Annotated in this window: 61 protein-coding genes (1 of these 61 only partly in view); 12 read left to right on the top strand and 49 right to left on the bottom strand. The window is 68.2% G+C overall.

Annotation, left to right across the window (positions count from 1 at the left end; translation table 11 throughout):
* Positions 1–1,631: the 3' portion of a hypothetical protein gene (locus RIN43_RS14950; protein WP_309129717.1), read on the top strand. 1,162 nt of this gene lie to the left of the window's left edge; 1,631 of the gene's 2,793 nt are visible here — the last part of the coding sequence; its start codon lies off the left edge, out of view; the stop codon is at positions 1,629–1,631.
* Between the two features lie 123 nt (positions 1,632–1,754).
* Here the strand turns inward: RIN43_RS14950 and RIN43_RS14945 are convergent, their stop codons facing one another.
* The 6 genes from RIN43_RS14945 to gabT form a co-directional block, all read right to left on the bottom strand.
* Positions 1,755–3,116, bottom strand: coding sequence for an NAD-dependent succinate-semialdehyde dehydrogenase (locus tag RIN43_RS14945; RefSeq protein ID WP_309129716.1), 1,362 nt, complete (start codon positions 3,114–3,116; stop codon positions 1,755–1,757).
* A gap of 28 nt (positions 3,117–3,144) precedes the next feature.
* Positions 3,145–4,617: an NAD-dependent succinate-semialdehyde dehydrogenase gene (locus RIN43_RS14940; RefSeq protein ID WP_309129715.1), complete on the bottom strand. Its 1,473-nt coding sequence runs from the start codon at positions 4,615–4,617 to the stop codon at positions 3,145–3,147.
* A gap of 33 nt (positions 4,618–4,650) precedes the next feature.
* The gene (locus RIN43_RS14935; protein ID WP_309129714.1) at positions 4,651–6,195 is read right to left on the bottom strand and encodes an APC family permease; all 1,545 of its coding nucleotides are present in this window, start codon (positions 6,193–6,195) and stop codon (positions 4,651–4,653) included.
* Entirely contained in the window at positions 6,195–7,079 is an 885-nt protein-coding gene (locus tag RIN43_RS14930; RefSeq protein ID WP_309129713.1) for a universal stress protein, read from the bottom strand. The genes RIN43_RS14935 and RIN43_RS14930 overlap by 1 nt, the downstream gene beginning before the upstream one ends.
* A complete protein-coding gene (locus RIN43_RS14925; RefSeq protein ID WP_309129712.1) occupies positions 7,076–8,440 on the bottom strand; it encodes an NAD(P)/FAD-dependent oxidoreductase in 1,365 nt (454 codons plus the stop codon). Before RIN43_RS14925 ends, RIN43_RS14930 begins: the two co-directional genes overlap by 4 nt.
* Positions 8,441–8,535: 95 nt before the next feature.
* Positions 8,536–9,894: a 4-aminobutyrate--2-oxoglutarate transaminase gene (gene gabT, locus RIN43_RS14920; RefSeq protein WP_309129711.1), complete on the bottom strand. Its 1,359-nt coding sequence runs from the start codon at positions 9,892–9,894 to the stop codon at positions 8,536–8,538.
* 99 nt (positions 9,895–9,993) lie between these two features.
* On the opposite strand from gabT, the gene RIN43_RS14915 reads away from it, so the two are divergent.
* From RIN43_RS14915 to RIN43_RS14900, 4 genes are all read left to right on the top strand, one after another.
* Entirely contained in the window at positions 9,994–11,511 is a 1,518-nt protein-coding gene (locus RIN43_RS14915; protein ID WP_309129710.1) for a PucR family transcriptional regulator ligand-binding domain-containing protein, read from the top strand.
* Between the two features lie 75 nt (positions 11,512–11,586).
* The gene (locus RIN43_RS14910) at positions 11,587–12,210 is read left to right on the top strand and encodes a TetR family transcriptional regulator (protein ID WP_309129709.1); all 624 of its coding nucleotides are present in this window, start codon (positions 11,587–11,589) and stop codon (positions 12,208–12,210) included.
* A 69-nt stretch (positions 12,211–12,279) separates the two neighbouring features.
* Positions 12,280–13,320 (top strand): agmatine deiminase family protein, encoded by a 1,041-nt coding sequence (locus RIN43_RS14905; protein ID WP_309129708.1) that lies wholly within the window; start codon positions 12,280–12,282, stop codon positions 13,318–13,320.
* Position 13,321: 1 nt separating this feature from the next.
* Entirely contained in the window at positions 13,322–15,031 is a 1,710-nt protein-coding gene (locus tag RIN43_RS14900) for an amidase (RefSeq protein WP_309129707.1), read from the top strand.
* 46 nt (positions 15,032–15,077) lie between these two features.
* Here RIN43_RS14900 and RIN43_RS14895 read toward each other — a convergent pair whose 3' ends face one another.
* Positions 15,078–15,779 (bottom strand): MBL fold metallo-hydrolase, encoded by a 702-nt coding sequence (locus RIN43_RS14895; RefSeq protein WP_309129706.1) that lies wholly within the window; start codon positions 15,777–15,779, stop codon positions 15,078–15,080.
* A 66-nt stretch (positions 15,780–15,845) separates the two neighbouring features.
* Between RIN43_RS14895 and RIN43_RS14890 the strand changes: the two genes are divergently transcribed.
* On the top strand, positions 15,846–16,403 hold the full coding sequence (locus tag RIN43_RS14890) for a WHG domain-containing protein (RefSeq protein ID WP_309129705.1): 558 nt from the start codon (positions 15,846–15,848) through the stop codon (positions 16,401–16,403).
* A 31-nt stretch (positions 16,404–16,434) separates the two neighbouring features.
* Here the strand turns inward: RIN43_RS14890 and RIN43_RS14885 are convergent, their stop codons facing one another.
* Positions 16,435–17,886 carry a helix-turn-helix domain-containing protein gene (locus RIN43_RS14885; protein ID WP_309129704.1) on the bottom strand — a complete coding sequence of 484 codons (1,452 nt, stop codon included), beginning with the start codon at positions 17,884–17,886 and terminating at the stop codon, positions 16,435–16,437.
* A gap of 152 nt (positions 17,887–18,038) precedes the next feature.
* On the opposite strand from RIN43_RS14885, the gene aceB reads away from it, so the two are divergent.
* On the top strand, positions 18,039–19,709 hold the full coding sequence (gene aceB / locus RIN43_RS14880; RefSeq protein WP_375163759.1) for a malate synthase A: 1,671 nt from the start codon (positions 18,039–18,041) through the stop codon (positions 19,707–19,709).
* A 28-nt stretch (positions 19,710–19,737) separates the two neighbouring features.
* Positions 19,738–21,333 (top strand): isocitrate lyase, encoded by a 1,596-nt coding sequence (locus RIN43_RS14875; protein ID WP_309129703.1) that lies wholly within the window; start codon positions 19,738–19,740, stop codon positions 21,331–21,333.
* An 80-nt stretch (positions 21,334–21,413) separates the two neighbouring features.
* Here RIN43_RS14875 and RIN43_RS14870 read toward each other — a convergent pair whose 3' ends face one another.
* The gene (locus RIN43_RS14870; RefSeq protein ID WP_375163758.1) at positions 21,414–21,923 is read right to left on the bottom strand and encodes an Lrp/AsnC family transcriptional regulator; all 510 of its coding nucleotides are present in this window, start codon (positions 21,921–21,923) and stop codon (positions 21,414–21,416) included.
* A 120-nt stretch (positions 21,924–22,043) separates the two neighbouring features.
* On the opposite strand from RIN43_RS14870, the gene ald reads away from it, so the two are divergent.
* Both ald and RIN43_RS14860 read left to right on the top strand, forming a co-directional pair.
* A complete protein-coding gene (gene ald / locus RIN43_RS14865) occupies positions 22,044–23,135 on the top strand; it encodes an alanine dehydrogenase (RefSeq protein WP_309129701.1) in 1,092 nt (363 codons plus the stop codon).
* A 99-nt stretch (positions 23,136–23,234) separates the two neighbouring features.
* Positions 23,235–24,437 (top strand): pyridoxal phosphate-dependent aminotransferase, encoded by a 1,203-nt coding sequence (locus RIN43_RS14860; protein ID WP_309129700.1) that lies wholly within the window; start codon positions 23,235–23,237, stop codon positions 24,435–24,437.
* A 54-nt stretch (positions 24,438–24,491) separates the two neighbouring features.
* On the opposite strand, the gene RIN43_RS14855 is transcribed toward RIN43_RS14860, so the two are convergent.
* The 3 genes from RIN43_RS14855 to RIN43_RS14845 are packed head-to-tail and all read right to left on the bottom strand — an operon-like array spanning position 24,492 to position 26,483.
* Positions 24,492–25,628, bottom strand: coding sequence for a UDP-N-acetylmuramate dehydrogenase (locus RIN43_RS14855; RefSeq protein WP_309129699.1), 1,137 nt, complete (start codon positions 25,626–25,628; stop codon positions 24,492–24,494).
* A 1-nt stretch (position 25,629) separates the two neighbouring features.
* Complete coding sequence (locus RIN43_RS14850) at positions 25,630–26,031, bottom strand: MaoC/PaaZ C-terminal domain-containing protein (RefSeq protein ID WP_375163757.1); 402 nt, start codon at positions 26,029–26,031, stop codon at positions 25,630–25,632.
* On the bottom strand, positions 26,031–26,483 hold the full coding sequence (locus tag RIN43_RS14845) for a MaoC family dehydratase N-terminal domain-containing protein (protein ID WP_309129697.1): 453 nt from the start codon (positions 26,481–26,483) through the stop codon (positions 26,031–26,033). Before RIN43_RS14845 ends, RIN43_RS14850 begins: the two co-directional genes overlap by 1 nt.
* Positions 26,484–26,643: 160 nt before the next feature.
* On the opposite strand from RIN43_RS14845, the gene RIN43_RS14840 reads away from it, so the two are divergent.
* On the top strand, positions 26,644–30,441 hold the full coding sequence (locus RIN43_RS14840; protein ID WP_309129696.1) for an NPCBM/NEW2 domain-containing protein: 3,798 nt from the start codon (positions 26,644–26,646) through the stop codon (positions 30,439–30,441).
* Positions 30,442–30,541: 100 nt separating this feature from the next.
* On the opposite strand, the gene RIN43_RS14835 is transcribed toward RIN43_RS14840, so the two are convergent.
* From RIN43_RS14835 to RIN43_RS14820, 4 genes are read right to left on the bottom strand one after another with little or no spacing between them, the layout of a single operon-like run.
* A complete protein-coding gene (locus tag RIN43_RS14835; protein ID WP_309129695.1) occupies positions 30,542–31,336 on the bottom strand; it encodes a sulfite exporter TauE/SafE family protein in 795 nt (264 codons plus the stop codon).
* Between the two features lie 9 nt (positions 31,337–31,345).
* The gene (locus RIN43_RS14830) at positions 31,346–32,923 is read right to left on the bottom strand and encodes a tripartite tricarboxylate transporter permease (protein ID WP_309129694.1); all 1,578 of its coding nucleotides are present in this window, start codon (positions 32,921–32,923) and stop codon (positions 31,346–31,348) included.
* A complete protein-coding gene (locus RIN43_RS14825) occupies positions 32,923–33,468 on the bottom strand; it encodes a tripartite tricarboxylate transporter TctB family protein (RefSeq protein WP_309129693.1) in 546 nt (181 codons plus the stop codon). Before RIN43_RS14825 ends, RIN43_RS14830 begins: the two co-directional genes overlap by 1 nt.
* Before the next feature lies 1 nt (position 33,469).
* Complete coding sequence (locus RIN43_RS14820) at positions 33,470–34,480, bottom strand: tripartite tricarboxylate transporter substrate binding protein (RefSeq protein ID WP_309129692.1); 1,011 nt, start codon at positions 34,478–34,480, stop codon at positions 33,470–33,472.
* Between the two features lie 159 nt (positions 34,481–34,639).
* Between RIN43_RS14820 and RIN43_RS14815 the strand changes: the two genes are divergently transcribed.
* Positions 34,640–35,908: a PAS domain-containing protein gene (locus RIN43_RS14815; RefSeq protein ID WP_309129691.1), complete on the top strand. Its 1,269-nt coding sequence runs from the start codon at positions 34,640–34,642 to the stop codon at positions 35,906–35,908.
* A gap of 118 nt (positions 35,909–36,026) precedes the next feature.
* Here the strand turns inward: RIN43_RS14815 and rplQ are convergent, their stop codons facing one another.
* The 33 genes from rplQ to RIN43_RS14650 all read right to left on the bottom strand — a co-directional run.
* Positions 36,027–36,605, bottom strand: a complete 579-nt coding sequence (gene rplQ, locus RIN43_RS14810; RefSeq protein WP_309129690.1) for a 50S ribosomal protein L17 — start codon at positions 36,603–36,605, stop codon at positions 36,027–36,029.
* Positions 36,606–36,640: 35 nt separating this feature from the next.
* On the bottom strand, positions 36,641–37,630 hold the full coding sequence (locus RIN43_RS14805) for a DNA-directed RNA polymerase subunit alpha (RefSeq protein WP_309129689.1): 990 nt from the start codon (positions 37,628–37,630) through the stop codon (positions 36,641–36,643).
* A 130-nt stretch (positions 37,631–37,760) separates the two neighbouring features.
* Complete coding sequence (gene rpsK / locus RIN43_RS14800) at positions 37,761–38,159, bottom strand: 30S ribosomal protein S11 (protein WP_309129688.1); 399 nt, start codon at positions 38,157–38,159, stop codon at positions 37,761–37,763.
* A 27-nt stretch (positions 38,160–38,186) separates the two neighbouring features.
* Positions 38,187–38,561 carry a 30S ribosomal protein S13 gene (gene rpsM / locus RIN43_RS14795; RefSeq protein WP_309129687.1) on the bottom strand — a complete coding sequence of 125 codons (375 nt, stop codon included), beginning with the start codon at positions 38,559–38,561 and terminating at the stop codon, positions 38,187–38,189.
* A 166-nt stretch (positions 38,562–38,727) separates the two neighbouring features.
* A complete protein-coding gene (gene rpmJ, locus RIN43_RS14790; RefSeq protein ID WP_071644008.1) occupies positions 38,728–38,844 on the bottom strand; it encodes a 50S ribosomal protein L36 in 117 nt (38 codons plus the stop codon).
* A 64-nt stretch (positions 38,845–38,908) separates the two neighbouring features.
* Positions 38,909–39,130: a translation initiation factor IF-1 gene (gene infA / locus RIN43_RS14785; RefSeq protein WP_005050493.1), complete on the bottom strand. Its 222-nt coding sequence runs from the start codon at positions 39,128–39,130 to the stop codon at positions 38,909–38,911.
* A gap of 141 nt (positions 39,131–39,271) precedes the next feature.
* Positions 39,272–39,937, bottom strand: a complete 666-nt coding sequence (locus RIN43_RS14780; protein ID WP_309129686.1) for a thioredoxin domain-containing protein — start codon at positions 39,935–39,937, stop codon at positions 39,272–39,274.
* A 168-nt stretch (positions 39,938–40,105) separates the two neighbouring features.
* Positions 40,106–41,089, bottom strand: a complete 984-nt coding sequence (locus tag RIN43_RS14775) for a hypothetical protein (protein ID WP_309129685.1) — start codon at positions 41,087–41,089, stop codon at positions 40,106–40,108.
* A gap of 193 nt (positions 41,090–41,282) precedes the next feature.
* On the bottom strand, positions 41,283–42,131 hold the full coding sequence (gene map / locus RIN43_RS14770; RefSeq protein ID WP_309129684.1) for a type I methionyl aminopeptidase: 849 nt from the start codon (positions 42,129–42,131) through the stop codon (positions 41,283–41,285).
* 7 nt (positions 42,132–42,138) lie between these two features.
* Positions 42,139–42,738: an adenylate kinase gene (locus tag RIN43_RS14765; RefSeq protein ID WP_309129683.1), complete on the bottom strand. Its 600-nt coding sequence runs from the start codon at positions 42,736–42,738 to the stop codon at positions 42,139–42,141.
* The gene (secY, locus tag RIN43_RS14760) at positions 42,735–44,060 is read right to left on the bottom strand and encodes a preprotein translocase subunit SecY (protein ID WP_309129682.1); all 1,326 of its coding nucleotides are present in this window, start codon (positions 44,058–44,060) and stop codon (positions 42,735–42,737) included. The genes RIN43_RS14765 and secY overlap by 4 nt, the downstream gene beginning before the upstream one ends.
* A gap of 113 nt (positions 44,061–44,173) precedes the next feature.
* Entirely contained in the window at positions 44,174–44,758 is a 585-nt protein-coding gene (gene rplO / locus RIN43_RS14755) for a 50S ribosomal protein L15 (RefSeq protein ID WP_309129681.1), read from the bottom strand.
* Positions 44,758–44,943, bottom strand: coding sequence for a 50S ribosomal protein L30 (gene rpmD / locus RIN43_RS14750; RefSeq protein ID WP_193596799.1), 186 nt, complete (start codon positions 44,941–44,943; stop codon positions 44,758–44,760). Before rpmD ends, rplO begins: the two co-directional genes overlap by 1 nt.
* Positions 44,943–45,623 (bottom strand): 30S ribosomal protein S5, encoded by a 681-nt coding sequence (rpsE, locus tag RIN43_RS14745; RefSeq protein ID WP_309129680.1) that lies wholly within the window; start codon positions 45,621–45,623, stop codon positions 44,943–44,945. Before rpsE ends, rpmD begins: the two co-directional genes overlap by 1 nt.
* Positions 45,620–45,979, bottom strand: coding sequence for a 50S ribosomal protein L18 (gene rplR / locus RIN43_RS14740; protein WP_309129679.1), 360 nt, complete (start codon positions 45,977–45,979; stop codon positions 45,620–45,622). The genes rpsE and rplR overlap by 4 nt, the downstream gene beginning before the upstream one ends.
* Before the next feature lie 2 nt (positions 45,980–45,981).
* On the bottom strand, positions 45,982–46,518 hold the full coding sequence (gene rplF, locus RIN43_RS14735; protein WP_309129678.1) for a 50S ribosomal protein L6: 537 nt from the start codon (positions 46,516–46,518) through the stop codon (positions 45,982–45,984).
* A 6-nt stretch (positions 46,519–46,524) separates the two neighbouring features.
* The gene (rpsH, locus tag RIN43_RS14730) at positions 46,525–46,923 is read right to left on the bottom strand and encodes a 30S ribosomal protein S8 (protein ID WP_309129677.1); all 399 of its coding nucleotides are present in this window, start codon (positions 46,921–46,923) and stop codon (positions 46,525–46,527) included.
* A gap of 154 nt (positions 46,924–47,077) precedes the next feature.
* Positions 47,078–47,668 (bottom strand): 50S ribosomal protein L5, encoded by a 591-nt coding sequence (gene rplE / locus RIN43_RS14725; protein ID WP_309129676.1) that lies wholly within the window; start codon positions 47,666–47,668, stop codon positions 47,078–47,080.
* Positions 47,668–48,027 carry a 50S ribosomal protein L24 gene (gene rplX, locus RIN43_RS14720; protein ID WP_309129675.1) on the bottom strand — a complete coding sequence of 120 codons (360 nt, stop codon included), beginning with the start codon at positions 48,025–48,027 and terminating at the stop codon, positions 47,668–47,670. Before rplX ends, rplE begins: the two co-directional genes overlap by 1 nt.
* A 2-nt stretch (positions 48,028–48,029) precedes the next feature.
* Positions 48,030–48,398, bottom strand: coding sequence for a 50S ribosomal protein L14 (gene rplN / locus RIN43_RS14715; RefSeq protein WP_309129674.1), 369 nt, complete (start codon positions 48,396–48,398; stop codon positions 48,030–48,032).
* Positions 48,395–48,739 (bottom strand): 30S ribosomal protein S17, encoded by a 345-nt coding sequence (rpsQ, locus tag RIN43_RS14710; protein ID WP_309129673.1) that lies wholly within the window; start codon positions 48,737–48,739, stop codon positions 48,395–48,397. Before rpsQ ends, rplN begins: the two co-directional genes overlap by 4 nt.
* Complete coding sequence (gene rpmC, locus RIN43_RS14705) at positions 48,739–49,053, bottom strand: 50S ribosomal protein L29 (protein WP_309129672.1); 315 nt, start codon at positions 49,051–49,053, stop codon at positions 48,739–48,741. Before rpmC ends, rpsQ begins: the two co-directional genes overlap by 1 nt.
* The gene (gene rplP / locus RIN43_RS14700) at positions 49,053–49,472 is read right to left on the bottom strand and encodes a 50S ribosomal protein L16 (protein ID WP_099194600.1); all 420 of its coding nucleotides are present in this window, start codon (positions 49,470–49,472) and stop codon (positions 49,053–49,055) included. Before rplP ends, rpmC begins: the two co-directional genes overlap by 1 nt.
* Positions 49,472–50,221, bottom strand: a complete 750-nt coding sequence (gene rpsC / locus RIN43_RS14695; RefSeq protein WP_309129671.1) for a 30S ribosomal protein S3 — start codon at positions 50,219–50,221, stop codon at positions 49,472–49,474. The genes rplP and rpsC overlap by 1 nt, the downstream gene beginning before the upstream one ends.
* Complete coding sequence (gene rplV, locus RIN43_RS14690) at positions 50,221–50,619, bottom strand: 50S ribosomal protein L22 (RefSeq protein WP_309129670.1); 399 nt, start codon at positions 50,617–50,619, stop codon at positions 50,221–50,223. Before rplV ends, rpsC begins: the two co-directional genes overlap by 1 nt.
* A 38-nt stretch (positions 50,620–50,657) precedes the next feature.
* Positions 50,658–50,939 carry a 30S ribosomal protein S19 gene (gene rpsS / locus RIN43_RS14685; protein WP_120229702.1) on the bottom strand — a complete coding sequence of 94 codons (282 nt, stop codon included), beginning with the start codon at positions 50,937–50,939 and terminating at the stop codon, positions 50,658–50,660.
* A 12-nt stretch (positions 50,940–50,951) separates the two neighbouring features.
* The gene (gene rplB, locus RIN43_RS14680) at positions 50,952–51,791 is read right to left on the bottom strand and encodes a 50S ribosomal protein L2 (protein WP_071640282.1); all 840 of its coding nucleotides are present in this window, start codon (positions 51,789–51,791) and stop codon (positions 50,952–50,954) included.
* A 20-nt stretch (positions 51,792–51,811) separates the two neighbouring features.
* A complete protein-coding gene (rplW, locus tag RIN43_RS14675) occupies positions 51,812–52,132 on the bottom strand; it encodes a 50S ribosomal protein L23 (protein ID WP_285637097.1) in 321 nt (106 codons plus the stop codon).
* Positions 52,129–52,791, bottom strand: a complete 663-nt coding sequence (rplD, locus tag RIN43_RS14670; protein ID WP_309129669.1) for a 50S ribosomal protein L4 — start codon at positions 52,789–52,791, stop codon at positions 52,129–52,131. Before rplD ends, rplW begins: the two co-directional genes overlap by 4 nt.
* 2 nt (positions 52,792–52,793) lie before the next feature.
* Positions 52,794–53,453, bottom strand: coding sequence for a 50S ribosomal protein L3 (gene rplC / locus RIN43_RS14665; protein WP_309129668.1), 660 nt, complete (start codon positions 53,451–53,453; stop codon positions 52,794–52,796).
* An 8-nt stretch (positions 53,454–53,461) separates the two neighbouring features.
* Positions 53,462–53,770, bottom strand: a complete 309-nt coding sequence (gene rpsJ, locus RIN43_RS14660; protein ID WP_193596815.1) for a 30S ribosomal protein S10 — start codon at positions 53,768–53,770, stop codon at positions 53,462–53,464.
* 795 nt (positions 53,771–54,565) lie between these two features.
* Entirely contained in the window at positions 54,566–54,778 is a 213-nt protein-coding gene (locus tag RIN43_RS14655; protein WP_309129667.1) for a hypothetical protein, read from the bottom strand.
* A 138-nt stretch (positions 54,779–54,916) separates the two neighbouring features.
* A partial coding sequence (locus RIN43_RS14650; RefSeq protein WP_309129729.1) for a hypothetical protein occupies positions 54,917–55,035 on the bottom strand: 119 nt, incomplete at its 5' end.

Here is a 55,035-nt window from a genome sequence, read left to right as displayed (position 1 = left end):
CGGTCGCGCCGGAGCCGTCGGATGCCGAGGGCTGGTTCGATCGCGCCGTGGCGCTGGGCAGCTACGGCTCTGAACACGACGCCCTGGCTGCCGCGCCGCGTGCGGCGTCAGTCGCCGACCCGCTGCAGCGGGCTCGACTGCTCGGCCTGCGGATCGGCGCGCTTGCGTCGCTGGAGCGCTGGTCCGAGGCATCCGACCTCCTTCCGGAGCGTGCCGCTGCGCTCCGCGAGGCCGGCAAGGAGGAACAGGCGGCCCTCGAGGACCGACTGGGCCTGGCATTGTTCGGCCGCGTCGAGGACGGCGATGTCGCGGCGCTCGAGAGCGAGTGGGCGGATGCCGCGCGGCTGCCCGCATGGACGCGAGGAGATCTGGCGCTGACTCTGGCATCGTGTCGCCTGCGGGCCGACGACACGGCGGCGGCTCTGGACCTCGCCGAGCACGCCGCACGGGCCTTCGACGAGGCAGGAGACACCCGCCTCGTGGCGGGCACGTCGCTGATGGCGCTGATGGCGCTGCTGCGCGCCGGCGACATGGAGCGCGCAGACGGGATCGTGGAGGCCCTGCTCGCTCAGGACGACCTCAACCCGGGCCAGCGCGCCCGCGTGCTGGAAATGCGAGCCCGCATGCGAGGCGGCGCGGGGATGGTGGCCGAAGGGGCGGCGGATGCCGACGCGGCGGCGGCGATCCTCGCGTCGCTCGGAGGGTCGCAGTCCCTGGCGTCGGCGCAAATGCTGGCCGGCGCCCTCTGGGAGGATGCCGGCGACGCCGACAGCGCCCTGCTGCGCTTCCGGCTCGGTGCTCGTCTGATCGCCCAGCACGGCGGCGACGCCATCGGAGCAGACTTCCGCCTCGGCCGCGCCATGCTGGCCGCCGGCCACGCCGCCGAAGCGGCGGAGCTGCTCGGCGACGTGCTGCAGCGCGAGGAGGCGACCGGGGCTCCGGGATCCTCCCGTGCGGTGACCGTCGCGCTGCTCGCGCGCGCTCTCGCGGCCTCGGAGGAGTTCGGCCAGGCGGTGGGCGCCTTCGGCTATGCCGCTGAGCTGCACGGCGAGGCCGAGGAGCCGGCCGAGCAGGCGCTGATGCTCACCGAGCAGGCGAAGATCCTGGCGCGCTTCGGCGAGCATTCCGACGCGCGCGAGCTGCTGGAGCAGGCCGCCGAGATCGTTCGTCCGACAGAGGCCGTGGGTGCGGTCGTCGAGGTGCTTCACAACCTCGGGCAGTCGTACGGGGCGGCATCCGATGAACGGGCTTTCGGGTTGTTCGACGAGGTCGCAGCCCTGGCAGTCGAGCACGACGCCGACTGGCTGCTCGCCGACGTCACCGACTCGCGCGGACGGGCACTGACGGAGTTCGGCCGGATCGACGAGGCCGTCTCTGCTCTGCTCAACGCGGCTGACGGCTTCGCAGGGCTGGGAGACGTGGGCTCCGCCGGCGGGTCGGAGCTGTTCGCCGCGCGCACACTGGTGTCGGCCGAGCGGCACGACGACGCCGTCTCGCTGTACCGCGGCGTGCTCGACCGGGCAGCGGAGATCCCGCCGCTGCGACAGGTCGCGGCGCTGGAGCTCGGCGACGTGCTCGAGCATCTTGGCCGTACCGGCGAGGCCGCGCAGGTGCGGGCACTGCTGGACTGAGCGAACCTCGGGACTCGCCGCACGAGTCGTACGAGAACAGGAGATCCGCCGAGAACAGGACGGCGTTGGCGCATCCGTCCTGTTCCCGGTGAAACTCCTGCTCCGGCGCGGTTGGGTTCGCGCTCAGGCCTTGCGGATGAGCTTCTTGTTGACGAACTCGTCGGCGGCGAGCAGGCCCAGCTCACGCGAGGTGCCACTGCGCTTCACCCCGCCGAAGGGCAGCTCGGGGCTGTCGGCGAGCACCAGGTTGACGTAGACCATGCCGGCCTCGATGCCGTTCGCGACGCGCTCGGCCTGCTCGGCATCCGTGGTGAACACGTACGAGCCGAGGCCGAACGAGGTGTCGTTGGCGACCTTCACCGCGGCGTCCTCATCGGCCACGCGGTAGACGACCGCAGCGGGACCGAAGAGCTCCTCGCGGTAGACGTCCATGTCGGCGGTCACGTCGGCGAGCACCGTCGGAGCGAAGAACGCACCCTCGCGGGTACCGCCGGTGAGCAGGGTCGCCCCCTGCGCCACCGCGTTGTCGACCTGCTGCTGCAGGCGCTCGGCGGCGGCCAGCGACGACAGCGGGCCGAGCACGGTCTCCTCCTGGGTGGGGTCCTCCGCCTTGACCGCGGCGAGGGACGCGACGAACTTCGAGGTGAACTCCTCGTACAGCCCGTCCACGACGATGAATCGCTTCGCGCCGTTGCACGACTGCCCGTTGTTGTCGAGGCGTGCGTCGACCGCGTTCTGCACCACGGCGTCGAGGTCGTCCGCGCTCAGCACGATGAACGGGTCGGACCCGCCCAGCTCGAGCGCGACCTTTTTGAGGTTGCGGCCTGCGACCTCGGCCACGGCCGCACCTGCCCGCTCCGACCCGGTCACCGAGACGCCGTGCACGCGCGGGTCCGCGATGATCGTCGCCGCCTGCTCGTTCGTCGCGTAGACGTTGACGTAACCGCCGTCCGGCAGGCCGGCGTCGCGGTAGATCGCCTCGATCGCGGCGGCCGACTCCGGGCACTGCGGGGCGTGCTTGAGGATGATCGTATTGCCGATCGCGAGGTTGGGCGCTGCGAAGCGGGCCACCTGGTAGGCCGGGAAGTTCCACGGCATGATGCCGAGCAGGGCGCCAAGCGGCGCGCGGCGCACGACGGCGGTACCGTCGCCGAGGATGTCCAGCGGCTGGTCGGCCGTGATCTTCTCGATGTTGTCGGCATAGAACTCGATGATGTCGGTGGCGAACTCGACCTCGCCGACGGCTGCGGCGATCGGCTTGCCCATCTCGCGCACGATGATCGAGCCGAGCTCGTCCTTGCGCTCGCGGTGCAGCTCGGCGATGCGACGGATCACCGCGGCGCGGTCGGCGGGCGAGGTGGCCGCCCACGTCACGGCAGCGGCTGCCGCGCGCGCGACCGCGTCTTCGATCTGGGCGTCGGTGAACGTGTCATAGGTGGCGACGGTCTCGCCGGTGGCGGGATTGACGACGGCGTAGTCGGTCATGTCTTGTCCTTTCCGGATGGTGCGGCGGTCAGCTGTTGGGGATGAGCGTGTACTTGGTGGACAGGTACTCGTGGATGCCTTCGAATCCGCCTTCGCGGCCGACGCCGGACTGCTTCACGCCGCCGAACGGAGCGGCCGCGTTCGAGACCACACCGACGTTGAGACCCATCATGCCGGTCTCGAGCGCGTCGATCATGCGGTGCCCTCGGCCGAGGTCCTGGGTGAACACGTACGAGACGAGGCCGTACTCGGTGTCGTTGGCGAGGCGCACGGCCTCCGCCTCGTCGGCGAATGTCGCGACCGCGAGCACAGGGCCGAAGATCTCCTCACGAAGGATGGCGCTGCCTGCGACGACATCGGTGAGCACGGTCGGCTCGTAGAACGTACCGGTGCCTTCGAGTGCGTTGCCGCCGGCGAGCAGCCGCGCACCGCGATCGACCGCGTCTCCGACGAGCTCCTGCGCCTTGGCGACGGCGTCGGCGTCGATCAGCGGACCGATCGCCACGCCCTCCTCGGTGCCGCGACCGATCTTCATGGCCTGCACGCGCTCGGTGACCCGGCGCGCGAACTCCTCGGCGACGTCCTGGTGGACGATGAAGCGGTTCGCCGCGGTGCACGCCTGGCCGATGTTGCGGAACTTGGCCAGCATCGCGCCGTCGACCGCCTTGTCGAGGTCGGCGTCCTCGAACACGACGAACGGTGCGTTTCCGCCCAGTTCCATCGACACCCGCAGCACGCCCTCCGCCGCCTGGGCGATGAGCTTGCGGCCGACCTCGGTCGATCCGGTGAACGACAGCTTTCGCAGGCGCGGGTCGGCGATGATGGGCCCGGACAGCGCTCCGGAGCGAGAGGTCTGGACGACGTTGACCACGCCGGAGGGCAGGCCGGCCTCTTCGAGGAGCTTCGCGAAGAACATGGTCGTGAGCGGCGTGAGTGCCGGGGGCTTGATGACCACGGTGCAGCCCGCGGCGAGCGCGGGGGCGATCTTGCGCGTGGCCATTGCGAACGGGAAGTTCCACGGCGTCACGAAGAACGAAGGGCCGACAGGGCGCTGCGAGACCACCATGCGTCCGGTGCCCTCGGGATTCAACCCGTAGCGGCCGGTGATGCGCACGGCCTCCTCGCTGAACCAGCGCAGGAACTCGCCGCCGTAGACGACCTCGCCGCGCGACTCCGCCAGAGGCTTTCCCATCTCCAGAGTCATCAGCAGCGCGAGGTCCTCCTTGTGCACCTGCACGAGGTCGAACGCACGGCGAAGGATGTCGCTGCGCGTGCGCGGAGGCGTCGCCGCCCACTCGTCCTGTGCGGCGACGGCGGCGTCGAGGGCGCGCATGCCGTCGGCGGGTGTCGCGTCGGCGATGGAGGCGATCACATCACCGGTGGAGGGGTCGTGCACGTCGAAGGTGCGCCCCTCCTCTGCGTCGATCCACTGGCCCCCGATGAAAAGGCCGGAGGGAATGCCGGCGAGCAGCTCCTGCTCGTTCGATGCGACTGTGCTCATGATTCGTCTCGATTCTGTGAGGGATGAGGTGGGTCAGCGGCGACGGATGCTGGGAGGGGCGTCCATACCCAGGGTCTCACCGCGGAAGAAGGCCGGGCGCCGGATCGACTGCCAGATCATGATCGCAATGCCGACCACGATGATGCCGACGCCGAGGACGAACACGAGCCCGACGCCGCCGATGCTCGATCCGCTGCCGTAGGCGGGGTCCATCGAGTCGATCAATGTCGTCACGAAGAGCACGGCGAGGATGCCGCCACCGATCAGCGGGAACAGGAAGGCGAAGAAGAAGCTGCGGGCGGAGTCGAACCACTGGCGGCGGAAGTACCAGACGCACGCGAACGCCGTGAGGCCGTAGTAGAAGCAGATCATCATGCCGAGCGACAGGATCGTGTCGGTGAGCACGTTCTCGCTGAGCAGTCGCATGACCGCGTAGAACACTGAGGCGACGACCGCGGAGACGATGGTGGCGTAGCCGGGGGTGAAGAAGCGCGGGCTCACGCGCGCGAACTTCTTGGGCAGCGCTCCGTAGTGTCCCATAGCGAGCAGCGTGCGGGCGGGGCCGACTGCCGTCGACTGCAGTGACGCCGCCGAGCTCGACAGCACGGCGAGCGACACCAGGAAGGCGAGCGGCCCGAGCACAGGGTCGGACAGCGCGAAGAAGACGTTGGCCGAGATGTCCTCGTTGGCGAGGCCGAGCCCGCCGCTTCCCACTCCGGCGAACATGATGAGACCGATCGACAGCAGCAGGTACAGGCTCACGACGATCACCACGGTGACCATCGCAGCGCGACCAGGGGTCTTCTCGGGGTTCTTGGTCTCCTCGTTCATGGTGAGGACCACGTCCCAGCCCCAGAAGATGAAGATCGACAGTGAGAGCCCTGCTGCGAACGCGCTGAAGGTCGGCACCTCGAACGGGTTGAACCACGACCACGAGAACGCGGTCGGCTCGGGAGCATCCCCCTGCATCGCCTTGACGACCGCCACCGTGGCGAACATGACCAGCACGAGCACCTGGAACCCCACCAGGATGTACTGGAACTTCTGGGTGGTCTGCATGTCACGGTACGACACCAGCGTCGCGCCGAGCATGAACAGCAGGCAGACGATCACGTTGATGAAGGGGTTGAACGCGAGATCGGCGATGCCGGCGTTGCCGGTGAGCTGCGCGATCAGCAGGAAGAGGAACTCCACCGCGATGCCGGCCAGGTTCGAGAGCACGATGACCGTCGCGGCCACCAGTCCCCACCCCGTCATCCAGCCGATCCACGGCCCGAAGGCCCGAACGCCCCAAGTGAAGGAGGTGCCGGAGTCCGGCATCACGCGGTTGAGCTCGCGGTAGCCGAACGCGGTCAGCAGCATCGGGATGAAGCCCACCAGGATGATCGCGGGCACCTGGGTGCCCGCGACGGCCACGGTCGGCCCGAGCGACGCCGTGAGCGTGTAGGCGGGGGCGATCGTGGAGACCCCGATGACGACGGCCCCGAGCACGCCGACGGCGCCGGCGCTCAGACCCTTCTGGGAGATCCCGGTCGTCACTCCGGCTTCGGGCTCCGTCGCCCTGTTGGTGCTGGTCATCAGCGGACTCCTGTTTCGGCGCTCGTGCGCGGTACGACGATCATGGGGACGGGCAGCACGTGCAGCATCTTCGCCGCAGTGGAGCCCAGGAAGAGCCGGCGCGGCTGCGCGAGCCTGCTGGAGCCGACCAGCACGACCTCGCCGGGGAGCCACGCCAGGTGGCCGACGGCGTCCTCGACGGTGTCGCCCGGCGCCTCCTCCACGACGGCGTCGATGCCTTCGGGCAGGCGGCCGCGGGCCTCCGTCATCACGTCGTGCGCGTGCGCGCCGCCGACCAGGCGGATCATGCCCGTGTCGAGGCCGGGCGGCACGTCGAACGGCACCAGCGACACGAGCCGCAGGCCGGTACCGGTGTCACCCGCGAGCGCCACGGCCTCATCGAGAAGGGTGTCGGCGCCCGGCCGGGTGCCGAGCGCCGCTGTCACCCGCGACACGAGATGCTGGTCCTGCTGGGCGATGCCGGCCGGCGCCAGGGCGACCGGGATGGTCGAGGAGTGCAGCAGTTCCGAGGCGACGCTGCCGAGACGATGCCGGCCGAAGCGGCCGCCTCCGGCCGCGCCGACCACGATCAGCCGGGCGCCGAACTCCTCGCCCGCGGCGATGAGTCCCTCTGCGAACGACTCGCCGAAACGGACGTGTCCCGTGCGCGCGAGGCCCTCCGGCACACCCCTCACGGCCTGAGTCAGCCACTCGCGCGCCTGTTCCCGCAGCAGGTCCTCGTACGCCCGCTCCGGTGCGACGGCGGCGTTCCTGGTGCCCTCGGCCGGCAGCACCATCACCAGGTGCAGGGCTGCTCCGAGGCTGCGCGCGAGCCTGATGCCGAGCGCGAGGGCGTCGGCTCCGGCGTCCGTCGCGGTGTACCCGACGACGATGGGCGCGGTCACGAGCGGCTCGCTTCGACGATGTTCGCCGCTGCCAGGCGTCCCATGCGGATCGCGCCGTCGACGTGCTGGTATCCGGCACCAGCCATGTCACTGCAGGCGAAGTGGATCGGTCCGACGGCGGTGCGCAGATCCGCCCCGTAGCGGTGCAGACCGCCCATGTCGAAGCTGGCCGCGTACGCGCCGCGGGTCCACTCCTCGCTGCCCCAGTCGCTCTCGTAGTAGACGACGGGATTCTTCGCCTCCGGGCCGTAATAGTGCGACAGCGAGTCGAGGATGCGCTCCTTGCGCTCCTCGGCACTGAGCGCGAAGACGTCGTCCGCATTGCGGTCGGACACGAATGCGACCAGTGTTCCGCGCTCGTCGCCGTGGTTGGTGTTGTCGTAGGCCTCGTGGCAGAGCTCGTAGGGGCTGAACGCCGTGCCGCTGAGGCCCTGCTCGCGCCAGAACGGCCGGTCGTAGACGGCGTGCACCTTGATCACGAAGCCCATCGACAGGTGCTGGTGCAGCTGGTGCTGGCGACGCGGGAGCGGCGGCACGAAGGAGATGCGGTCGTAGAGAACGGGGGCGTGCGCGAGGATCGCGTAGCGCGCCCGGACGGTCATCTCGTCGGTCGTCGCGACGACACCGCTCTCACCCCACTCGAGGGTGCGCACGGGCTGATTGAGGAAGACGTCGTCGCCGAGGCGCTCGGCGAGCAGCTGCGGGACCTGCTGCAGTCCGCCCACGACGCGCTTGTCGAGGATGAAGTCGGCATCGACGAGGTTCGAGTACGAGCCGGCGGATGCAGCCATCAGCAGTGACTGCAGCAGTGAGAAGGCGTGGGTCGGCTTGGTGAGCATCGCGGAACCCGTGGCGAAGGCGAGGTTGCGGACGGCCTCGTCGTCGTCGGTCTGCTCGCGCAGCCAGGCGTCCCAGGTGACCGCGTCCCATTCGGCCGCGTTCGGATGCTCCCAGGGGCGGTCGGGGTCGATCTCGGCGACCATCGCGTCGAGGCGCTCGGTGATCTCGGCGATGGCCGCCTCGGTCGCCGGCGAGACGGGGAACATCTCTCCCGTGAAGCGGTGCAGCTGTCGGTCGGGGCCGACGTAGACGCTGTCGCCGTCGCGGTAGCGGCTGTAGGTCTCGAGGCCCAGTTCCTCGATCGTCTCCTTCAGAGCGTCCTGATCGGGTGAGACCCACTGCCCGCCGATCTCGAGCATGGCGCCGTCGATGATGTCGGTCCACAGCCGCCCGCCCACGCGATCGCGGGCCTCCAACACGGCCACGGAGAGCCCGGCCCTGCGCAGCTCGTTCGCGGCGGTGGTGCCGGCGGCGCCCGCGCCGACGATCACGACGTCGCGGCTGATCTCGTGCTCGGTCATGGGTGATCTCCTTCGATACGGATGGGTCTGCGGGGGGTCGACGGTGTTGCCGGCCGCGATCCGTGATCCCCCGACCGGGATCGCGGCCGACGGTCTCAGGCGCTCGCCAGGGCGGCGGCGACGACGTCCAGGCCCTCGTTCAGCAGATCGTCGCCGATGGCGAGCGGAGGCAGGAAGCGGATCACGTTGCCGAAGGTGCCGCAGGTGAGCACGACGACGCCCTCTGCGACGCATGCCTTGGCGACCGCCGAGGTGAGGGCGGCGTCCGGCTCGCCGGTCTCGGGGTTCACGAACTCGGCCGCGACCATGGCTCCGTGACCGCGCACCTCGCCGATACGGGCGTCCTTCTCGCGGATGCCGTTCAGCCGCCCGAACAGGATCTCGCCGATCTGCTGAGCGCGCTCGACGAGACCGTCGTTCTCGAAGGCGTCGATGGCGGCGAGCGCGGCGGCGCAGGCGATCGGGTTGCCACCGTAGGTGCCGCCCAGTCCGCCGGCGTGCGCCGCGTCCATGATCTCGGCGCGGCCGGTGACGCCGGCGAGCGGCAGACCGCCGGCGATGCCCTTGGCAGTGGTGATCAGGTCGGGCTCGATACCGAAGATCTCGCTCGCGAACATGGCGCCGGTGCGCGCGAAGCCGGTCTGCACCTCGTCGGCGATGAAGACCACACCGTTGGAGCGGCTCCACTCGACGATGGCGTCGAGGAATCCGTCGGCCGGGACGATGAAGCCGCCCTCGCCCTGGATGGGTTCGATGATGACGGCGGCGAGATTGTCGACGCCGATCTGCTTCTCGATCAGTGTGATGGCGCGCTTGGCAGCCTCGACGCCGGTCAGTCCGTCGCGCAGCGGATAGGACCCCGGCACGCGGTACACCTCGGGTGCGAACGGACCGAAGCCGCTCTTGTAGGGCATGGACTTGGCGGTCAGCGCCATCGTGAGGTTGGTGCGCCCGTGGTAGCCGTGGTCGAACGCGACGACGGCCTGACGGCCGGTGTGCTTGCGGGCGATCTTGATCGCGTTCTCGACGGCCTCCGCGCCCGAGTTGAAGAGGGCGCTCTTCTTGGCGAAGTCACCAGGGGTGAGCCGGTTCAGCGCCTCCGCCACCTCGATGTACGACTCGTACGGCGACACCATGAAGCAGGTGTGGGTGAACTGCGCCGCCTGCGCGGCGACGGCCGCGGCGACCTTCGGGTGCGCGTTGCCGACGGTGGTGACGGCGATGCCGCTGCCGAGGTCGATCAGCGAGTTGCCGTCGGCGTCGACGACGACGCCGCCGCCGGCGGCGACGATGGACACGGGCATCGAGTGCGCGACACCCGAGGCGACAGCGTCGGCCTTGCGGGCGAGGATCGCGGCTGAACGGGGGCCCGGAAGCGGAGTGGTCACACGACGGACCTGCGCAAGAGCGGGCCCGCCGGTCGGTGCGGAGGTGGTCTCGTCGATGAGTGTCATGCGGCGAGGCTACGACGACGTCGACACCGATGCACTCGCCCGGTCGTACAATCGTCGAGAAGATTTCGCCCAACCGTATAAGGCAGTCGAGGAGCGACCATGGATCCAGCCGCCGCGCCGACGCTGCGCACCCTGATCGGGCGGCGGGACCTGCGTCTGCGCCTGGTCACCGAGGAATCGGCACTGCCGGGCGGCGCGCTCGACCGCCCGGTGCGCTGGGTGCACAACTCCGACCTCGTGGATCCGACCCCGTTCCTCACCGAGGATCTGGTGCTGCTCACGACCGGCACGCAGTTCGCCGAGCACGACGCCGCGTGGGTCGCCGACTATGTCTTCCGCCTGATGCAACGCGGAGTGCTGGCTCTCGGATTCGGCTCCGGCGTGCATCGCGTCGGCGTGCCCGGTGAACTGGTCACCGCGTGCACCGCCGCCGGCCTGGCGCTCTTCGAAGTGCCCTACGACATCCCGTTCCTCGCCGTCGCCCGCGCGCACGCCGAGGCCATCGCCGCGCAGGCGTACGCGAGGCGCACCTGGGCGCTCGAGGCGCAGCGTTCGCTCGCGATCGCGGCACTGCGACCGCGCGGGCTGGAGGCGACGCTGACGGAGCTCTCCCGACGGCTCGGATGCTGGGTGGGGATGTTCGACGCGACCGGTGCGCTCGCGCACCAGCATCCCGCAACCGTGGCCGACCGGAGCGAGCTCGTCACGGGCGTCGCGGATCTGCTCGCCCGCGGCGGCTCGGCGAGCCGCACGATCGAGCATGACGACGCCGGCTACACCCTGTTCACGCTCGGACGCTCGGGGCATCTGCGCGGAGTGATCGCCGTCGCCGCGACGGCGCTCGATGCCGAGACGCGCGCGGTCGTCACCTCGGTGATCGCCATGGCCGGGCTGGCGCTCGAGCAGAACGAACAGACGTCCCGCGCCCGCCGGCGGCTGCACACCCAGCTGCTCTCCTCGCTGCGTGAGGATGACCCGGGGCTCGCCCGCCGGGTGCTCGGCGCCCTGCCGCCCGCGCCGGTGGTCGTCGCCGTGACGGATGCCGCACGCGCCTCGGCGATCCTCGAATGGTGGGACAGACGGCGATCGGATGCCGGTACGGCATCCTTCGTCGCCGAGGGCGAGGACGGCCTCACGATCTGCATCCCGGCCGGAGACGATGCCGCGCTCGATCTGCTGGCGCAGCAACTGGACCTGCGACTCGGGGTGTCGGAGCCGGCGGACTACGCCGGCTTCTCGCATGCGCATGCTCAGGCGCTCACCGCCCTGCGCCGGGGCGCCGACGGTGTCGCACGCTACTCGGACGCGTCCGCCGGCGGGGTGCTCGACGCCCTGGCGACCGAGGAGGCCAGGCTCGTCGCTCTGAGCCGCCTCGCGCCGCTGCGAAGGCACGATGCCGCAGCCGGCACCGAGCTCGAGCGCACCCTGATCGTCTGGCTCGAGAACGACACCCGAACGGAAGCGGCCGCGACGGCACTCGGCATCCACCGTCACACGCTGCGCTCGCGCATCGCGCAGGCCGCCGGGTTGCTCGAGACCGATCTCACCTCGTTTCCGGCGCGCGCCGAGGTGTGGGCGGCTCTGCGCACCGCAGCCGGCTCGTCGACGCCGGCGTAGACGCCCGGAGCGGCCGGCCCGCCTCGCTCGCGGCACGCCGCTGCCGCAGGCGCGATGCGACCTAGCATGGCAGGCATGAAGTCGACTCAGGCGCCGCGCGCCGCACGCCTGGCCCCCGCCGCACGCCGCGCCCAGATCCTCTCCGCGGCCGCCGATCTCGCGCTCGCCGACGGGCTGGAGCGGGTCACGCTGCGCGCCGTGGCCGACCGGCTCGAGGTCAGACACGGATTGATAACCCACTACTTCAACGCCGCCGAGGATCTGGTCGTCGAAGCCTTCATCGCCGCCGCCTCGGCCGACCGCGAGGTGATGTTCCCCGCCGAGGGCACGCCGCTCGAGCGCATCGCGCACCTGGCGCGCGTGAACGACAGCATCGAGGCCGGGCCGCTCGCCCGCCTCTGGCTCAACGCGAGGCACCTGTCGCGGTTCAGTGCGCCGCTTGCGGCGGCGCTCGCCGAGCAGGACGCCAAGGATCACGCGCGTCTGCGCGAGGTGATCGACGACGGCGTGCGAAGCGGCGACTTCGTCGTGCCGGATGCGGCATCCGCCGCCGTCCGCATTCTCCTCGCAGTCGACGGCGTGTGCGCCTACGCCAACGATCCGGAGGCGTACGCCACCGCGACGGCCGCCCGCTTCGTGGCGGAGACGGCCGAGCACGTGCTGGGTCTGGAGCGCGGCGCCCTGCGCCGAACGCCTTGACGCCGCAGTCAGGTGCAGCTACTGTCACTGTTGTTATACATTCGGCCAATAACACGATGGAGAGGCACGATGGCGTGGCGCATGCCGGCGGAGACCGGTGAACACGAGCGGATCTGGATGGCGTTCCCCCGCGAGGGCGTCACCCTCGGCGACACCGCGGAACTGCGCCGGGAGGGCTACGACGCGTGGACGGCAGTGGCGAACGCGGTGGCCGATTTCACTCCCGTGACCATGCTCGTCGACCCCACCGAGCTGAGCCGCGCCCGCCGGAGCCTGTCGCAGGGCATCGAGGTCGTCGAGGCACCGGTCGACGAGTTCTGGATGCGTGACTCGGGCCCCACCTTCGTCGTAGACGACGAGCGACCGGGTGTCCTCGGCGCGGTCGACTGGGTGTTCAACGGCTGGGGTGCGCCCGAATGGGCCGAATGGCATCGTTCCGCGGAGCATGCCCGCATCGTCGCCGCGCACACCGGCGCCGAGCTGATCAGCTCGGCACTCGTCAACGAGGGCGGCGGAATCCACGTGGACGGCGAGGGCACCGTGCTGCTCACCGAGACCGTGCAGCTCGACCCTCGAAGGAACCCGTATCTCGATCGCGGCAGAGTCGAGGCCGAGATGCGCCGCACCATCGGAGCGGAGAAGGCCATCTGGCTGCCGCGCGGGCTCACCCGCGATTACGACGAGTTCGGCACCAACGGCCACGTCGACATCGTCGCCACCATCCCGTCACCGGGCCGCCTTCTTCTGCACGCGCAGCCGGACCCCGCGCACCCCGACCACGAGGTCGCCGCGCAGCTGCGCATGCACCTGGCGGCCCAGACTGATGCCGCCGGCCGCAGCTTCGAGATCGTCGACCTTCCCGCTCCGCAGACGCTGCGCGACGACGAGGGGTTCGTGGACTGGAGCTACGTCAACCACCTCGTCACCAACGGCGGCGTGATCGCGTGCGGCTTCGGAGACGAGCAGGCCGATGCGACGGCGCGCGCGATCCTGTCGGACGCGTACCCGGGACGCACCGTCGTCTCGGTGGACGCCCGTCCGCTGTTCGACCGGGGCGGCGGCATCCACTGCATCACGCAGCAGCAGCCCGCTCTGCCGAAGGAGGTCTGAGGTGTTCGACGTCGTCGAGAAGTCCATCGCAGAGCTGCGCGGGGCCCTGGAGTCCGGGCAGGTGACGGCGGTCGGGCTCGTGGACGCCTACCTCGCACGCGTCGACGCCTACGACGGCCCCGAGACCGCGACGCGGCTCAACGCCGTGGTGGTGCGCAATCCGCAGGCGCGCGCCGAGGCCGCCGCCTCGGACGAGCGCCGGGCCCGTGGCAGGTCGCTCGGACCCCTGGACGGCATCCCGTACACGGCGAAGGACAGCTACCTGGTGCGGGGCCTCACTGCGGCATCGGGCAGCCCGGCCTTCAAGGACCTCGTCGCCCAGAAGGATGCGTTCACGATCGAGCGGCTGCGCTCGGCCGGTGCCATCTGCCTCGGGCTGACCAACATGCCGCCCATGGCCAACGGCGGTATGCAGCGCGGCGTGTACGGCCGCGCCGAGAGCCCGTACAACGCCGACTTCCTCACCGCCCCGTTCGCCTCCGGCTCATCCAACGGCTCCGGCACCGCGACAGCGGCGAGCTTCGCGGCCTTCGGGCTCGGCGAGGAGACCTGGTCGAGCGGGCGAGGTCCGGCGACCAACAACGCGCTGTGCGCCTACACGCCATCACGCGGAGTCATCTCGGTTCGCGGGAACTGGCCGCTGGTGCCGACGATGGACGTCGTCGTACCCCACACCCGGAGCATGGCCGATCTGCTGGAAGTGCTCGACGTCATCGTCGCCGATGACGAAGAGACGCGTGGTGACTTCTGGCGGGCCCAGCCGTGGGTCGCGCTCCCTGCGCCATCCTCGGTGCGCCCGGCGTCGTATCCGGCGCTGGCCGACGGCGCGGCCCTGATGGGCAGGCGGATCGGCATCCCGAAGATGTACATCAACGCCGACCCGGATGCCGGGACGTCGGAGACGCCCGGCATCGGCGGCCCCACCGGCCGGCGCATCCAGACCCGCGACTCGGTCATCGAACGCTGGGAGGCCGCGCGCCGCGATCTCGTGGCCGCCGGAGCGGCGGTGGTCGAGGTCGATCTGCCCGTCGTGTCGAACTACGAGGGCGACCGCCCCGGCGCCCCGACCCTCTTCACCAGGGGACTGGTGAGCCCGGAATACCTTCGGCGTGAGATCGTCGACCTGTCCGCCTGGAGCTGGGAGGACTTCCTGCAGGCCAACGGCGACCCTGCGCTGAGCACGCTGGCCGACGTCGACGGCGCCAAGATCTTCCCGCATCCGGCCGGCGCCCTTCCCGATCGCTACGAGGGCTTCGACGACGACATCGCCGAGTACCCGGCGTGGGTCCGCGAGCACCCGGGTGCCGCGCTGATCGACATCCCGGAGCTCGAGCACGGCCTGCGCGGCCTCGAGGAGACCCGCCGCACCGACCTGGAAGCCTGGATGGACGAACTCGGCCTCGACGCGGTGGTGTTCCCGGCGGTCGCCGACGTGGGTCCGGCCGACATGGACGTCAATCCGGCATCGGCCGATCTCGGCTGGCGCAACGGCACCTGGATCGCGAACGGCAACCTCGCGATCCGTCACCTCGGCATCCCGAGCGTCACGGTGCCGATGGGGCTGATGGCGGACATCGGCATGCCCATCGGCCTCACCTTCATCGGCCGCGCCTACGACGATGCGGCGCTGCTGCGCCTGGCCTACGCCTTCGAGGCCTCGGGCGCGGCGGGTGAGCGACGCACGCCCCCGCCGCGAACGCCCCGGCTCTGAGAGGCCGGTGGCCACGGGGGAAGGCCACGCGTCGGCGGCGTGCCGATCAGCGCGGGAGCGCCTCGAGCAGATCGTCGGCCGTGCCACGGAACTCCGGCCCGTGACCGGGGAAGATGCGGCGTTCAGGCAGGCCGCGCAGCCTCTCCAGGCTGCGCAGGGTCTGCTGCGGCTGCTCGCTGAACGGGGCGATGGACGCACGCTCGGCACCGGTGAGCACGTGCCGCGTCGTTATCGCATCTCCCAGGAACAACGCGCCGACCGACGGCATGCGGATCGCCGCCGACCCGGGCGTGTGGCCGGGGATCGCGATGATCTCAGGGCGCCCAGGAAGATCGAGCACGTCGCCGTCGGACATCGGCCGCACCTCTTGGAGATGCCGAGTGCGCAGACCGCCGCGCAGCAAGCCCACCCATAGGAAGCGCAGGGTCGGTCCCAGGCGCCAGCCGTCGGCCTTCACCGAGCGGGAGGGCTCAGCCCCTGTGGCCAGGTCCGCGTCGGGCCGGAGCACGTGGACGACGGCACCGTGCTCGACGCGCAGCCGTTCGGCAACGCCGATGTGGTCGGCGTCGCCGTGAGTCAGCACGACGCCCCTGATGTCATCGAGCGACCTTCCCGCTCGGCGCAGCGCCGAAGCGACGATCCCGAGGTCGCCTGACAAGCCGGCGTCGATGAGCGTCACGCCTTCATCGGTCACGACGGCGTGGATGGCGACGATGTCATCGCCGATGCGGAGCAGCTGATCAGTCATGTTGGCTACAGTACATAGCCTTGATGGCTATGGTCAATAGCCATATGCTGGAACCGGGAGGAACCGATGCCTGCACCTCAGAGAGTGAGCACGCCGACGCTCGTCGCCGCCGTGCGATCGATCGCCGAACAGCAGGGCCTCGACGCCGTGACGATGAGCAGCGTCGCTGCGGCCGTCGGGGTCCGTGCACCCAGCCTGTACAAGCGCGCCGCGAATCGCCACGCGCTCCTGCAGCTCGCCGCCGACGACGCCGCGTCCGAACTGGGCACCGAAGTCGCCGCGATCGCCGAGAGCGCCACCGACCCGCATGACGTGCTCGCCGGCCTCGCACGTGCACTGCGTGCACTGGCGGCACGCTCGCCGAACGTGACGACCCTGCTGTTCTGTGCGCCGGCCCCGGCCGCGAACCCGTCGCCCGAGGCTCTTGCTCCCATCATGTCGATCCTGCTGGCCGCCGTGAGCGAGATATCGCCCGGGGATCCGCTGCCCGCCGCACGCACTCTCACCGCCTGGGCGTACGGCTTCTGCACCATGGAGCAGAACGGCGGCTTCCGGCAGGGCGGCGATGTGGATGTCGCCTTCGAGCGCGGTCTGCAGATCGTGCTGCGCGGGGTGACGGCCTGACCGCGCCAGGTCGGCGCACGTCGACCACGTCTCAGCGCGGCGCGTGCGCCTCGAGGAACTCGTACACGTCGGTCGTGTCGACCCCGGGGAACGATCCTGTGGGCAGCGTCGCGAGCAGCGTCCTCGGCGTCTTCACGTTGGGCCAGGAGTTCTCGCGCCAGCGCTCCTCGAGCTCCGCCGGCGCACGGCGGCAGCACGCCTCGACGGAGTGCTTCGACACCCCGCGGTTCGGAGTGTCGCGACCGACGAACCATCTGGTGTCGTCGAAGCGCACCCCGACGCTCACCGAGTGCATGCCCTCACTCGACGCCTCGACCCGCGCCGTGCACCAGTACGTGCCGTTGCCGGTGTCGGTGTACTGGTAGTACGGGTTGAACCGGTCCTCGACATCGAACACCACACGACTGGTCCAGCGGCGGCAGCACATCTGCCCCTCGATGGCCCCCAGCCGGTCGGTCGGGAAGTTCACGTCGTCGTTCTCGTACGCCTTCGTGATGGTGCCCGACTCGTGCACCTTCAGGAAGTGCACCGGGATGCCGAGATGACGGGTCGCGAGGTTCGTGAACCGGTGCGCCGCCGTCTCGTACGACACCGAGTACGCATCCCGCAGATCCTCGATCGAAATCGCGCGGCGCGCCTTCGCGTCCTGCAGCACGGGCACGACGTGCGCTTCGGGAATCAGCAGCGCACCGGTCAGGTAGTTGGTCTCGACCCTCTGACGCAGGAACTCGGCGTAGCTGCGCGGCTCCCCATGACCGAGGATGCGGCTGGAAAGCGCCTGGAGCACGGCCGTGCGCGCGTCACTCTTGGTCGGCACACGGCTCGACAGATACAGCCGGCCGTTGGCGATGTCCGCGACGCTGCGGGTGGTCTGCGGCAGGTCGGGGGCGTAGTGCAGGGTGAACCCGAGGTGCGCGGCGATCTCCGAGGCGATCCGCTGGGTGAGCGGGCCACCCGGATGCTTCACGGCGGCGAGGATGTCTGCCGCCTGCTGTTCGAGATCGGCGAAGTAGTTGTCCTGCGTGCGCATGAGGTCGCGCAGTTCGACGTTGGCCCTGCGCGCCTCCTCCGGCGTCGCCGCGCGCTCGTCCCGGAGCCGCTCGATCTCGCCGTGCAGGGCGAGCATCACCTTGAGCACATCCGTCGGCAGCGTCTTCGCGATGCGGAACGGCGCGATCCCCAGCGTCTGGAAGGTCTGGCCCTTCATCGCGCGTTCCAGCGCGATCTCCATGGTGCTGCGCTCGTCGAGCGGCTCGCCCGCGAGCAGGGCGTCGATCGTGGTGCCGAGCGCCCGAGCGATGGTCTGCAAGAGCGACAGCTTCGGCTCGCGCCTGCCGTTCTCGATCATGGACAGCTGACTCGGCGCGCGGTCGACGGCGGAGGCGAGGTCCTCCAACGTCATGCCGCGCGCAGTCCGCAGCTGGCGGATGCGGCGCCCGACAGTGAGGGCATCGGCATCTTCTATGACGTCAGCGCTGCTCATGCGGGCGATTCTGTCACAGAAGCAGAAATATCTCGAAAGTTCTGCCCCTCAATGGTCTAGTCCCCGGCCGTTCTTCTCTCAGAGTGGATGCCAAGCACCCCGGCTCAACGACACTCGCAGGGCCGGTCCGCATCTCACGGAGGAGACAGACCATGACCACTGACACCGCGTCGCCGACCGCCCCGTCCGGGATCGCAAGCACCGCCGCATCGGTCGCCATCGGTCCGGCGATGCGCATCACCGGACCGATGCACGAGCGCTTCGATGAGATCCTCACGACGGAGGCCATCGCGTTCCTCACCGAGCTGCACCATCGCTTCGCCAGCCGACGCCACGACCGGCTCGCCGATCGGATGCGGCGCCGCTTCGAGATCGGCAACGGGCATGACCCTCACTTCCGCGAAGACACGGCGCACATCCGCGGGGACGACGCGTGGCGCGTCGCCGGAGCAGGCCCAGGCCTCGAGGACCGCCGCGTCGAGATCACCGGGCCGACCGACCCGAAGATGACCATCAACGCGCTGAACTCGGGTGCGCGCGTATGGCTGGCCGACCAGGAGGACGCCACCAGCCCCACCTGGGGCAACGTGATCGGCGGGCAACTGTCGCTGCGCGACGCCATCCAGGGCGAGATCGCCTACACCTCCCCCGAAGGCAGGGAGTATCGCGTCACCGCCGAACGCACCCCCACCATCGTCATGCGGCCGCGCGGCTGGCACCTGCCCGAGAAGCACATCGAGTTCACCGACCGCACTGGGCGCCACACTGCGGCATCCGGCTCCCTGGTCGATTTCGGACTGTACTTCCTGCACAACGCGCAGCAGCTCATCGACGCGGGTCGCGGCCCGTACTTCTACATCGCCAAGCTCGAGTCGAGCGAGGAGGCGAAGCTCTGGGACGACGTGTTCTCATTCGCCGAGGAGTACGTCGGCATCCCGCACGGCACTATCCGCGCCACCGTGCTCATCGAGACCCTGCCCGCCGCTTTCGAGATGGACGAGATCCTCTACGAACTGCGCGATCACTGCGCCGGCCTCAACGCCGGACGCTGGGACTACATCTTCTCCATCATCAAGAACTACCGCGGCCGGGGCGCACGCTTCGTTCTTCCCGACCGGAGCGAGGTCACGATGACCGTGCCCTTCATGCGTGCCTACACCGAGCTGCTCGTGCAGACCTGCCACAAGCGCGGCGCCTACGCGATCGGCGGCATGAGTGCCTTCATCCCCAACCGCCGCGACCCGGAGGTCACGCAGCGCGCGATCGAGAAGGTCTCCACCGATAAGAGGCGTGAGGCCGGCGACGGGTTCGACGGCACCTGGGTCGCCCACCCCGACCTCATCCCGACCGCTCGGGCCGAGTTCGATGCCGTGCTCGGCGAGCGCCCCAATCAGCTCGACCGTCTGCGCGAGGACGTGAACGTGACGGCATCCGACCTGCTCGACCTGCACATCGGCCGGCCGATCACGGCTCAGGGCGTCCGTGACAACGTGTCCGTGGCCATCCGCTACCTCGAGGCATGGCTGCGTGGCCTCGGCGCCGTCGCGATCGACAACCTGATGGAGGATGCCGCGACGGCCGAGATCAGCCGCTCTCAGGTGTGGCAGTGGATACATCAGGACCGCAGCACCGAGGACGGCACGCCCATCACCTCCGCGTACGTCGAGGGCCTGATCGGCGAGGTGCTCGCCGAGGCGATCCGCTTCGAAGGCGACCGATTCGACGATGCGGCCGACGTCTTCCGTGAGGTCGCGCTGCAGCCCGAGTTCCCGGCCTTCCTCACCCTCGGTGCGTACACCCGGTTCCTCACCGAGACCGACTGACCGTTCACCCACTCACGAAGGACCAGACATGACCCAGTACCAGGACGACATCGACGCCATCCGGGCCCTGCGAGACGTGCACGGCTCGGCCTGGCAGGGCATCGACCCCGAGTCCGCCGCGCGCCTGAGGGCGCAGAATCGCTTCCGCACCGGCCTTGAGATCGCGCAGTACACCGCCGACATCATGCGGCGCGACATGGACGAGTACGACGCCGACTCCTCGCTGTACACGCAGTCGCTCGGCGTCTGGCACGGCTTCATCGGGCAGCAGAAGCTGATCTCGATCAAGAAGCACCTGAAGTCGACGAGGAAGCGCTACCTCTACCTGTCGGGATGGATGGTGGCTGCGCTGCGCTCCGAGTTCGGCCCGCTCCCGGACCAGTCGATGCATGAGAAGACGGCAGTGCCCGCGCTGATCGAGGAGCTCTACACATTCCTGCGCCAGGCCGACGCCCGCGAGCTGGATCTGCTCTTCACCCAGCTGGATGAAGCGCGCGCCGGCGGTGACGAGACCGCGGTGGAGTTCATCCAGTCGCAGATCGACAACCACGAGACCCACGTCGTGCCGATCATCGCCGACATCGACGCCGGGTTCGGCAATCCTGAGGCGACATATCTGCTTGCCAAGAAGATGATCGAGGCGGGCGCCTGTGCGATCCAGATCGAGAACCAGGTGTCCGACGAGAAGCAGTGCGGTCACCAGGACGGCAAGGTCACCGTTCCGCACGAGGACTTCATCGCGAAGATCAACGCCGTGCGCTATGCCTTCCTCGAGCTCGGCATCGACAACGGCATCATCGTCGCGCGCACCGACTCGCTGGGCGCCGGGCTCACACAGAAGCTGGCGGTCACCCATGAGCCCGGGGACCTCGGCGACCGGTACAACTCCTTCCTCGACGTGGAGGAGATCGCGGCCGGCGAGCTCAGCGACGGCGATGTGGTGATCAGGCGCGAGGGCAGGCTGCTGCGCCCGAAGCGGCTGGCCAGCAACCTGTACCAGTTCCGTCCGGGCACCGGCGAAGACCGCGTCGTGCTCGACTGCATCACGTCGCTGCGCAACGGCGCGGACCTGCTGTGGATCGAGACCGAGAAGCCGCATGTCGAGCAGATCGCCGGCATGGTCGATCGCATCCGTGCGGAGGTCCCCAGCGCGAAGCTGGTCTACAACAACAGCCCCTCGTTCAACTGGACGCTGAACTTCCGCCAGCAGGCGTACGACCAGCTCGCCGCCGAGGGCGCTGATGTCTCGGCGTACGACCGCGACAGGCTGATGAGCGTCGAATACGACGGCACCGAGATCGCCCGCATCGCCGACGAGAAGATCCGGACCTTCCAGCGCGACGGGTCGGCCCGGGCCGGCATCTTCCACCACCTCATCACGCTGCCGACCTACCACACGGCCGCCCTGTCGACCGACAACCTCGCACGGGGCTACTTCGGCGACGAGGGGATGCTGACCTACGTGCGAGACGTCCAGCGTCAGGAGATCCGCCGGGGCATCGCCACCGTCAAGCACCAGAACATGGCGGGAAGCGACATCGGCGACACCCACAAGGAGTACTTCGCCGGCGACGCGGCCTTGAAGGCCGGAGGCCAGCACAACACGATGAATCAGTTCAGCTGACGACATCGATCGGAGGGGCCGGATGCCGCGATGTGAGCATCCGGCCTCTTCGGCGAGTCGAGACAGGCGAGGCGAACGGTTCACAGGAACGACGCGGCGACGGCGTTGCGGTGATAGTCGAAGACGATGCTGGTGCGGGTGGACGCCACGCTGCTCTGCGCAGACAGGTGCTCGAGCACGAACTCGCGCAGCTGCGAGGAATCGGCGACGGCGATGTGCAGCAGGAAGTCGTCGTCTCCACCGAGGAAGAACACCTGGATCACCTGCGGGAGCGCCCGCACCCGCTCGGCGAACGCGACGATGCTCTCACGGCGGGCGCTCGGACGCAGGCTCACACCGATGACCGCCTGAAGACCCGAGCCGAGCTTGCGCTCGTCGACACTGGCGTGGAAGCCCGTGATCACACCGCGGTCGATCAGCGATCGCAGGCGCGCATGCGCCGTTGACGGCGCGACGCCCAGCCTCGCCGCGAGCTCGGCGTTGGTCATGCGGCCGTCAGCCGTCAGGAGCCTCACGATCTTCACGTCCACGGCATCGAGCGTGGCGGGGTGCACAGTGTTCGGCGGAAGGCCCTCGGATGACATGTCCATCCGAATCATTATTCAGGATGCGTTCTCAGAACGAATCTTCTTCGGACTTTCAGCGGAGCGCCCGCCGTTTCTGCGATTCTGGATTTCACCCTGCGGACCGCCGCACACCCTGGAGGATCGATGAAGATCGGCGTACCCACCGAAGTCAAGAACAACGAGAACCGCGTCGCGCTCACTCCCGCCGGCGTCGATCGACTCGTGCACGAGGGTCATCGGGTTCTCGTGCAGTCCGGCGCCGGGCTCGGCTCGCGCATCGAAGACGAGGCGTACCGCGCAGCAGGGGCAGAGATCGTCTCCTCGGCCGAGGAGACCTGGGCGGGGGCGGACCTCCTGCTCAAGGTCAAGGAGCCCATCGCGCAGGAATACGGCTTCCTTCGGTCGGACCTCACTCTGTTCACCTACCTGCACCTGGCCGCGGACCGCCCGCTGACCGCGGCGCTCGTGGACGCAGGAACGACCGCGGTCGCTTACGAGACCGTGCAGCTGCCCGACCGCAGCTTGCCGTTGCTCATTCCGATGAGCGAGATCGCCGGCCGCCTGTCGGTGACGATGGGCTCATACTCGCTGCTGCGCTCGAACGGCGGTCGCGGCACACTGCTCGGCGGCATCGCCGGCACGCCGCGCGCGAAGACGGTCGTGATCGGCGGTGGCGTCGCCGGCGAGCATGCGGCCGCGAATGCCCTCGGCCTCGGCTCCAAGGTCACCGTCTTCGACATCTCGCTGCCCCGCCTGCGCGAGCTCGAGCACCGATACGGCGGGGCGCTGGAGACCAGGGCGTCGAGCCGGTATGACATCGCCGAGGCCCTTGCCGACGCCGACCTGGTGATCGGCTCGGTGCTGATCCCGGGAGCTGCGGCTCCGAAGCTCGTCACCGACGAGATGGTCGCCGCCATGAAGCCGGGGTCGGTGCTGGTGGACATCGCCATCGACCAGGGCGGATGCTTCGAGGGCTCCCGCCCGACCACACACGACGATCCGACCTTCGCCGTGTACGACTCCATCTACTACTGCGTCGCGAACATGCCCGGTGCCGTACCGGAGACCGCCACTCGGGCGCTCACGAACGCCACCCTCCCCTACGTCTCGGCGATCGCCGGCAAGGGCTGGGATCGCGCGGCGAACGACGACGCCGCTCTCGCCAAGGGGCTGAACGTCACCGACGGCCGGATCGCGTTGAAGGCGGTGGCAGAGGCGCACGGGATGGCCGGCTGACGCGACAGAAGCCATGATCGGCGGACGCCCGTCAAGAACGCTGATTCTTGACGGGCGTTCCGCCTGTGGCCCCGCATCCTGCCCGGGTACGCTTCTATCGTGACCGAACGCGCACCTCTCTCCCGCAAGCTCTCCGCCATTGCCGAGTCCGCGACCCTCAAGGTCGATGCCAAGGCGAAGGCGCTCAAGGCCGAGGGCAAGCCCGTCATCTCGTATGCCGCTGGCGAGCCCGATTTCGCCACGCCGCAGTTCATCGTGGATGCCGCGGCCGAGGCTCTCGCCGACCCGGCGAACTACCGCTACACGCCGGCTGCAGGCCTTCCCGCACTTCGCGAGGCGATCGCCGCGAAGACGCTGCGCGATTCCGGCCTCGACGTCTCGCCGTCACAGGTGATCGTGACCAACGGCGGCAAGCAGTCGGTCTACCAGGCATTCCAGACCGTGGTGAATCCTGGCGACGAGGTGCTGCTGCCCGCGCCGTACTGGACCACCTACCCCGAGGCGATCCGCCTCGCCGACGGGATCCCGGTCGAGGTGTTCGCCGGAGCCGACCAGGACTACAAGGTGACCGTCGAGCAGCTCGAGGCCGCGCGCACCGAGCGCACCACCGTGCTGGTTTTCGTGTCGCCGTCCAACCCGACCGGGTCTGTGTTCACCACCGAGGAGACCAAGGCCATCGCGGAGTGGGCGCTCGAGCACGGCATCTGGGTCATCAGCGATGAGATCTATCAGAACCTCACCTACGAAGGCGCCAAGGCGACATCGATCGTCGAGGCGCTGCCCGAGATCGCCGGGCAGACCATCCTCGTCAACGGGGTCGCGAAGACCTACGCGATGACCGGCTGGCGCGTCGGATGGATGGTGGGGCCCGCCGACGCCGTCAAGGTCGCCGCCAATCTGCAGTCGCACCTGTCGAGCAACGTCAACAACGTCGCCCAGCGCGGAGCGATCGCCGCCCTCACCGGCCCGCAGAACGAAGCGGAGCGGATGCGCGAGGCGTTCGACCGCCGTCGCCGCCTGATCGTGTCGGAGCTGTCGAAGATCGACGGGCTCGTCGTACCCAACCCGCTCGGCGCGTTCTACGTCTACCCCGATGTGCAGGGGCTGCTCGGTCGCACCTGGGGCGGCGTCACTCCGACCACCTCGCTGGAGCTGGCCGACCTCATCCTCGAGCAGGCCGAGGTCGCCGTCGTCCCCGGCGAGGCCTTCGGCCCGTCCGGTTACATCCGCATGTCTTACGCGCTGGGAGACGACCAGCTTCTCGAGGGCGTGCAGCGGCTGCAGCGCCTGTTCGCCTCCTGACGCGAGTCCGTGGAGAACGGCCGCCATCCCTCCCGGGCTGGCGGCCGTTCTTCGCTACAGGTCGACGCCGACCAGCACGGGCTCAGGCTGCAGCAGCAATCCGTACTCGGCGTGCACTCGGCTCTGGATGAACCTGGCCAGCTCGCTGAGTTCGGCGGCGGACGCTCCCCCGCGGTTGGTGAGCGCCAGCGCATGCTTGGTCGACACGCCGGCACGGGATCGCGGCAGGCTGAAACCCTTGCGGATGCCCGAGTTCTCGATGAGCCATGCGGCACTCACCTTGACCAGGCCCTCGGGCCGCTCGGGGCGCGGTGACACGCCGGCGTAGCTGTCCAGCGGGATGACGGTGACCGCATCCAGGTCGGGCTCCACCGGCCAGCGGGGGCACTCCGGCGGCAGAGTGCGGGCGACATGCTCTGGCACGATCGCGTTCTGGAAGAACGACCCGGCACTCCAGGTGTCGGGATCGGCGTCGTCGAGCAGCATGCCCTTCGCGGCGCGAGTCTGCAGGATGCGCGAGCGTACCCAGCTCAGCGGAACCGGTTCGTAGTCCTCCAGGCCCAGCGCGCGGCGCAGCTGCTCGCCGCGCACCACCCGCCCAGCGTCACCGGTGACAGCCAGGTCGAGGGTGACCGAGAGGATCACCGCACGGCGGCCCTGCGCTTCACCGTAATGGTGCTTGAGCACCGAGGTGCGGAATCCGAGGCCGAGCTCCGCGGCAGGCGCCACCATCGGCGCCTCCGCATGCTCGTCGATCAGCTCCACCTCGACGAGGGTCTCCTGGATCTCCTGTCCGTAGGCACCCACGTTCTGCACCGGGGCGGCCCCGACCGTGCCAGGGATGCCGCTCATCGCCTCAATGCCGGCGTAACCACGCCCGACAGCGTAAGCGACCAGGTCATCCCAGGAATGCCCCGCCTGCACGCGCAGCCGGATGCGCCCCTCATGGGGCGAGGGCAGCTCCTCGATACCCGAGGTGAGGATGCGGATCACGGTGCCGTCGAACGGCTCGTCGCCGGCGAACAGGTTGGAGCCGCCGCCGAGCACGAACCAGTCGCCGCCGCGCTCCCACACCGAGCGGAGCTCGGCGATCAGATCGGTCGTCGACGACGCCTCCCGCATGATGTCGGGTGCGGCGCCGGTGCGAAGCGTGGTGAGCTCGCGGAGCGGGACGGATGCGGCCTGGGTCATGTCAGAGCGCGACCCGCAGCTGCGCCTTGACCAGCACTGTGGTGTCGGCGTGCTTGACGGTCAGGTCGATGCGTGCCGACTGCTCGTCGACGGCTCCGACCTTGGCGAGCACGTGCACGTCGGCCCCGTCGGACGGATGCACAACGACCGGCTTGGTGAACCGGACTCCGTAATCGAGGATCCCGTTCACGTCGCCCAGCGCGGCCACGACCACGGAAGAGGCGATGCCCATGGTCAGCATCCCGTGAGCGAGCACGCCGGGGAGTCCCACTTCCGCCGCGACGTCGTCACGGTAGTGGATCGGGTTGAAATCCCCTGAGGCTCCCGCGTATCGGACGAGTGATTCGCGGGTGAGATGCAGCGTGCGCTCAGCGACGACGTCTCCGACGACGAACCCGGCCATCATTCGCCCTCCGCTTCGCCGACGAGCAGCACACTGGTCGCGGTCACGACGTGCTCCCCGGCGGCATCCGTGATCTCGGCCTCGCTGGTGATCATCGAGTTGCCGCCCAGGGCGCGGATCCCGGTGACGCGCAGCCGTCCTGTGAGCTCGTCGCCGGCGACGATCGGCCGCGTGTACGTGAACCTCTGTTCGGCGTGGATCGTGCGCGACAGCACGATGCCGGAGTCGGGTTCGGCAAGCAGCTGCTGCAGCGTGTGGTCCTGGACGACCATGGCGAACGTCGGCGGGGCCACCACGTCCGCGTAACCGAGGGCGCGCGCGGCCTCGACATCGGTGTGCAGCGGCGCGTCGGCGAAGACGGCGCGGGCGAACTCGCGCACCTTCTCTCGTCCGACGAGGTACGGGGCGGTCGGCGGGAACTCCCTGCCGACCAGATCGTTGTTCACAGGCACTCCTCGATCCTATCCGTGGTGCCTGAGCCCGTTCCCGGTGCGCGTCCGAAGGAAACCATGTTCATCTTCGAGCGAATCCTTGACGCGCGGCCAGTCGTGTGTTGCTATGTGATTGTTTAGTGCAGTTTCCACGCATAGACAATCAAGAGTTAGGCGAACAATGACGTTACCCTCTCCCCGCCGGCTTCGCCGGCGGCAACTCACCTCGCTCGGCCTGGCGGCCGCTCTCGCCGTGACCGGCGTCGGGCTGACCGGCTTCGGCGCATCCGCCGTCGCCGCGACCGCGGCATCCTCCTCCGAACCCACCCTCGTGACGCCCAAGCCCGCGACCCCCGAGGTTCCCGTGGACGAGTCCGGTTCCTCGATCGGCGCGATCACCGGCGTCTCACGCGACGGCGCGGCCGTCACGCTCACCGGCGAGCGCGGCGCCATGCGCATCACCTTCCTCGAGGGCGGCACCTTCCGCCTCGAGGCCGATCCGAGCGGATCGTTCACCGATCCGGCGAACACCCCGCAGAACGACCCCGCACGCACGGCGGACATCGTCGTCGGCGCAGACACGTTCGGCGGCGCCGACCTCACCGTGACGGAAGGAGAGGCGATCACCGTCGCGAGTCCCGACGTCACCGTCACCGTCGACCGCGCCACGGGTGCCGTCCAGGCCGCGCGCGCCGACGGGACGCCGATCTTCACCGAGTCGGCGCCGATCACCTTCGGCGCGAAGTCGGCCACCCAGCACCTGGCGTCCGCCGACGGCGAGCAGTTCCTGGGCGGCGGCATGCAGAACGGCCGTTCCATCCACACCGGCTCGGTGATCAACATCGCCCGCAGCTACGACTGGGACGACGACGGCTACCCCAACGCCGTGCCGTACTACATGTCGTCCGAGGGATACGGCGTGCTGCGCAACACCTTCGCCCGCGGCACCTACGACTTCAAGAACGGCACGACCACCCACGAGGAGCGCCGCTTCGACGCGTACTACTTCGTGGGTGACTACGCCCAGTCGCTGGAGTCGTACACGCAGCTCACCGGAAGGCCGATCATGCCGCCGGTCTACGCCCTCGAGTACGGCGACGCCGACTGCTACAACCGGTCGAGCCCGACGTACAGCGGCACGCGCACACCGTCCAAGCTGCGCACACCGCAGGCGCTCGACTTCGCCAAGGAGTTCGTCGAACACGACATGCCGGCCGGCTGGATGCTGGTGAACGACGGCTACGGCTGCGAGTACCAGGAGCTGCCCGAGACCGTCGACGCCATCGAGGAGCAGACCGCGCTGAAGACGGGACTGTGGACGCAGCGGTCGCTGACCGAGCAGGAATACGAGGTCGGCGACGCCGGCATCCGCCTGCGCAAGCTCGACGTCGCGTGGGTCGGCTCGGGCTACCGCCTTGCGCTGACCGGTTGCGAGGCCGCGCATGACGGCATCGAGCAGTACTCCGACGCCCGCGGCACCTCTCTCATGGTCGAGGGATGGGCCGGGTCGCAGCGCTGCGGCATGCAGTGGACGGGCGACCACTCCGGCAACCTCGACGCGGTGCGCTGGCAGATCTCGGCTCTGACCGGTGCGGGCAACTCCGGTCTGGCGTTCTCGACCGGTGACGTGGACGGCATCTTCGGCGGCTCACCCGAGAGCTACGTACGCGATCTGCAGTGGAAGGCGTTCGCCCCGGCGCTGTACTCGATGAGCGGCTGGGCGTCGGTCGACAAGCGGCCGTGGCTGTACGGCGACGAGGCGACCGAGATCAACCGCTCGTACCTGCAGCTGCGGCAGAAGCTGATGCCGTACATCTACACGCTGGCCGCGGAGTCGCACCGCAGCGGCCTGCCGATGATGCGCTCGCTCGCTCTGGAGTACCCGGACGACCCGGGCGCCTACAGCGCCGAGGCCAACAACGAGTTCCTGCTCGGCGGCGACTACCTGGTCGCGCCGGTGTACACGAAGACCACCGTGCGCAACGGCATCTACCTCCCGGCCGGTGAGCGCTGGGTCGACTACTGGACCGGAAAGCTCTACGAGGGCGGGCAGGTGATCAACGGCCACCCGGCTCCGCTCGACAAGCTGCCGATCTTCGTGCGTGCAGGAGCGCTCGTGCCGCAGGGCATCGTCGCCCGCAACGCCTCGCTCGTGCCGGAGGACTCCCCGATCACCCTGTCGCTGTTCCCGCAGGGCGAGAGCGCCTTCACCCTGTACGAGGACGACAAGGTGACCCGCGGTTACGCCGACGGCGAGTCGAGCTCGCAGAGCATCCGAGTCGACGCTCCGGATGCCGGCAAGAAAGGCACCGTGACGGTGACCATCGGCGAGCGGGAAGGCGACTACGAAGGCAAGGCTGGCGCCCGCCCGTACGTCATCGAGGCGCACACCGGCTCGGCGCCGAAGAACGTGACAGTCGACGGCAAGCGCCTGAAGCAGGCGGATTCGCTCGACGCGCTGTCGGAGCAGGAGACCGGATGGTTCTTCGACGCCGAGAACGCCGGCGGCGTCATCACCGTGAAGGCGGGCACCGTGGCATCCGATCGCAGTGCCGAGGTCGTGCTGGCCGCGACGAGCGCCGTGGGCGGGCGAGACGCGGATGCCGCCGCGGCATCCGTCGCCGTCGACCTGGCCGACCGCGTCTTCCAGGGCGAGGACACCACCGTGACCGCGACCTTCCGCAACACCGGCACCAAGAAGAAGGACGGCGTCACGCTCACGCCGCAGGTTCCGGATGGCTGGACGCTTCTCTCTTCCGACGGCGCCGAACCGGGCTCGGTCGAAGCCGGAGCCACGGCGGAGGCGACCTTCGGGTACACCGTCACGGATGCCGCGAAGGCCGACCTGCAGACCGTGACGGTGGTCGCCGAGTACACATCGCAGAAGTCGCCGCAGACGGTGTCGGGCGCCAATCAGATCTACGTCGCCTACGGGTCTCTGGCCGGCGCCTACAACGCCGACTCCGTCACAACGCTCGAGACGGCGAAGGCCGGAGACTTCGACGGCGGTGGGGCGACCTTCTCAGCCGAGGCGCTCGCCAGGGCCGGGGTGGAGCCGGGATCGACGGTGACCGTCGGCGAAGGCGATGCAGCCATCGAGTACACCTGGCCAGCACCGTCCGGTGCGAACGACTCGGTCGCTCCTGCTGGTCAGACCGTCTCCCTCACAGGAAAGGGGACGCACCTGGCAGTCCTGGCATCGGCCGCATCCGGCGGCGGTGTGAACCCCGCCCTCGAGCTGCACTATGCCGACGGCACCGTCTCGAAGCAGAACCTGTTCATCCCGAACTGGCTGCCGCAGGCATCGGGGCTGGGAGGCGCGAGCGTCGCGATCTCCTCGCTCGGGCGCAACAGCGCGACCAACCCGAACGTGTACGAGTATCCGACCTACAGGTACCAGGTGTACTCGAACCTCGTGCGACTGAACCCGGCGAAGGAGCTCGCGTACGTCGTGCTGCCCACCGAGAGCCGCCTGAAGATCTTCGACTGGAAGGTCGTCGACCAGCCGCTTCCCCCCGCCCCGAGCGGCACGATCGGTGCGGCCGAGCTGCCATGGCTCAGCGCAGTCAACGGGTGGGGTGTGATCGGCAAGAACGTCGCCAACAAGGACTCGGCGTCCTCGCCGGACCAGCCGCTGGCGATCAATCACATCGACCCGCAGACCGGCGAGAACCCGACCTATGAGAAGGGCCTCGGCGTGCACGCGCTGTCGAAGATCACCTATTACACGGGCGGCGCCTGCACGGCGTTCACCGCGGAGGTGGGCCTCGAAGCAGGTTTCGCCGGCAACGTGATCTTCAAGGTGGATGCCGACGGCGAGAACCTGTACCAGTCGCGCACGTTCACCCCGGGCTTCGCACCCGAGACGGTGGATGTCGATCTGACCGGTGCGCAGTACGTCGATCTGATCGTCGAGGCGCCGGGCAGCATCAACGGCGCGCACGGCGTGTGGGGTGACGCCACGTTCCACTGCGAGTGATGCGAACAGCACGGGCGGTGTCCTCTTCGGAGGCACCGCCCTTTCGCTTGTCGCGGGTCGTCCGCCGGCGAGCGGCTGCCGGCGATGATCGGCCGCGGGGTCAGCGTCCGCGGCCGCGGACCGCCTTGATGCCCATCTGCACCGCGATGACGACGAGATACGCCGCGAAGAGGATGTTGCCCAGCAGCGGATCCATGAGCGTGGCGAGCCAGGCGCCGAGCGCGGTCATGGTGCACGCAGACAGGCCGATGACGCCCGCCGCGAGCAGGTCGACGTTGCGGTGTCGCAGATTGCCGATGGTGCCCGATACCGCGGTGGGGATCATCATGAGCAGCGAGGTGCCCTTGGCGACCAGGTCGCTGGTGCCGAACACGAGCATGAGCACGGGTACGACGATCACACCGCCGCCGACGCCGATGAGCCCGGCGATGACGCCGGTGACGACGCCCACCGCGACGAGTCCCGCGCCGCTCAGCCAGCTCAGCTCGAGGTCGGCCGCACGCGAAGGGATCACCAGGAACAGGCTGACGATCACGACCAGCAGGAAGGCCACGAATCCCCAGCGCAACGCCGTCTGCGAGATGCGCGGCAGCATCCGTGAGCCGATCTGGGCGCCGACGACGGCGCCGGCGGCGAGGATGAGGGCGGCGATCCAGGCGACTGATCCCGACATCGCGTAGGAGATCACGCCGACGCTCGCCGTCGGCACGATCGCGGCCAGCGAGGTGCCGGCGGCACGACGCTGGTCGAAGCGCAGCATCAGTACGAGAAGCGGCACGATGACCGTTCCGCCGCCGACGCCGAACAATCCGGACAGAAGTCCTGCGATCAAGCCGATGAAGACGTAGGCGAGATACGCGCGGGGCTCCCGGGTGATGGCCTGATCCGCGTGCACCGATCAAGCCTATCCCGGGAGCCCTCTGCCCGTTCCCGCTCTGACCTCCTGGTCCGCCTTGATGGGAACCGCGATCGTCTCGGTGAGCTGCTGCTCGTAGCGACGCTGACGCCGCCGCAGCCACAGGCCCCCGAGCACCAGCAGGGCCAGCGCGGCGTACGCCGAGGCCGCGAAAGGCTGCAGCACGAGCGTCGACAGGTCGCCCTGGCTGAGCTGCAGTGCCTTACGCAGGTACTCCTCCCCCATCGGGCCGAGGATCATGCCGACGACGAGCGGCGCGACCGGGTATCCATAGCGGCGCATGAAGTATCCGAGCACGCCGATGATCGACAGGATCAGGATGTCGACGACGGCGAAGTTCAGCGCGTAGGCGCCGAAGGCCGCGAAGGTGAGGATGCCTGCGTACAGGTACGGTCGCGGGATCTGCAGCAGCTTCACCCACATGCCGACCAGGGGGAGGTTGAGCACGATCAGGATGACGTTGCCGAGATAGAGACTCGCAACCAGTGCCCACACCAGCGCGGGCTGGTTCTGGAACAGCTGCGGTCCGGGCTGCAGGCCGTAGGCCTGGAACGCGACGAGGATGATCGCGGCGGTCGCGGTGGTCGGCAGGCCGAGGGTCAGCAGCGGAACCAGCACGCCGGCCGCCGCGGCGTTGTTGGCGGACTCGGGCCCGGCCACGCCCTCGATCGCGCCGCGGCCGAACTCGCTCTTGTGCCTGGACAGCTTGCGCTCGGTCGCGTACGACAGGAACGTCGCCACGTCGGCACCGCCGGCCGGGATCGTCCCGATCGGGAAGCCGATCGCGGTGCCGCGCAGCCACGGCTTCCAGGAGCGCCTCCAGTCGCTCCTCGTCATCCAACTGCGCCAGCCCCGGGTGACGGGGATCACGTCGATCGCTCCGTGCCGCAGTCGCGCGGCGATGTAGAGCGTCTCACCGACCGCGAACAATCCGACCGCGACGAGCACGATGTCGATGCCGTCCGACAGTGGCAGCAGGCCGAGCGTGTAGCGCTGCTGCGCCGTCAGAGTGTCTGTGCCCACCAGCCCGAGGAACAGCCCGACGCCGAGCGACGTCATGCCCCTCGGCACCGAGCTGCCGATGAGCGCCCCCACGGTCACGAAGGCGATGACGATGAGCGCGACATAGTCGGCGGGGCCCAGGTTGACGGCGAACTGTGCCAGCACTGGTGCGAGCAGGGTGAGGCCGACGGTGGCGATCGTGCCGGCCACGAACGATCCGATCGCAGCAGTCGCCAGAGCCGCGGCGCCACGGCCGAGCCTGGCCATCCTGTTGCCCTCGATGGCTGTGACGATGGATGCGGACTCGCCGGGCGTGTTGAGCAGGATGCTCGTGGTCGATCCGCCGTACATGCCCCCGTAGTAGATGCCGGCGAACGTGATCAGCGCGGCGGTGGGGTCGAGAGTGTAGGTCAGTGGCAGCAGAAGGGCGACGGTCATCGCCGGCCCGATGCCGGGAAGAACGCCGACCGCGGTGCCGATGAGCACGCCGAAGAACGCGAACACGAGGTACTGCGGCTGCAGCGCCGTGGCGAAGCCCTCCAGGAGCAGGGTCCAACTGTCCATCAGAGCATCCCTCCCAGCCATTCGAGCGCCGGCCCCCAGGGCAGGGACAGGCCCATCAACCCGCCGAAGACGACCTGCACGGCCATGCCGAGCACGAGCCCGACGACGAAGCCCGGCCACCACCGCTTGGCGCCGAGCGACCAGGCGACGACGCCGAAGAGCACTGCTGCGGACGGTGCCCAGCCGACGATGTCGATGAGCAGCAGGTGGGCGACCAGCGCACCGACGATCTTCGCGAGCGTCAGCCAGTCGGTCCTGGCTTCGGGGTCGATGTCCTCGCTCTCCTCCACCTCCGCACGCTTGCCGCGCAGAACGGCGAGCAATACCGAGAGGGCGGATCCGAGCAGGACGATCGACACGAAGATCGGGAAGACGGTCGGTCCGACCTTCACGCCGACGGGGACATGGATTGTGAAGACACCAGCCAGCGCGAAGACGCCGAGGGCGAGCATGAGCAGGGCGAAGACGAGTTCACCGATGGGAACCCGCCGGGCGGACCGAGTCGCCTCGGCCCGCCCGGTCGCCCCGGTGTTCGGGGCGTTCATGTCAGATCAGCCCGATGTTCTCGAGTGTGCCTGTGACGTCGGCGATGCTCTCCTCGAGGAAGCCGTCGAAGTCGTCGCCGGTGAGGAACGCATCCGCCCAGCCCTTCGTCTCGAGCTCCTCCTCCCAGGCACCGGACTCGTGCATCTCGGTGACGATGCGTTCCAGCTCGGCCCGCTCCGCGTCGGAGATGCCCCCGGGGGCGATCACGCCGCGCCAGTTGGTCAGCACGACGTCGTAGCCGGCGTCGGTGATCGTGGGCACCTCGGGAAGCGCCTCCACGGGCTCGTCGCTCGAGACCGCCAGAGCACGCATCGAGCCGTCCTCGATGTACTGCAGGAACTCACCGACCCCTGAGATGCCGGCGGCGACCTTGTTGCCCACGAGCAGCGAGACGGCCTCTCCGCCGCCCGAGTTCGGCGTGTAGTTGAGCTTCTCGGGGATCTCGGCGCCTTCGAGTCCAGCGGCCTCGAGCAGCAGGCCCGCGAGGATGTGATCCGCGCCGCCCGCCGATCCGCCGGTGACCGTCACCTCCTGCCCCTTGTCGACGACGTCCTCGACGAGCTCCTCGAGGGTGTCGTACTTCGAGTCCTTCGGGACCACGACGACCAGAGGCTCGTCGGTGAGACGGGCGATGGGCGTGGTGTCCTCCAGACGGGCCTGCGAGGCGTTGGTCTCCACGGCGCCGACCATGACGAGGCCCATGACCATGAGGGTTGCCGGGTCCTTCTCGTTCGCCAGCTGCGCGAGGCCGACGGTGCCGCCTGCTCCGCCCACGTTGGAGACCGGGGCCGAGCCCACGATCCCGTCGGCCGTGAGCACCTGCGACATGGCGCGGCCGGTCTGGTCCCAGCCGCCGCCGGGGTCGGCGGGTACGACGAGCTTGACGTCCGTGAAGCTCGTCTCCTCGCCGGAACCGGCTGAGCCGCCGCCTCCGGTCTGCGACGAGCATCCGGTGACGGCGAGGGCTGCGATCGCCGCGATCGCAACCAGGGCACTGCGTGACTTCTTCATCGGCTCCTCCTTGAGCGGTGTCGGGATGCAGACGACCGTATGCGGCGGGAAGGCCGTGCCCGTGCTTCTGAAACCATTGGTCGGCGTTACGAAAGTATTGGTCGCGGATGCCGCCACCACCCGCTTCTCGCCACCCGTGAGTGCGGGGAGAATGGCTGTGTGCCCTCGAAGACGAAGCGCGCGTCACGGATGACGCAGGACGGCAGGATGACGCTGCGGGTGCAGCTCATCCTGCTCCAGGCGCTGATCGTCGCGGTGGTCACCCTGATCGCAGGCGTCACGGCCGGCGTCATCCAGGCTCGAACGATCCGCGACGCGTACGAGGACCGGATGCTCGCCGTCGCCCAGTCGGTCGCTTCCATGCCGGTCATCCGCGCCGCCTTCGACGATGACGATCCGTCGGCCACCATCCAGCCGCTGGCGGAGGCGATCCGTGAGGCCTCCGATCTGACGTACGTCGTGGTCGCCGACGCCGACGGCATCCGCTTCTCGCACCCGAACCCTGCCCGCATCGGGCAGAGGGTCTCGACGGATCCCACCATCCCGTTGTCCGGCCGCATCTGGATGGGCACGGAGACCGGCACCCTCGGCTCTTCCTGGCGGGTGAAGGTCCCCATCTTCGACGACGACTCCGAGGTGATCGGAACCGCTTCAGTCGGGATCCTCGAGTCGGAGGGCGCCGGGGAGTTCGCGGGCAACCTGTTCTGGATCATCGGCGCGATGCTCGTCGCCGTGGTGCTCGGGGTGTTCGGCTCCGCCTGGGTGACCGCCGTGATCCGCCGGCGCATCCACCTGCTGGAGCCGCATGAGATCACGGCTCTGGTGCGAAACCAGGAGACGACTCTGCACGGCCTCAGCGAGGGTGTCATCACCGTCGGGGCCGACGGGGTCATCACCCTCGTCAACGACGCGGCCGCACGTCTGCTGGGCTCGGATGCTGCCGGGCTCACCGGCGCGGCGGCATTCGAGGTGCTCGGCGAAGAGCTGCTGGCTGTGCTGCGCGACGGCGAGGACTCCGGCCGGCCGGTGATCGTCGGCAGCAACGTGCTGGTCGCCCGCAGCACGGGCGCGCGAGTCGACGGCGAGACCGTGGAGGCGACGCTGCTGCTGCGCGACCACACCGAGTTGCACGATGTGGTGCGCCGGGTCGACGCGGCCGACGCGATCATCGCCTTCCGGCAGCGTGCCGGTCTGCCGAAGGGGCTCAGTGCGGAGACCCTCGAGCGGGTCGCAAGCGCTCTCGCGATGCATCCCGACGCATCCGCGGCCGAGCTCGGAGCCGAGATGTCGATCTCACGGGTCAGCGCGAGGCGCTACCTCGAGCATCTGGCGAGCACCGGCCGGGCGCTGCGATCGCTGGACTATGGCACCAAGGGCCGTCCTGGCACCCGGTACCGCGCCAACGAGCCGGTCTCCACGTCGCAGTGACGCCATCGGGGCGCACCTGCCTCGTGGCTGCCAGGGCTCGGGCGCACGCCGGACGGTGCCGGGTACGACGAAGCCCGCCACCCCAGCGGGGCGGCGGGCTTCGTCTGAAGGAGCGTGCTTACTTCTTCTCGACAGCGTCCTCGGCGGCTGCCTCAGCGGCAGCGCCCTCGGCCTGCGACTCGGCGCCGGCGTCAGCAGCCTCGTCGGCCGGAGCCTCGACGGTCTCCTCGGCGGGAGCCTCTTCGGCCTTCTCGGCCTTGGCGGGCTTCTCAGCCTTCTCGGCCTTCGGCGCGTCGGCCTTGGCGGCAGGCTTCGCGGCCTTCTTCTTCGGGGTGACGGGCTCGAGGACGAGCTCGATCACGGCCATGGGGGCGTTGTCGCCCTTGCGGTTGCCGACCTTGGTGATGCGGGTGTAGCCGCCCTCACGCTCGGCGACCAGCGGAGCGATCTCGTTGAAGAGCACGTGCGCTGCGTCCTTGTTGGAGCGCAGCACGGTCAGTGCGCGACGACGAGCGTGCAGGTCCCCGCGCTTGGCGAGGGTGATCAGGCGCTCAGCGAGCGGACGCAGGCGCTTGGCCTTGGTCTCGGTCGTCTTGATCGACTTGTGGGTGAAGAGCGCGGCCGCGAGGTTCGCGAGAAGAAGGCGCTCGTGGGCGGGGCCGCCTCCGAGGCGGGGACCCTTGGTGGGCTTGGGCATAATCGTCTAGCTCCTGGTCAGAAAGAGGTCGGGTTTCAGAAGGACTCGTCTTCGCCTGCGCTGTAGAAGTGGGCGCCGTCGAAACCGGGCACCGAATCCTTCAGCGACAGACCGAGCGAGACGAGCTTGTCGCGCACCTCGTCGACCGACTTCTGTCCGAAATTGCGGATGTTCATCAGCTGCGTCTCGGAGAGGGCGACCAGCTCCGCGACGGTGTTGATGCCCTCACGCTTGAGGCAGTTGTACGAGCGCACCGACAGATCGAGGTCCTCGATCGGCATGGAGAGCTCGCTGGAGAGCACGGCCTCGACGGGTGCGGGACCGATCTCGATGCCCTCCGCCTCGACGTTCAGCTCGCGTGCGAGGCCGAACAGCTCGGTGAGGGTCTTCGCAGCCGATGCGACGGCGTCGCGGGGGCTGATTGCCGACTTCGTCTCGACGTCGAGGACGAGCTTGTCGAAGTCGGTGCGCTCGCCCGCACGGGTGGCGTCGACGCGGTAGCTGACCTTCAGCACCGGCGAGTAGATCGAGTCGACCGGGATCTGACCGGCCTCGGCGTACTCGTTGCGGTTCTGCGAAGCCGACACGTAGCCGCGGCCGCGCTCGATGGTGAGCTCGAGCTCGAAGCGCGCAGTGTCGTTGAGCGTCGCGATGACCAGGTCGGGGTTGTGCACCTCGACACCCGCCGGAGCGGAGATGTCGGCGGCGGTGACCTCGCCTGCACCCGTCTTGCGCAGGTAGGCGGTGATGGGCTCGTCACGCTCGCTGGAGACGACCAGCTGCTTGATGTTGAGGATGATCTCGGTGACGTCCTCCTTCACACCGGGGATCGTGCTGAACTCATGCAGCACGCCGTCGATGCGAATGGTGGTGACCGCGGCGCCGGGGATCGACGACAGCAGGCTGCGGCGCAGCGCGTTGCCGATCGTGTATCCGAAGCCGGGCTCGAGCGGCTCGATGACGAACCGGCTGCGGTTCTCGGAGATCTTTTCCTCGGTGAGAGTGGGACGCTGTGCGATGAGCACTATGTGTTCCTTTCGATCACATGCCCGCTATATGACATGTGTTGGGTGAGGTCTTGAGTTGTGGAAATCTGCGGGCGGCAAGGCGCGCCGGGTCCCTCAGCGGGTCCCGAGCGCGCCTCGCCGCACGAAATCAGACGCGGCGACGCTTCGGCGGACGGCAGCCGTTGTGAGCCTGCGGCGTCACGTCCTGGATCGAGCCGACCTCGAGGCCGGCGGCCTGAAGCGAGCGGATCGCGGTCTCGCGGCCCGAGCCCGGGCCCTTCACGAACACGTCGACCTTCTTGACGCCGTGCTCCGCGGCCTGGCGGGCAGCGGACTCCGCTGCCATGCCGGCGGCGTACGGCGTCGACTTGCGCGAGCCCTTGAAGCCCACGCCACCCGACGATGCCCAGCTGATGACAGCGCCGGACGGGTCGGTGATCGAGACGATGGTGTTGTTGAACGTCGACTTGATGTGGGCCTGGCCCAGCGCGATGTTCTTCTTGTCCTTGCGGCGCGGCTTGCGCGCGGCGGCCTTGGGTGCAGCCATGAAAGTGTTCTCCTATTCCCTGGCCGCTTAGCGGGCCTTCTTCTTGCCGGCGACGGTGCGCTTCGGGCCCTTGCGGGTACGCGCGTTCGTCTTGGTGCGCTGACCGCGGACCGGCAGGCCACGACGGTGACGGAGGCCCTCGTAGGAGCCGATCTCGACCTTGCGGCGGATGTCTGCGGCAACCTCGCGGCGCAGGTCACCCTCCACCTTGTAGTTGCCCTCGATGTGGTCGCGCAGTGCGATGAGCTGCTCGTCGCTGAGGTCCTTGACGCGGATCGACTCGTCGATCTCGGTCGCCTTGAGGATCTCGACGGAACGGGTGCGGCCGATGCCGTAGATGTACGTGAGGGCGATCACCACGCGCTTGTCGCGCGGGATGTCAACGCCGGCAAGACGTGCCATGCGGTTCTCCTGGAGTGTTGGTGGAGGTGTGGAGCAGCATCCGGTCTCGGGCCTCCGCCCCGAGGTGTCCCCCGCCTGAGCGGGTTCCGATGCTGCCTGTCATTCGATATTGAGTTGTGCAGATGCCGGATCGGATGCTGCGAAGGCTGCCGATCCGGCCCCGGGCTCAGCCCTGGCGCTGCTTGTGGCGCGGGTTGCTCTTGCAGATCACCATGACGCGACCGTGACGACGGATCACGCGGCAGTGGTCGCAGATGGGCTTGACGCTGGGGTTGACCTTCATGATTTTCCTGTTCGCTGTCTTCACCGGGCAGACGCGGACGTCTGGGGTGTTACTTCTCGACCGATCAGCGGTAGCGGTAGACGATGCGTCCGCGTGTCAGGTCGTAGGGGCTCAGCTCCACGACCACGCGGTCCTCGGGGATGATGCGGATGTAGTTCTGCCGCATCTTTCCGGAGATCGTCGCCAGGACCTTGTGTCCGTTGGTGAGCTCAACGCGGAACATCGCGTTGGGCAGCGCCTCGGACACGACGCCCTCGATCTCGATGACACCGTCTTTCTTAGCCATAGCCTCGCTGACGCTTCTGCAGACCGGTCGATCTGCGGTGGATGGGTGATGGTGGTGCCGGGCTTGTTCGGACACGCCGAGAAAAGGCGCAAGGCACCAAAGATCTATGTTAGACCGTCCGGGCGCTCCCGGCAACTCGGGTCAGCTGATGACGTCGAGCATCTCCTGGAGCTCGCCCTTCTGCAGGTCGAGGCGCTTGCCGTTGACCTCGACGGTCGGCGTGCCGGCGATCTCGTGCTGCTTCGCCTGCGCGACGCCCCACTTGCTGTACGTGCCGTCTGCGATGCAGGAAGCCGCGCCGTCGGCGCCGACCTCCTTGGCATAGTCGGCCAGCTGATCGTCGGTCAGACCCGAGGTGTTCTCGGCGGGCTGGTTCGTGAACAGGGACTCCATGTACTTGAGTGTCTTGTCGGGCGCGTCCTCCGCGACGCAGAAGACGGCCCCCGCAGACCGGGAGGAGTACTCGGTGCCCTGCGAGAAGCGGTCGAGGATCGAGATCGGGTGGTACTCGAGGGTGATCTTGCCGTCCTCAGCCGCCTGCTGCAGCGCCTCACCGTACTGCTGCTCGAAGTCGTTGCAGATCGGGCACATGAAGTCGACGTAGACCGCGACGGTGTCATCGCCGTCGCCGAAGCTGATCGCGCCGGTCTCGGAGTTGATGATGTCTCCCTTGGGAGCGGGGCCCGCGTCGTTGGCCTGGTTGTTCAGGTAGACGACGACCGCGCCGAGGGCGACGAGCACCACGACGACGGCGATCGAGATGCCGATCGCGAACCAGTTGTTCTTGCGCTGTGCTGCCGCAGCCATGGAGTATCCGTTCTGTACAGAAAGCAATCGCCCTATTCTGACGTGCTTTCGCTATGCCTGTCATGTGAGCCGCTGCGCAGCATCCGCCGCCCCCCTCTCGCGAGAATTGCCTCGCCGCGCGGAACTGGCGTTGCCAACATCCTCCTCAGTGCGCAAGGCAATTCTCGATCACCGCAGGCGGCGCAGTTCTCGTGGGCTGCGGTGAAGCGACGCCAGGAACGCGGCGTGTGGATGCTCCACCCGCCGCACGCCCGCCTGAAGGAGCGCTCCGCACAGCGGATCGATCTTCCATGCGTCGCTCGCCGTCCAGCGGGCCATCGGATTTCCGTTGCGTCGCAGCCGATCTTCCCGGATCTTCTCGCGGCGCAGGTGCTGCTCGGCGGCTTCCGGATCCGACAGGTCGTACTTTCCCCACCCGTCTGACTCCCCCACCACGCCGCACGACGCGAAGAAGAAGTCCGTCCTGTCGACGACACTCTCGTAGCGGAACTCGCGCTGGAGTTCCGGAGTCTCGAACCCCGACCAGAGGATGACCGCCCGGCTCACGCTCTCTCCCGGTGACTCCGAGCGTCCGTCGGCGTGCTCCCACACCCACTCACGCATGCGTACGCCACGCCGATTCTGCTGATGTGAGCCGCGGGAGCGCAGTTCGTCGATGGTGAAGGCGCCGCCTTGCGCCGGGGAGATCGCGGCATCCGCCGCCGCCAGTGCCTTCGCCGGAGGCAGGACCCGCGCGAGATCCGACACGGTGTCAGGGATCGACGTGGCCCAGATCCCACTGACCCTCTCGATCACCCGTGGATCCGCACTGGTGTGAAAGCAGACGTCGCCGTTGCGGGTCGTGCTCTTGCCGTCGGGTTCGAAGACGTGGATGTCCTTGGTCTCGCCGAACAAGGGGATGCCATGGACCACCGCCGCTGATTCCAGGCAGAGGATCGCCGTGGGGTTCGTCAGCACGAACGCATGCACGCGGACCGTGTAGCGCAGCCACGGCTCGAGCTTCGCGAACTCGCTCCGCGCCACATACACACCTTTGCGCAGCCGCATCCACTCGGCCGCTCGCGGGTGGATGCCCAGCATCCTGAGTTCGTCGAAGCGGTACAGCGGCAACGGCGACGACACGCGTGCGCGATCGGAAAGGAGAAGCGGCATCCGCCCAGCTTGCGTGCTCCCGCAGCCGTTCTGCGGCTCTCCACAGCCCCACCACGCATCCTTCGCTTGTGGAGGGTGAGTCCGCGCTCCACTTCACGCCTCGAGAATTGCTTTGCGCGTCGAAAATTGCCCTGGCAGCAGCCGTCTCACCCGGCAACGCAATTCTCGCGGTTAGGGGTGGGGGCGTGCGGCGCTACGCGATCGGAACCGGGGTCACGCCGAACGGGGCGAGGCCTGCAGCGCCGCCGTCGGGGGCGGTGAGCACCCAGATGCCGCCGGCGTGACGGGCGACGCTGTGCTCCCAGTGCGAGCCGTCCGTGCCGTCGGTGGTCGACACGGTCCAGTCGTCGTCCTCCACGAAGGTCGACTCGCCCCCGGCGGTGACCATCGGCTCGATGGCCAGCACCAGGCCGGGTCGCACCTCGGCGCCCGCATCGGGTGTGCGGTAGTTGAACACGCTCGGCGCCTCGTGCATCTTGCGTCCGATGCCGTGCCCGACGTACTCGCGCAGGATGCCGTAGGTCTCCCCCGACACCTCCGAGACGCCCTGCGCCTCGATGTACTCCTGAATCGCCTCACCGATCTCGCCGATGTGCGATGCGGTCGCCATCGCGGCGATGCCCGCCCACATCGACCCCTGAGTGACACGCGAGAGCTCTTCGCGCCGCGCGACCAGATCCGGCCGCGCTGCATCCGGTACCACGATGGTGATCGCGCTGTCGCCGTTCCATCCCTGGAACTGCGCGCCGCAGTCGATCGACACGATGTCGCCGGCCTGCAGCACCAGGTCGCCGGGGATGCCGTGCACCACCTGCTCGTTCACCGAGATGCAGGTGGTGTGGTGGTAGCCCCGCACGAGCTTGAAGTTCGGCTCCGCGCCGCGATCGAGCATCACGCGCTCGGCCGCTGCATCCAGCTCCGCCGTCGTGATGCCGGGGCGCACCAGAGCACGAACAGCATCCAGCGCCGCCGCGGTGATCAGCCCCGGCTCCACCATCGCGCGCAGCTGCGCTGGTGTCTTGTAGATCGACTTGCGGAACACGACTGGCTCAGACGAGCTGCTGGCCCACGCCGCGCGCGCTCAGCGCGGCCGAGATGCGCTCGGTGATCTCGTCGAGCGACCCGACGCCGTCGATCCGATCGACGATGCCACGCTCCTGGTAGACCTCGATGATCGGCGCTGTCTCGTGCTCGTAGATGTCGAGCCGGTGCGCGATCGCCTCGTCGGTGTCGTCGGAGCGCCCCTGCTCGATGGCGCGCAGCCTCAGGCGCTCAAGGCTCTCCTCGCGCGGCACATCCAGCAGGATGACCGCGTCGAGCGACTCGCCGCGCTCCTCGAGGAACGCATCGAGGTGCGACACCTGAGCCGTGTTGCGGGGGTAGCCGTCGAGCAGGAAGCCATTGGCCGCGTCCTCCTGCGAAAGTCGGTCGCGCACGATCTCGCCGGTCAGCTCGTCGGGAACCAGGTCGCCCGCATCGAGGATGGCGGTGACCTTCTTGCCGAGCTCGGTGCCCTGCTTGATGTTCGCGCGGAACATGTCGCCGGTGGAGACAACGGGGATGCCGAAGGCCTCTGCGACGCGGACGCCCTGAGTGCCCTTGCCCGAGCCCTGCGGGCCGACGATCAGCAGACGTGCGGATGCGGTCATCGGAGGAGCCCTTCGTAGTGGCGCTGCTGCAGCTGCGCGTCGATCTGCTTGACGGTCTCGAGGCCGACGCCGACGATGATCAGGATCGAGGCGCCGCCGAACGGGAAGTTCTGGTTGGCCTGCACGGTCGCCAGCGCGACCAGCGGGATCAGCGCGACGATGCCGAGATACAGCGAACCGGGGAACGTGATGCGGGTGATGACGTAGTCGAGGTACTCGGCCGTGGGGCGGCCCGCACGGATGCCGGGAATGAACCCGCCGTACTTCTTCATGTTGTCGGCGACCTCGACGGGGTTGAAGGTGATCGCGACGTAGAAGTACGTGAATCCGATGATCAGCAGGAAGTACACCGCCATGTACAGCGGGTGATCGCCGGTGGTGAAGTAGGTCGAGACCCAGACCACCCATGCCGGCGGCTCAGTCACGCCGTCGGTGGGCGTGTTGAACTGCGCGACCAGCATCGGGATGTATAGCAGCGACGAGGCGAAGATGATCGGGATCACGCCCGCCATGTTCACCTTGATCGGGATGTAGGTGTTCGTGCCGCCGTAGGTGCGCCTGCCTACCATGCGCTTGGCGTACTGCACCGGCACGCGTCGCTGGGACTGCTCGACGAACACGACGAGGCCCATCACGATGATGCCGATGATGAGCACCATCAGGAACGTCTCGAAGCCACGTGCCTCCCAGATGCCCCACATCGCTGCGGGGAAGGTGGCTGCGATCGAGGTGAAGATCAGCAGGGACATGCCGTTGCCGATGCCTCGCTCGGTGACCATCTCGGCGAACCACATGATCAGTCCGGTGCCTGCGGTCATCGCGATGATGATGAGCAGCTGCGCCCACCACACGTCGTTCGTCAGCAGGTTCTGGCACGCGGCGACGTCGGTGGTGCCGAAGAGCTGGCCGGTACGCGCCACGGTGACCAGCGTGGTCGACTGCAGCAGCGCGAGAGCGATCGTCAGGTAGCGGGTGTACTGCGTGAGCTTCGCCTGCCCGGCCTGGCCCTCCTTGTGAAGGGTCTCGAAGTGCGGGATGACCACGCGCAGCAGCTGGGTGATGATCGTCGCGGTGATGTAGGGCATGACCCCGAGCGCGAAGATCGACAGCTGCAGCAGGGCGCCACCGGAGAAGAGGTTGACGAGCCCCAGGAGGCCCTCGGTGCCGGCGTTCGCCGCGAGGCACTGCTCGACGTTCGGGAAATGCACGAACGGAGCGGGGACATTCGACCCCAGGCGATAGAGGGCGATGATTCCGATGGTGAAAAGGATCTTCTGCCGCAGGTCTGGCGTGCGGAAGATTCGCGCGATGGCGCTAAACAAGGGCGTTCCTCCTGAAAGGGAATCCGGCCGTCGACGGACGGCCGAAAGTCCAGGGTAACGCACAGGAGGGGCCGGAGAATCTCCGACCCCTCCTGGCGCATGTCACCTGCGGATCACTTGACGGATCCGCCGGCTGCCACGATCTTCTGCTCGGCGCTGCCAGAGACCTTGTCGACCGAGACCGTGAGCTTGACCGAGATGTCGCCGTCGCCGAGGACCTTGACCTTCTCGTTCTTGCGCACGGCACCCTTGGCGACCAGGTCGCTGACGGTGACGTCGCCGCCCTTCGGGTAGAGCTCGGCCAGCTTCGCGAGGTTCACGACCTGGTACTCGACGCGGAACGGGTTCTTGAACCCGCGCAGCTTCGGGGTGCGCATGTGCAGCGGCATCTGCCCACCCTCGAAGCCGACGCGCACCGTGTTGCGGGCCTTGGTGCCCTTGGTGCCGCGACCGGCGGTCTTGCCCTTCGAGCCCTCACCGCGACCGACACGGGTCTTCGCGGTGTTGGCGCCGGGGACGGGACGCAGGTGGTGCACCTTCAGCACGGAGGGACGGGATGCCGGAGCATCCGCTTCCTTCTTCGCCGGCGCCTTCTTCGCCGCAGCCTTGGCCGGGGCCGCCTTGGCGGCTGCCGGCTTCTTGGCGGCGGTCTTCTTCTCGGCCTTCTCGGCCTCGACGGCTTCGTTCTTCTCAGCCATTAGTCGATCTCCTCAACCTTCACGAGGTGAGCGACGGTGCGGACGTAGCCGCGCGTCTGAGCGTCGTCGGGCCGGACGACCGAGTCGCCGATCCGCTTGAGGCCGAGCGAACGCAGCGTGTCGCGCTGGTTCTGCTTCTCACTCACCTTGGACTTGATCTGCGTGACCTTGAGGCGCTCAGCCATCAGGCACCTACCTTCTGCGCGGCGGCGGCAGCGGCCTTCGCCTCGTTGCGGATGATGATCTCCGGCACGACGGCGTCGTAGTCCAGGCCACGACGAGCGGCGACGGCGCGCGGCTCCTCGAGCGACTGGAGTGCCTCGACGGTCGCGTGCACGATGTTGATCGTGTTCGACGAGCCGAGCGACTTCGACAGGACGTCGTGGATGCCGGCGCACTCGAGCACGGCGCGGACCGGACCACCGGCGATGACACCGGTACCGGCAGCGGCCGGACGCAGCAGCACGACACCGGCAGCGGCCTCGCCCTGCACCGGGTGCGGGATCGTCGAGGCGACGCGGGGCACGCGGAAGAAGTTGCGCTTGGCCTCCTCGACACCCTTCGAGATCGCGAGCGGGACCTCGCGCGCCTTTCCGTAGCCGACACCGACCAGACCGTTGCCGTCGCCGACGACCACGAGAGCGGTGAAGCTGAAGCGACGACCACCCTTCACGACCTTCGAGACGCGGTTGATGGTGACGACGCGCTCCAGGAACTGGTTGTCGCCGCGGTCACGCGAGTTGCGGTCGCGACCCTGGCCGCGATCGCGGCCGCCGCGGCGGCCGTCGCGCTGCTCGCGCTGCGGCTCAGCCTGAGCCTCGGCCGGAGCGGTTTCGGTCACTTCGTTCTCCTTGTTGTCACTCACAGTGCCAGCCCCCCTTCACGGGCGCCCTCGGCGATGGCCGCGACACGACCGGCGTAGCGGTTGCCGCCGCGGTCGAACACTGCCTCGGAAAAACCGGCGGCCTTCGCGCGCTCGGCGACGAGCTCGCCAACCTTGCGTGCCTTGGCGGTCTTGTCACCGTCGAAGGAGCGCAGGTCGGTCTCGAGCGTGGATGCGGATGCCACAGTGCGGCCCTTGCTGTCGTCCACGAGCTGCACGAACACGTGGCGTGCGGAACGGGTGACGACCAGGCGCGGACGCAGCTCGGTGCCCTGGATCTTCTTGCGAAGACGGGCGTGGCGACGCGCGCGGGCGGCGGACTTCGACTTCACAGCCATGGTTACTTACCAGCCTTTCCGGCCTTGCGACGCACGACCTCGCCGGCGTAGCGCACACCCTTGCCCTTGTACGGCTCGGGCTTGCGGATCTTGCGGATGTTGGCGGCGACCTCACCGACGGCCTGCTTGTCGATGCCGCTCACGGTGAGCTTGTTCGTGCCCTCGACCGTGAACGTGATGCCGGCCGGCGGGTCGACGAGCACGGGGTGCGAGAAGCCGAGCGCGAACTCGACCGAGCCGCCCTTCTGCTGCACGCGGTAACCGGTGCCGACGACCTCAAGGCCCTTGGAGTAGCCCTGGGTGACGCCGATGATGTTGTTGTTGATGAGCGTGCGGGTCAGGCCGTGAAGCGACCGCGACTCGCGCTCGTCGTCGGGACGAGTGACGAGAACCTGGTTCTCCTCGACCGCGACCTCGATGGGGCTGGCCACCTGAAGGGTGAGCTCACCCTTGGGGCCCTTCACCGCAACCTCACGGCCGTCGACCGAAACGGTCACGCCCGCGGGGATGTCGATGGGAAGTCGTCCGATACGCGACATGTCAGATCACCACACGTAGGCGAGAACTTCTCCGCCCACGCCCTTCTGCTCAGCCTGACGGTCGGTGAGAAGACCGGAGGAGGTGGACAGGATGGCAACGCCGAGGCCACCGAGGACCCGGGGCAGCTCGGTCGACTTCGCGTACACGCGCAGACCGGGCTTCGACACGCGCTTGATGCCGGCGATGGAGCGCTCACGGTTGGGACCGTACTTGAGCGACAGCGTGAGGTTCTTGCCGACGCGGGCGTCGGAGACCTCGAAGCCGGCGATGTAGCCCTCCTGCTGGAGGATCTCGGCGATGTGCGTCTTGAGCTTGCTCGACGGCATCGTCACGGAGTCGTGGTGCGCCGAGTTCGCGTTGCGCAGACGGGTCAGCATGTCTGCGACCGGGTCTGTCATTGTCATTGTTGTCTTCTTTCGATCATGAGGTTCCGGCTGCCGTTACACGACAGACGGCCTGCGATGAACACGCAATCTTCAATTGTACGGCACGCTCGGAGGGATGCCGGACGCCGAAGCATCCGGCATCCCTCCTGCGAGCCGGTCCGATCCCGAGGGATCAGGCCGCGGCGTCGGTCGACTTGAACGGGAAGCCGAGGTGGCGCAGCAGCGCACGGCCCTCGTCGTCCGTCTTGGCGGTCGTCACCACGGTGATGTCGAAGCCGCGGACGCGGTCGATCTTGTCCTGGTCGATCTCGTGGAACACGCTCTGCTCCTGGAGACCGAAGGTGTAGTTGCCGTTGCCGTCGAACTGCTCGCCCGACAGGCCGCGGAAGTCGCGGATGCGGGGCAGAGCGAGGTTGACCAGGCGGTCCACGAACTCCCACGCACGGTCGCCGCGGAGGGTGACGTGCGCGCCGATGGCCTGGCCCTCGCGCAGCTTGAACTGCGCGATCGACTTGCGAGCCTTGGTGACGATCGGCTTCTGGCCGGTGATCTTGATGAGGTCGTCGACCGCACCATCGATCACCTTGCTGTCGCGAGCCGCCTCGCCGACACCCGTGTTGACGACGACCTTCACGAGACCGGGGATCTGCATGACGTTCGCGTAGCCGAACTCCTCCTGCAGAGCCTTCTTGATCTCGTTGTTGTACTTCGCCTTGAGGCGGGGCTGGGTCTTGCCAGCGCCCGCAGCGTCAGTCGCTGCCATCAGAGGTCCTTACCTGACTTCTTCGCGTAGCGCACGCGAACCGTGCGCTTCACGCCGTCCTTGACCTGCTCCTCGACACGGTGGCCGACACGAGTCGGCTTCTTGGTCTCGGGGTCGACGACGGCGACGTTGGAGATGTGGATCGGGGCCTCGACGGTCTCGATGCCACCGGTCTTGGTGCCGCGCTGGGTCTGGCCGACACGGGTGTGCTTGGTGACGTAGTTCACGCCCTCCACCACGACGCGGTTCTGCTCGACGAGGACCTCGAGGACCTTGCCCTGCTTGCCGCGATCGCCGCCCTTGTCCTGCTTGCGGCCGCTGATGACCTGAACCAGGTCACCCTTCTTGATGTTCGCCATGATCAAATGACCTCCGGGGCGAGCGAGACGATCTTCATGAACTTCTTGTCGCGAAGCTCACGGCCGACCGGCCCGAAGATGCGGGTGCCGCGGGGCTCCCCGTCGTTCTTCAGGATCACGGCGGCGTTCTCGTCGAACTTGATGTACGAGCCGTCGGGACGGCGCGTGGACTTGACAGTGCGGACGATGACGGCCTTGACCACATCGCCCTTCTTGACGTTGCCGCCCGGGATCGCGTCCTTGACCGTTGCGACGATGGTGTCGCCCAGACCTGCGTAGCGGCGGCGCGAGCCACCGAGGACACGGATCGTGAGCAGTTCCTTCGCGCCGGAGTTGTCGGCGACCTTGAGGCGGGACTCCTGCTGAATCACTTGGCCTTCTCCAGAATCTCAACCAGGCGCCAGCGCTTCGTGGCGCTCAGCGGCCGGGTCTCGTTGATGAGGACCAGGTCGCCGATGCCGGCGGTGTTGTTCTCGTCGTGCGCCTTCACCTTGGAGGTGCGGCGGATGACCTTGCCGTAGAGCGGGTGCTTCACGCGGTCCTCGACCTCGACGACGATGGTCTTGTCCATCTTGTCGCTGACGACGTAGCCACGGCGGGCCTTGCGGTAACCGCGAGCGTTCACATCGCGTACGTCGTGCTCGGCGGACTCGTGGCCGGCCTTGGAGGCCGCCCCTGCACTGAGCTCCGTCGAAGTGTTCTTGTCAGCCATTACTCGGCCTCCTCTTTCGGCGTCTCGGCCTCATCGGCCTTCTTCGCCTTCGCCTTGGACGCCTTCTTCGCCGGGACCTCGACCGGAGCGGGCGTCGCACGGATGCCCAGCTCGCGCTCACGGATCACGGTGTACAGGCGCGCGATGTCGCGCTTGACGGCGCGGATGCGGCCGTGGCTCTCCAGCTGGCCGGTGGCCGACTGGAAGCGGAGGTTGAACAGCTCCTCCTTGGCCTTGCGCAGCTCCTCGACGAGGCGCTGGTCTTCGAACGTGTCGAGCTCGGCGGGTGCGAGCTCCTTGGTGCCGATCGCCATTACGCGTCGCCCTCCTCGCGCTTGATGATGCGTGCCTTGAGCGGCAGCTTGTGAATGGCCCGGGTGAGCGCCTCGCGTGCGAGCTGCTCGTTCACGCCCGCGACCTCGAAGAGGACACGGCCCGGCTTGACGTTGGCGACCCACCACTCCGGCGAGCCCTTACCCGAACCCATGCGGGTCTCGGCGGGCTTCTTCGTGAGCGGACGGTCGGGGTAGATGTTGATCCACACCTTTCCACCACGCTTGATGTGACGGGTCATCGCGATACGAGCGGACTCGATCTGACGGTTGGTCACGTAAGCGGGGGTCAGAGCCTGGATGCCGAACTCGCCGAAGGAAACCTTCGTGCCGCCGGTCGCCTGGCCCGAACGCTTCGGGTGGTGCTGCTTGCGGTACTTGACCTTGCGAGGGATGAGCATTATGCCGTCGCTCCTTCTGCGACAGGCGCCTCGTTGCGCGGGCCACGGCGGCGGTCGCCACCACGGTCGCGCGACGACTTCTGGTTCGCCTGCTCGCGTGCGAGTTCCTTGTTGGTGAGGTCGCCCTTGTAGATCCAGACCTTCACGCCGATGCGGCCGAAGGTGGTCTTGGCCTCGTAGAAGCCGTAGTCGATGTTCGCGCGCAGCGTGTGCAGCGGCACACGACCCTCGCGGTAGAACTCCGAGCGGCTCATCTCCGCGCCGCCGAGGCGGCCGGAGACCTGGATGCGGATGCCCTTGGCGCCGGCGCGCTGCGCGCCCTGCAGACCCTTGCGCATCGCACGACGGAACGCCACGCGAGCAGAGAGCTGCTCGGCGATGCCCTGTGCGACGAGCTGAGCGTCGGCCTCGGGGTTCTTGACCTCGAGGATGTTCAGCTGGATCTGCTTGCCGGTGAGCTTCTCGAGGTCACCGCGGATGCGCTCGGCCTCGGCGCCGCGGCGGCCGATGACGATACCGGGACGCGCGGTGTGGATGTCCACACGCACGCGGTCACGGGTGCGCTCGATCTCGATGCCCGAGACACCGGCACGGTCGAGCTGCGTCTGCAACAGGCGACGGATCTTGATGTCCTCGGCGACGTAGTCGGCGTAACGCTGGCCCGGCTTGGTCGAGTCCGAGAACCAACGCGACACGTGGTCCGTGGTGATGCCGAGGCGGAAGCCGTACGGGTTGACTTTCTGGCCCATTACTTGCTCGCCTTCTTCGTCGTGGCCGTCTCGGCCGCGTCAGCGACCTCGGGCGTGGCCAGCACGACCGTGATGTGGCTCGTGCGCTTCTTGATCTGGAACGCGCGACCCTGAGCGCGGGGCTGGAAACGCTTCAGCGTGGTGCCCTCGTCGACGTACGCGTTCTTCACGTACAGGTCCTGCTCGTCCAGGTACTCGCCGTCGCGATCCGCCTTGACCTGTGCATTCGCCATGGCAGCGTTCACGAGCTTGTAGATCGGCTCGCTGGCGCCCTGCGGGGCGAACTTCAGAATGGCCAGTGCCTCCTGCGCCTGCTTGCCCTTGATGAGGGCGACGACACGACGAGCCTTCTGAGGGGTCACGCGGATGTGCTTGACGCGTGCGATGGATTCCACCATTGTTCTCCTCCTCTGCTTCTCTCCAGAGCGTCGCCGCGTCAGCGGCGACGACCCTTCTTGTCGTCCTTCTCGTGGCCGCGGAAGGTGCGGGTGGGCGCGAACTCGCCCAGCTTGTGACCGACCATGGTCTCGGTCACGAACACGGGGATGTGCTTGCGACCGTCGTGCACGGCGATGGTGTGACCCAGCATGGCCGGGATGATCATCGAACGGCGCGACCAGGTCTTGATGACGTTCTTCGTGCCTGCTTCGTTCTGCACGACCACCTTGCGAAGCAGGTGCTCGTCGACGAAGGGGCCCTTCTTAAGACTGCGTGGCATCTTCCTCTACTCCTACTTGCGCTTCTTGCCGGCGTTACGGCGACGCACGATGTACTTGTCGCTTTCCTTGTTGGCGTGGCGGGTACGACCCTCAGCCTGGCCCCACGGGGAGACGGGGTGACGACCACCGGAGGTCTTGCCCTCACCACCACCGTGCGGGTGGTCGACCGGGTTCATGGCGACACCGCGGACGGTCGGGCGGACGCCCTTCCAGCGCTTGCGGCCGGCCTTGCCCCAGTTGATGTTCGACTGCTCGGCGTTGCCGACCTCGCCGATCGTCGCACGGCAGCGCGCGTCGACGTTGCGGATCTCGCCCGAGGGCAGACGCAGCTGAGCGTAGGGGCCGTCCTTCGCGACCAGACGCACCGAGGCGCCGGCCGAACGTGCCATCTTCGCTCCGCCACCGGGGCGCAGCTCGATCGCGTGGATGACGGTACCGGTGGGGATGTTCTTCAGCGGCAGGTTGTTGCCCGGCTTGATGTCAGCGCCGGCACCCGACTCGACCACGTCGCCCTGCTTCAGCTTGTTCGGCGCGAGGATGTAGCGCTTCTCGCCGTCGAAGTAGTGCAGCAGCGCGATGCGTGCGGTGCGGTTGGGGTCGTACTCGATGTGAGCGACCTTGGCGTTGATGCCGTCCTTGTCATTGCGACGGAAGTCGATGACGCGGTACTGACGCTTGTGTCCACCACCGATGTGACGGGTGGTGATGCGACCCTGGTTGTTGCGACCACCGGTCTTCGACAGCGGGCGCAGCAGCGACTTCTCAGGCGTCGATCGGGTGATCTCGGCGAAGTCGGCCACCGACGAACCGCGGCGACCCGGGGTCGTGGGCTTGTACTTGCGAATAGCCATTATCTGTCCTTATCCCCCGGTCAGCCGACTGCCGTGAAGATGTCGATGGAGCCCGACTTCAACGCGACGATGGCGCGCTTGGTGTCCTTGCGCTTACCGGTGCCGAAACGGGTGCGGCGGGCCTTGCCGACGCGGTTGATCGTGTTGACCGAAGCGACCTTGACGCCGAAGATCTTCTCGATGGCGAGCTTGATCTCAGTCTTCGAGGCGCGCGGGTCGACGAGGAAGGTGTACTTACCCTCATCGATCAGCCCGTAGCTCTTCTCGGAGACGACCGGGCCCAGGATGATGTCGCGCGGGTCCTTGTTCAGGGCCGTCGCGAGGATGTTCTGCTCAGTCATGCCGAGACCTCCTCGGTTGCGCCGGTCTTCGAAGCGATGAACGCCTCGAGCGCGGCCTTGGTGAAGACGATGTCGTCGGAGACGACCACGTCGTAGGCGTTCAGCTGGTCGAAGCTGAGCACGTGCACGTTCGGCAGGTTGCGAACGCTCTTCACGGTCAGCTCGTCACGACGCTCGATGACGACCAGCACGTTCTTCGGACCGGCGACGGCGGCGAGCAGGCCCGCAGCGGTCTTGGTCGAAGGGGTGCTGTCGGCGACGAAGGCCTCGACGACGTGCAGGCGCTCACCGCGGAAGCGGTCGCTGAGCGCGCCCAGGAGGGCGGCGGCGATCATCTTCTTGGGGGTGCGCTGCGAGTAGTCGCGCGGCTTCGGGCCGTGGACGATGCCACCGCCGGTCATGTGCGGCGCGCGGATCGAACCCTGACGGGCGTTACCCGTGCCCTTCTGCTTGAAGGGCTTGCGGCCGGCACCGGAGACCTCACCGCGACGCTTGGTCGAGTGGGTGCCCTGACGTGCGGCGGCGAGCTGCGCGACGACGACCTGGTGGATCAGCGGGACGTTGGTCTTGACGTCGAAGATCGCGGCGGGCAGCTCGATGGAGCCGGCCTTCTTGCCGTCGACCGAGACGACGTCGAGCGCGAGAGTGGAGTCAGCCATGATCAGGCACCCTTCACTGCGTTGCGGACGAAGACGATGCGGCCACGAGCACCGGGGACGGCGCCCTTGACGAGCATGAGTCCCTTCTCGGCGTCGATGGAGTGCACCGTGAGGTTGAGGACGGTCACACGCTCGCCGCCCATACGGCCGGCCATGCGCATTCCCTTGAAGACGCGGCTCGGAGTCGACGAGGCGCCGATCGAACCGGGCTTGCGGTGGTTGCGGTGTGCACCGTGCGAAGCCGAGACGCCCTTGAAGTTGTGGCGCTTCATGACACCCGCGGTGCCCTTGCCCTTGCTGGTGCCGACGACGTCGATCAGCTGGCCGGCCTCGAAGGTGCCGTCGACCGTGAGCTCCTGGCCGAGCGCGTAGTCAGCGGCATCCGCGGTGCGGATCTCGGTGACGTGGCGACGCGGCGTGACGCCTGCTGCCTCGAAGTGAGCGGTCAGGGGCTTGGTGACCTTGCGGGGGTCGATCTGGCCGTAGGCGATCTGAACGGCGTTGTAGCCGTCCTTCTCGGGGGTGCGAACCTGGGTGACCACGTTCGGAGCCAGCTCGATGACGGTGACGGGGATGAGCTTCCCGTTCTCGTTCCACACCTGGGTCATGCCGAGCTTGGTGCCGAGCATGCCCTTGGAGATCTTTGCGTTGATGTCAGCCATGTCGAACCTCAGAGCTTGATCTCGATGTTGACGTCGGCCGGAAGGTCGAGACGCATCAGCGAGTCGACAGCCTTGGGCGTCGGGTCGACGATGTCGATCAGACGCTTGTGGGTGCGCATCTCGAAGTGCTCGCGGCTGTCCTTGTACTTGTGGGGCGAACGGATCACGGCGATCACGTTCTTCTCCGTCGGAAGCGGCACCGGGCCGACGACAGTCGCGCCCGCACGGGTCACGGTGTCGACGATCTTGCGCGCCGACGTGTCGATGACCTCGTGGTCATACGACTTCAGGCGAATGCGGATCTTCTGTCCCGCCATTGTCTGCTCTCTCTCTTCAAGCGTCTTACCGTCCTGGGCCGGGTGACCCTGGGGCATTGGACGCACGTCGGCGCTGTTCACGCCTCGGCACTCGAGCGGTTCTGGGAACCGATCTGCTGCACCACTGTTCTGCTGTCAGCCCGCACGCCGTAACATGCGGATGCCGACTCCTGCCGCGCAGGCACGACAGGACCCCCGTGAGGAGGTGTCGGATTGTGTGTTCTGCTGCCCGCGGCCTAGAACCCTGCGCGCCGCCCTGAGCGGCCCGCCGTCTATGCACTGTCGTGACAGTGATCCCGCGCATCACGAAGAGCGCAGGAATGTGGAACCTGTCTATTCTGCCATGCCGGATTCGGGTACCGCAAACCCGGGCGTGTCGCGCGTCGTTCCGCGGAAGTCAAGACGCGGGGCGGAGCATCCCCATGCCCCGCCCCGCGCCATGGGATGTCCGGTGGGAGGGGGCACACCGGACAGGACCGGCCGACGAGAAGGGATGCCGGCAGGCCCGTCCAGGAGCGCGACCGATGGTCGCGCGGGCATGGTGATGCACCGGCGGTTGCCCCGCGCGCTGAGCACGCTGTGTCCCCAAGATGAATCCCCATTCAAGAGGGCGCTCCCCAGCGCCCCTGCGTCGCTCAGAACCCCAGGCGACGCCCACAGTCTAGATGAGAAGGCTCCCGGGGTGAAGATGGATCTGGTTCTGGAATCCCGCGCTCCGCATCCCCGTCGCGGAGCCACGGCATGCAGAAGGGCGGTGCACCTCTCCGGTGCACCGCCCTTCGCGCGACGAGTCGCTTACTCGTTGCCGATCGACTTGTCGGCGTTGTCGCGGATCTCGTCGATCTTGTCCGCGGCGCCCGGCGCGATCTTCTTGGCGAAGTCGGCGACGCCGTCGAGCACCTTGTCGCTGATGTCCTCAGCCTGCTCGCTCTTGACGGCCTCCGCGATCTTGTCCTTGTTCTCCTCGTAGAGATCCTTGCCCTTGCCGACCACGTCGTCGATGCCCATGGGTTTCCTCCCCCTGTCGCTTCACGCAGTTCTCTGCGTCAGCTACATTTCTACGCGATCGGGTGCGCGAGCAACAGTGCACCCTCAACGACAGAGGGGCCGGACCCGCAGGTCCGACCCCTCTGTGTTGAGCAGTGCTTACTCGACGACCTTGGTCACCGTGCCGGCGCCGACGGTGCGGCCACCCTCACGGATCGCGAAGCCGAGGCCCTCCTCCATGGCGATCGGCTGGATCAGCTCGACCGACATGTCGGTGG

Source organism: Microbacterium sp., assembly GCF_031178445.1.
Classification (GTDB): Bacteria; Actinomycetota; Actinomycetes; order Actinomycetales; family Microbacteriaceae; genus Microbacterium.
Note: the sequence above shows the minus strand (reverse complement) of the source record. Positions and strands in the feature narration are given on the sequence as shown.

What these genes read in the sequence shown, in the direction of transcription:
- RIN43_RS14945 (WP_309129716.1), bottom strand. Translation starts at nt 3,116, where the DNA reads ATGACCGACTACGCCGTCGTCAATCCCGCCACCGGCGAGACCGTCGCC.
- RIN43_RS14940 (WP_309129715.1), bottom strand. Translation starts at nt 4,617, where the DNA reads ATGAGCACAGTCGCATCGAACGAGCAGGAGCTGCTCGCCGGCATTCCC.
- RIN43_RS14935 (WP_309129714.1), bottom strand. Translation starts at nt 6,195, where the DNA reads ATGACCAGCACCAACAGGGCGACGGAGCCCGAAGCCGGAGTGACGACC.
- RIN43_RS14925 (WP_309129712.1), bottom strand. Translation starts at nt 8,440, where the DNA reads ATGACCGAGCACGAGATCAGCCGCGACGTCGTGATCGTCGGCGCGGGC.
- gabT (WP_309129711.1), bottom strand. Translation starts at nt 9,894, where the DNA reads ATGACACTCATCGACGAGACCACCTCCGCACCGACCGGCGGGCCCGCT.
- RIN43_RS14915 (WP_309129710.1), top strand. Translation starts at nt 9,994, where the DNA reads ATGGATCCAGCCGCCGCGCCGACGCTGCGCACCCTGATCGGGCGGCGG.
- RIN43_RS14910 (WP_309129709.1), top strand. Translation starts at nt 11,587, where the DNA reads ATGAAGTCGACTCAGGCGCCGCGCGCCGCACGCCTGGCCCCCGCCGCA.
- RIN43_RS14905 (WP_309129708.1), top strand. Translation starts at nt 12,280, where the DNA reads ATGGCGTGGCGCATGCCGGCGGAGACCGGTGAACACGAGCGGATCTGG.
- RIN43_RS14895 (WP_309129706.1), bottom strand. Translation starts at nt 15,779, where the DNA reads ATGACTGATCAGCTGCTCCGCATCGGCGATGACATCGTCGCCATCCAC.
- RIN43_RS14890 (WP_309129705.1), top strand. Translation starts at nt 15,846, where the DNA reads ATGCCTGCACCTCAGAGAGTGAGCACGCCGACGCTCGTCGCCGCCGTG.
- RIN43_RS14885 (WP_309129704.1), bottom strand. Translation starts at nt 17,886, where the DNA reads ATGAGCAGCGCTGACGTCATAGAAGATGCCGATGCCCTCACTGTCGGG.
- aceB (WP_375163759.1), top strand. Translation starts at nt 18,039, where the DNA reads ATGACCACTGACACCGCGTCGCCGACCGCCCCGTCCGGGATCGCAAGC.
- RIN43_RS14875 (WP_309129703.1), top strand. Translation starts at nt 19,738, where the DNA reads ATGACCCAGTACCAGGACGACATCGACGCCATCCGGGCCCTGCGAGAC.
- RIN43_RS14870 (WP_375163758.1), bottom strand. Translation starts at nt 21,923, where the DNA reads ATGGACATGTCATCCGAGGGCCTTCCGCCGAACACTGTGCACCCCGCC.
- ald (WP_309129701.1), top strand. Translation starts at nt 22,044, where the DNA reads ATGAAGATCGGCGTACCCACCGAAGTCAAGAACAACGAGAACCGCGTC.
- RIN43_RS14855 (WP_309129699.1), bottom strand. Translation starts at nt 25,628, where the DNA reads ATGACCCAGGCCGCATCCGTCCCGCTCCGCGAGCTCACCACGCTTCGC.
- RIN43_RS14850 (WP_375163757.1), bottom strand. Translation starts at nt 26,031, where the DNA reads ATGGCCGGGTTCGTCGTCGGAGACGTCGTCGCTGAGCGCACGCTGCAT.
- RIN43_RS14840 (WP_309129696.1), top strand. Translation starts at nt 26,644, where the DNA reads ATGACGTTACCCTCTCCCCGCCGGCTTCGCCGGCGGCAACTCACCTCG.
- RIN43_RS14830 (WP_309129694.1), bottom strand. Translation starts at nt 32,923, where the DNA reads ATGGACAGTTGGACCCTGCTCCTGGAGGGCTTCGCCACGGCGCTGCAG.
- RIN43_RS14825 (WP_309129693.1), bottom strand. Translation starts at nt 33,468, where the DNA reads ATGAACGCCCCGAACACCGGGGCGACCGGGCGGGCCGAGGCGACTCGG.
- RIN43_RS14820 (WP_309129692.1), bottom strand. Translation starts at nt 34,480, where the DNA reads ATGAAGAAGTCACGCAGTGCCCTGGTTGCGATCGCGGCGATCGCAGCC.
- rplQ (WP_309129690.1), bottom strand. Translation starts at nt 36,605, where the DNA reads ATGCCCAAGCCCACCAAGGGTCCCCGCCTCGGAGGCGGCCCCGCCCAC.
- rpsK (WP_309129688.1), bottom strand. Translation starts at nt 38,159, where the DNA reads ATGGCTGCACCCAAGGCCGCCGCGCGCAAGCCGCGCCGCAAGGACAAG.
- rpsM (WP_309129687.1), bottom strand. Translation starts at nt 38,561, where the DNA reads ATGGCACGTCTTGCCGGCGTTGACATCCCGCGCGACAAGCGCGTGGTG.
- rpmJ (WP_071644008.1), bottom strand. Translation starts at nt 38,844, where the DNA reads ATGAAGGTCAACCCCAGCGTCAAGCCCATCTGCGACCACTGCCGCGTG.
- infA (WP_005050493.1), bottom strand. Translation starts at nt 39,130, where the DNA reads ATGGCTAAGAAAGACGGTGTCATCGAGATCGAGGGCGTCGTGTCCGAG.
- RIN43_RS14780 (WP_309129686.1), bottom strand. Translation starts at nt 39,937, where the DNA reads ATGGCTGCGGCAGCACAGCGCAAGAACAACTGGTTCGCGATCGGCATC.
- RIN43_RS14775 (WP_309129685.1), bottom strand. Translation starts at nt 41,089, where the DNA reads ATGCCGCTTCTCCTTTCCGATCGCGCACGCGTGTCGTCGCCGTTGCCG.
- RIN43_RS14765 (WP_309129683.1), bottom strand. Translation starts at nt 42,738, where the DNA reads ATGACCGCATCCGCACGTCTGCTGATCGTCGGCCCGCAGGGCTCGGGC.
- rplO (WP_309129681.1), bottom strand. Translation starts at nt 44,758, where the DNA reads ATGGCTGAGAAGAACGAAGCCGTCGAGGCCGAGAAGGCCGAGAAGAAG.
- rpmD (WP_193596799.1), bottom strand. Translation starts at nt 44,943, where the DNA reads ATGGCTGAGCGCCTCAAGGTCACGCAGATCAAGTCCAAGGTGAGTGAG.
- rplR (WP_309129679.1), bottom strand. Translation starts at nt 45,979, where the DNA reads ATGGCTGTGAAGTCGAAGTCCGCCGCCCGCGCGCGTCGCCACGCCCGT.
- rplF (WP_309129678.1), bottom strand. Translation starts at nt 46,518, where the DNA reads ATGTCGCGTATCGGACGACTTCCCATCGACATCCCCGCGGGCGTGACC.
- rpsH (WP_309129677.1), bottom strand. Translation starts at nt 46,923, where the DNA reads ATGACAATGACAGACCCGGTCGCAGACATGCTGACCCGTCTGCGCAAC.
- rplE (WP_309129676.1), bottom strand. Translation starts at nt 47,668, where the DNA reads ATGGCAGCGACTGACGCTGCGGGCGCTGGCAAGACCCAGCCCCGCCTC.
- rplX (WP_309129675.1), bottom strand. Translation starts at nt 48,027, where the DNA reads ATGGCGAACATCAAGAAGGGTGACCTGGTTCAGGTCATCAGCGGCCGC.
- rpsQ (WP_309129673.1), bottom strand. Translation starts at nt 48,739, where the DNA reads ATGGCTGACAAGAACACTTCGACGGAGCTCAGTGCAGGGGCGGCCTCC.
- rpmC (WP_309129672.1), bottom strand. Translation starts at nt 49,053, where the DNA reads ATGGCGATCGGCACCAAGGAGCTCGCACCCGCCGAGCTCGACACGTTC.
- rplP (WP_099194600.1), bottom strand. Translation starts at nt 49,472, where the DNA reads ATGCTCATCCCTCGCAAGGTCAAGTACCGCAAGCAGCACCACCCGAAG.
- rpsC (WP_309129671.1), bottom strand. Translation starts at nt 50,221, where the DNA reads ATGGGCCAGAAAGTCAACCCGTACGGCTTCCGCCTCGGCATCACCACG.
- rplV (WP_309129670.1), bottom strand. Translation starts at nt 50,619, where the DNA reads ATGGTGGAATCCATCGCACGCGTCAAGCACATCCGCGTGACCCCTCAG.
- rpsS (WP_120229702.1), bottom strand. Translation starts at nt 50,939, where the DNA reads ATGCCACGCAGTCTTAAGAAGGGCCCCTTCGTCGACGAGCACCTGCTT.
- rplB (WP_071640282.1), bottom strand. Translation starts at nt 51,791, where the DNA reads ATGGCTATTCGCAAGTACAAGCCCACGACCCCGGGTCGCCGCGGTTCG.
- rplW (WP_285637097.1), bottom strand. Translation starts at nt 52,132, where the DNA reads ATGACTGAGCAGAACATCCTCGCGACGGCCCTGAACAAGGACCCGCGC.
- rplD (WP_309129669.1), bottom strand. Translation starts at nt 52,791, where the DNA reads ATGGCTGACTCCACTCTCGCGCTCGACGTCGTCTCGGTCGACGGCAAG.
- rplC (WP_309129668.1), bottom strand. Translation starts at nt 53,453, where the DNA reads ATGGCTGACATCAACGCAAAGATCTCCAAGGGCATGCTCGGCACCAAG.
- rpsJ (WP_193596815.1), bottom strand. Translation starts at nt 53,770, where the DNA reads ATGGCGGGACAGAAGATCCGCATTCGCCTGAAGTCGTATGACCACGAG.
- RIN43_RS14655 (WP_309129667.1), bottom strand. Translation starts at nt 54,778, where the DNA reads ATGGGCATCGACGACGTGGTCGGCAAGGGCAAGGATCTCTACGAGGAG.